The sequence below is a fragment of the Agrobacterium sp. SOY23 genome (assembly GCF_027212525.1).
GTDB classification, from domain to species: Bacteria; Pseudomonadota; Alphaproteobacteria; order Rhizobiales; family Rhizobiaceae; genus Agrobacterium; species Agrobacterium tumefaciens_I.
The window spans coordinates 57,146-114,816 of the sequence record NZ_JAPWDT010000001.1; the positions used below are offsets into that span (position 1 = coordinate 57,146).

Sequence of the window (57,671 nt, forward strand, 5' to 3'; positions counted from 1 at the left end):
CAACAAGGACAATGGCGACGACGTGAAGTCCAAGCCCTTCCTGTGGCGTTCGCGTTTCAAGAACGACGATTTCGCCGCCAAGGCGGAAGCCGCTCGCGACGAGCGTGATCCGGCAAAGCGTATCGAGCTTTATGAAGCCCTGCAGCGCGAGCACATGCAGAACAGCCCGTTCGTCTTCATGTTCCAGACGACGAAGACGGCTGCCTTCCGCAAGGGCGTATCCGGCTTCGAACTCGGCGTTCTCTCCGAGGGCAATTCCTACCACGATGCGAAGAAAGCGTGACATTGAACAAGCGCGTTAAAAGCATATCGTCGATACTGGGCAGCGTCATCCTGACGCTGTTCGGTTTGATGGTCATCACCTTCATGATCGGGCGCGTCATGCCCGTCGATCCCGTCATTGCGGCGGTCGGCGACAATGCGCCCGAAGACGTCATCGTGCGTGTGCGGGCCGAAATGGGCCTCGACCAGCCGCTGGTCGTGCAGTTCTTCCACTATGTCACGCAGGTCCTGCATGGCGATTTCGGCAATTCGATCCTGACCCGCAATCCGGTCTGGATCGATATCAAGCGCGTTTTCCCCGCCACGTTCGAACTTGCTACCGCAGCGCTTATCCTCGCTGCGCTGATTGGCATTCCGCTCGGTGTCTGGGCGGCCGTGAAGCAGGGCAAGCTGACGGACCAGGTGATCCGCGTCGTCTGCCTTGCCGGTCACTCTGTGCCCGTCTTCATGCTGGCGCTGATTTCGCTGCTCGTCTTTTACGCCACGCTTGGCGTCGCACCGGGGCCGGGCCGTCAGGATATCATCTATGATGGCATGATCACGCAGGTTACCGGCCTGATGACGGTCGATACGCTGCTTGCCGGTGACTGGGACGCCTTTTACGACGCCATCGCCCATATGGTGCAGCCCGTCTGCATCCTCGCCTATTTCAGCATGGCCTATATCACCCGCATGACGCGCGCCTTCATGATCGATGCGCTGAAGGGTGAATATGTCATCACCGCCCGCGCCAAGGGGCTTTCGGCGATGACCGTTATCTGGGGTCATGCCTTCCCCACGGTCGCCGTGCAGCTCGTCACGGTTCTCGCGCTCACCTATGCCGGCCTTCTCGAAGGTGCGGTGGTGACGGAAACCGTCTTCAGCTGGCCGGGCCTTGGCCAATATCTCACCGTCTCGCTCATGAACGCGGACATGAACCCGGTCGTCGGAGCAACCCTGTTGATCGGCTTCATCTATGTCGCCCTCAACCTGCTCGCAGACGTGCTTTACAGAGTTATGGATCCTCGCGTTCGATGATGTTAGCTAATTTCAGAAACTGGGCGCTGGATGAGACGCCGCATTCCCGCACACAGGCTGCCTGGGGGAACCGGTACCGCATCTGGCTCAACCTCAAGTCCAATCCGCTGGCGGTGGTCGGTCTGACGATCATCGTCCTCTTCATCGCGCTGTCGCTGCTGGCGCCGCTGCTTGCCCCTTACGATCCGGCGACGCAGAATCTCGGCAACCGTCTGGCGTTTCCGAGCGCCGAGCACTGGTTCGGCACCGATGAGCTGGGCCGCGATATTCTCTCGCGCATTCTCTATGGCGGCCGCGTCACGCTCGGCATGGTCATTGCCGTCGTCGTTCTCGTGGCACCCATCGGCCTCGCCATCGGCTGCATCGCCGGTTATTTCGGCGGCATTGTCGATACGGTGCTGATGCGGGTGACGGATGTGTTCCTGGCCTTCCCGCGCCTCATCCTCGCGCTCGCCTTCGTCGCGGCGCTGAAGCCCGGCGTTGAAAGCGCCATTCTCGCCATCGCGCTCACCGCATGGCCGCCCTATGCGCGTCTGGCCCGCGCCGAGACCATGACGGTGCGCGGCAGCGACTTCGTTGCGGCCTACCGGCTGACCGGCGCTTCCGCCTGGCGCATCATTGCCCGGCATATCGCGCCGCTCTGCGTGCCGAGCCTTATCGTGCGCATCACGCTCGACATGAGCTCGATCATCATCACCGCCGCCAGCCTCGGCTTCCTCGGCATGGGTGCGCAGCCGCCTTCGCCGGAATGGGGTGCGATGATTGCGACGGCCAAGCGCTTCATCTTCGAACAATGGTGGGTCGCCACCATTCCCGGCATCGCCATCTTCCTCGTTTCGCTCGCCTTCAACTTCCTTGGCGATGGCCTGCGCGACGTTCTCGACCCGAAGGGACATTGAGCCATGCTGGTCGAAATCGAAAATCTGAAGATCGCTTTCCAGACCCGCACCAGCCGTTTCGAGGCGGTGCGTGGTGTCTCCATGAAGCTCGGCACCGAAAAGCTCGGTATTGTCGGCGAATCCGGTTCGGGCAAGAGTCTAACGGCGCGGGCGCTGATGAAGCTTCTGCCGTCCAATGCGGATATCCGCGCCGACAAGCTCGCCTTCGACGGCATCGACGTGCTGTCCGCCAGCGAAAGGCAGATGCGCCAGATTCGCGGCAAGCGGGCGGGTTTCATTCTGCAGGACCCGAAATATTCGCTGAACCCGGTGAAGACCATGGGTGCGCAGATCGCGGAAGCCTGGCGTGCCCACAAGGGCGGCAGCAAGCGGGCCGCCATGGAAGCGGCGATCGGCCTGCTGGATCAGGTGAAGATCCGCAATCCGCGTCAGGTCGCCTCGTCCTATGCGCATGAGGTTTCCGGTGGCATGGGCCAGCGTGTGATGATCGCCATGATGCTCGCGCCCGATCCGGAGTTGCTGATCGCCGACGAGCCGACAAGTGCACTCGATGCCACTGTGCAGGCGGAAATCCTGCGGCTGATCGAGGAGCTGGTGTCGGAACGCGGCATGGGGCTCATCCTCATCAGCCACGACCTGCCGCTGGTTTCGCATTTCTGCGACCGCGTCGCCGTGATGTATTCCGGCCGGGTGATGGAGGAGCTGAAGGCTTCCGAACTCCTGAAAGCCGAACATCCCTATACAAAGGGACTTCTGAACTGCATTCCCTCGCTGACGCATCCGCGCGAGCGTCTTCCCGTTCTCAACCGTGATGCAGCGTGGTCCGGCCAATGATCGACGTCGATAATCTCCGTATCAAGTTCGGCGACCGCGAAGTCGTGAAGGGCGTGTCCTTTTCGGTGGAAAAGGGCGGCAGCTTCGGCATCGTCGGCGAAAGCGGCTCGGGCAAGTCCACCATCCTGCGCGTCATGGCGGGCCTCAATGAAAGCTGGGAAGGCCGCATCGCCTTTGCCGGCAAGGATGCGCCGCTGAGGCGGACGCCGGAATTCTTCCGGCAGGTGCAGATGGTGTTTCAGGACCCCTATGGCTCGCTGCATCCGCGCCAGACCATCGACCGTATTCTCAGCGAATTGCCGCTGGTGCACGGCATGGACAATATTGAAAAACGCATCCAGCAGGCGCTGTCGGACGTGGCGCTGCCGCAGGCGGTACGGTTCCGTTTTCCGCACCAGCTTTCCGGCGGCCAGCGCCAGCGCGTGGCAATCGCGCGCGCGCTGATTGCCGATCCGCAGGTGCTGCTGCTCGATGAGCCGACTTCGGCGCTCGATGTTTCGGTGCAGGCGGAAATCCTGAACCTTTTGCAGGATCTTCGTGCGGCCCGTAACCTCACCTATATCCTTGTGAGCCACAATCTGGCGGTCATCGCGCATCTTTGCCCGCAGGTGGGAGTGATGCTGAACGGGGAGATGGTGGAGCAGCTGAGTGCGGGCGATCTGCGCGAGGGCCGCACGAAACATCCGCATACGGAAGAGCTGCGCAGCCTGAGCATCAGGCTGGAAGAGCCGGCCTGAGGTCGCACCTACCGGGGATGCGTATAGATCGAGCGGGTGCTGCCCGCTTCTTCTCCCCGAGGCGGAGAAGGTCGCGGCAGCGGGATGAGGGGGCAAGCTCTCCGAAATCCGGCAATGTCACCCCCTCATCCGACCCTTCGGGCCACCTTCTCCCCGGCGGGGAGAAGAAACAAGCGGCGATGTCGAGACCAGCGGCGTCGAAACAGAGATATGAGACCGAACCATGCCACAGCAATTCGACTGGAACGCCGCTTCAACCCTTTCGCAGAGCTTCGTCTCGCAATGGGCGAGCAATGAGCCGGGCGGCGCTGTCATCGGTTTCGATCTCGATGGCATCCGTTTCGCCCATGCCGGCGGTGTCGAAAGTCTCTCGACCTTCGCACCCTTCACGCCACAAAGCGTGGTCCGTTATGCCTCCGTCACCAAACACGCCTTCTGCGCCATGGTGCTGGCCCATTCCGATCTGATCGGGCTCGACGATCCGCTCGGCAAACATCTGCCGGAGCTGCAGGCGCCGCTTCGCGATGTCACCGTCGGGCAGGCGCTGGATATGAGCGGCGGGCTGCCGGATACGCGCGAATGCCTGTCGCTGCTCGGTCTTTCCGTCTACACCGAAACGAAGGCCGGTCCGCTGCTCGATTATCTCACACGCCTGACCCGGCTCAACTTCGCAGCCGGCAGCGAGGTTTCCTATTCCAATACGGGCTATCGCCTCGTGGAAGCGGCGCTGGAGCGCCGGGGGTTCCGGTTCGATGATTTCGTGCAGGCGCAGATTGCCGGTCCTTTCGGCGTATTTCTGAAGGCGCCGGATGTCTGGAACGATCCGGTTGATGGATTGGTGCCGGGCTACTGGAAGTCCGAAGAGAACTGGCAGCTTTCGGCCGCCGGCCTGCATATCTCGGCTTCGGGTAGCCTTGCCGGCAGTGCCGAGGCGCTGACCCGCTGGCTGCAGGGGTTGATGCGGGGCGAGGGCAGCTTTGCCGGTGTTCTGGACAGGCTTTCCGCCGGGCGGCCACTGGCCGATGGGCGGATGAGCGAATATGGGCTTGGTCTTCGCTGGTCGCATCTGGGTGACCGGCGTTTCGTTGGCCACGGCGGTTCGCATCCGGGCTACAAGACCTATTTCCTGCTCGACCCTGAAAACGGAACGGGTTTCGTGGTGGTGTCCAACCGCGAGGATACCAACGGTTTCAAGATCGCGCTGGAAGGCATGGCGGCTCTGACTGGCCTGCCTCTGCCGAAACCCGCCGCCAGCCTGCCGGAAGGCCTCTATGTCACCGAAAGCGGGCCGTGGTGGCTGGAGATCAAGGGCAGCACATCCACCTTCATCGATGGCGACGACACGCTTTATGAGGATGCCGACGGTTGGGTCTCTTCGCGTTCGGCATCCTCGCCCATGCGGCTGAGGCTAGATGGCGAAGCGATCGTGGGCGAGGCTGGCCATGCCACCCGACGCTTCCTGCCGGTCGGCGAACATGCCGTGCCAGATGACCTCTCGGGAACTTGGCGATCCGATGAGGGGGCCGAATTTTCGATCAACGGTTCGTCGCTGACGATGGGCATTGGCCCGACGCGCCGCAGCATGCCTTTGAAGGCCCTCGGCAATGGCCGCTTCCTGTTCACGCTCATCGATGGGCCGTGGACAAAGCGTGTCTGCCTAAACCCGCTCGGTGACGACAGGATCGAGCTGGTGTCCAGCCGGGCGCGGATGATCGAATATTCAAGGGGCCGCTGACGACTGAGATCGACCCAGTCGCGCCCCACAAACTCGACGTCATCCTCGGGCCTGTCCCGAGGATCTGCAAACAATTGATTTTGTTGACGTGCTTAGATCCGTGGGACAAGCCCAAGGATGACGGAAGCGAGGCTTAGGCTATTTTCTCAACAGCCCGAAGCTTTCTAGTGGGTTTCAATCAGCTTCTATTGCTCCTAATAAAGACCCATGTTCCCGGCAGCCCGGGACGGCATCTTTGTGGGAGAACAGGCCCTTGGAAGTCAAATGGCTCGAGGATTTCCTGGCGCTGGCCGGAACGCTCAATTTTTCGAAGGCGGCGGATGAGCGGCATGTGACGCAATCCGCCTTCAGCCGGCGCATCAAACAGCTGGAAGCCTGGGTGGGCGCGACGCTGGTCGACCGCGCCTCCTATCCGTCGCGACTGACCGAGGCGGGCGTCAAGTTCGTGCCGGTGGCGCAGGAGACGCTGAAGCAGCTTTACCACGCGCGGCGCACCCTGCTGCAGGAAGAAGGGGCCGATGCGAGAACCGTTCGGCTAACGGCCCTGCATACCCTGTCCTTCACATTTTTCCCGGACTGGCTGAAACGGGTGAACGAAACGGCGGGACCGCTGTTTTCAGTTCTGCGGCCCGATTCCGGCAGCATGGAGGAAAATCTCAATTCGCTGGTGGACGGGCAGAGCGATTTTCTTCTGACCTATGCCCATCACGAAGTGCCGATGCTGCTCGATGCGCAGCTGTTCGAGTTTCGCGTGCTCGGCGCGGAAAACATCATTCCAGTTTCAGCGCCCACTCAGGATGGCGCACCGCTGCATGCGCTGGTGGAAAATGCGAAAAAACCCTTTGCCTATCTGGATTATGAAAAGGCGTCGTTCTTCGGGCCATTGCTGCGCGATCTCTTAAGCGCGCGGCTGCCGCAATTCGAGCGGGTGCATGAGGGCAGCATGTCGGTGGGGCTGAAAGCCATGGCAATGGCCGGCTGGGGTGTCGCCTGGGTGCCGGAAAGCCTGATGCGGCATGAGCTGGACAGCGGCACCCTTGTGCGCGCCGCCGATCCGAGTTTCGATATTGCCGTCGATATCAGGCTTTATCGTTCAAAGGAGAACCGCCGGCCCGTTGTCGAGCGCATATGGGCGGTTCTCGAAGACTAGGAGCATTTCCAGGAAAAGTGGTCCCCGGTTTTCCGTCCGGAAATGCTACCGAACAAACACTTTCGTTTTAGATCGCCGTGCGGCGGGCGTTTTCGAGGTAGAGCGCGCGCAGGCGGCTTACCATCGGGCCGGGCTTGCCGTTGCCCACCGGCTTGCCGTCGATCCTGGTGACCGAGACAACGAAGTTGGAGGCGCTGGTGAGGCAGGCCTCGTCGGCATTCAGGGCTTCTTCCAGCGTGAAGGGGCGTTCTTCTAGCGTGAAACCGGCTTCCTTCGCCAGTTGCAGGGCGGCGAGGCGGGTGCAGCCGGGCAGGGTCTTGTTGCTGTTGCCGCGGGTGATGATCTTCTTATCGGCGGTGACGATATAAGCGGTCGAGGACGCGCCTTCGGTGACGAAACCATCCTCGATCATCCACGCCTCGTCGCAGCCTTCGGCCTTGGCGATGCGTTTTGCCATGACCTGCGGCAAAAGGCAGACGGTCTTGATATCGCGGCGTTCCCAGCGCTGGTCGGGAACGGATTTGACGGCGATGCCTGCTTCTTCGACGGGGGTGCCGATCAGCTTCTTTGCCTGGGTGAACATGACGAGCGTCGGCTTCAGATCGGCCGAGAACAGGAAGTTGCGGTCTTCCGCGCCACGCGTCAGCTGCAGATAGATCATGCCCTCGACGAGATTGTTGTCGGCGATCAGACGGCGCTCGGCCTCGACGATTTCCTTCGTCGTGACCGGCAGGGCTACGTCGATTTCGCGGGCACTGCGTTCCAGCCGGGCCATGTGCAGGTCGCTGTCGATCAGCTTGCCTTCCAGAACGGAGGTAACTTCATAAATGCCGTCGCCAAACAGGAAACCGCGGTCGAAGATGGAAAGGCGGGCGTCCGCCTCGGGCAGGAATTCGCCGTTGACGTAAACGATGCGGCCGGATTGGCTGGTCATGAAAACTCCGTCTGGAAGATCAGGCTGAAAGAAGGGTTTTAAGCGTGTCGATGGAAATGGCTTCGACTTTGGAGGCTTTGCCGGTGCCGGCATTAAAGCCCGATGTCGTATTGGCTGCGCAGAGTGAATTGAGGATCGCCTCCTCCGTCGCCTCTATCGCGGCTTCGAAGAGCGGCGAGATCGCGTCGTTGGAAAGCCCAGGGTATTCCGTCACTGCCTTGCGGCGCGCAGGCGTGCGGCGAAGACGCTCATCGGTGGAAAATGCCAGCGCGTAATCACCGGAACCGTTGCTGAGTGCTGCGCCCGTGCGTGCCAGCCCGCCGAAGCTTCTGGCCGCCAGACGCTTCAGATTGCGGGACGAAAGCGGCGCGTCGGTTGCCACAATGATGACGATCGAGCCGTCCTTGTCCTTATGGTCAGGGTTGACATAGGGCTTGCCGCAGACCAGCAGATGGCCGCCGTAATTGGACTGGACGAGAATGCCGATGGTATAGGTCTGACCGGAAATGGTGACGCGGCGGGAGGCTGTGCCGATGCCACCCTTCATGCCGAAAGCGACCGTACCGGCTCCGGCACCAACGCCGCCCTCGGCCACCGGGCCTGTGGCAGCATTTTGCAGCGCGGCCGAGATTTCATCGACCGTCGGGCGGCCGGCGCGGATGTTGTTCAGGCGGGAATCGTTGGTTTCGCCGACGACGGCGTTGATCGAAACGACTTTCTCATTGCCCGGCTGAGCCAGCGTATGGCGGTTGATCGCCTCTATGGCCCGGCCGGTTGCCAGCGTGTTGGTGAGGATAACAGGTGTCTCGAGTTCGCCGAGTTCCTCGATCTGGGTGGAGCCGGCAAATTTGCCGAAGCCGTTATAGACGGCGAAGGCGGCGGGCACCTTGTCCTGAAAGAGATTGCCGCCATGCGGCAGGATCGCTGTTGCGCCGGTGCGGATCGTCTCGCCCTCGATGACGGTCGAATGGCCGATGGTCACACCTTCGACATCGGTGATGGCGTTGAGCGGGCCGGTTTCGAAATGGCCGGGCTGGAAACCGATATCGCGCAGTCTCGGGCGGGTCGTCTGATGCATCGGGCGATCACTTTTGCGGAATAAAGGCTCAAGGTGGAACAGGCGCGGCTTGCGAAAAGCTTTGCTCTGACTTGACGTTAGACTACTTCGCCGGGAAACGGCATCGCAAAAATGGAATAGTTTTATGCGGGCAATGGCGCTCAGGAGGCGCGCAACGCGGCTTCGCCTTCACGCTCCAGCCATTGCCGCATCGCGTCTTCCGTCTCTTCGCGCGTCGGTGCGCCGATGCGGCCGCCGAAGACGCTACATTTGAGTGCGGCGGCAACGGAGGAGAGGCGGATGGCCGCGCGGCTTTGCATACCTTCAGCCATCGCAAGCGCAAAGGTGCCGTGGAAGATATCGCCCGCTGCCAGCGTATCCACCGCCTTAACCTGCATGGTCGTCTGGAAATACACCGTGGGGTCGCCCGCTTCCGTCCACCAGCAGCCCGCCGGTCCGGCGGTGACGGCGATGAAGGTTTGCGGATAACGGGCATGCAGCACCGGCAGCATGTTTTTCACCGTTTCAAGCCCGGTCAGCCGGGCGGCGGCGGGTTCGGAAAAGACGATATGGGTCGCGGCAGGGGCAAGCTTTTCCAGCGTTTCCACCGGCGCAACATCGCCATCCAGAATGGCGGGTTTGCCAAGCGCACGCGCCACGTCAAGCACATCAAGCGCCAGTTCCGGCCAGCGTACGTCCACCAGAACCGCATCGAAGGGAGCAATATCCGCCGGTGTGCAGGAGCGTTTTTTCTCATGCAGGCGATGATCGTAAAAAGGCACGATCAGCCGTTCGCCCCGGTCGTCGATGATGATCGTCGACAGGGCCGAGCGTGCGCCGGGCGCAACCGTCATGCCGCTCGTATCTATGCCGCTTTCGCTGAGATCGCGAAGGATGCGGGCACCGGTCTCGTCGTCGCCCACCGCACCCCACAGGCTGGCGCGGCCGCCCATGCGATGGACGGCATAGGCGGCGCTGGAGGCCATGCCCTCGGCGATCTGCAGCATTTCATAGGGCAGGACCTTGCCTTCGCCCTTTGGCATGTCGTGCACGCGAAACAGGGTGTCGAGCACGGCTGCCCCCACGCAGAGCACATGTTTGCCACCCTGTTTGCCTGCCATGCTGTTCACTCCTGTCGCCCTTAGAGCGTTCTGGCTTCGCCAAAGCGCTCTAACTCATTGTTTTCCGCGTTTCCGGACGGAAAACCGGGGTCCACTTTTCCTGGAAATGCTCTAGAGACGCTTGCCGCTGTCCTTGTCGAACAGATGCACCGTTGCCGGATCGATGGCAATGTGGATCGTATCGCCGAAGCGCACGTTGAGACGCTCGCGGAACAGGCAGGCGATGTCGTCACCCTTGCAATTGAGCTTGGCATAGATTTCCGAGCCGGTGCCTTCGACCAGTTCGACACGGCCTTCGATGCCGGTCTCGGCAGCGCGGATATGTTCCGGCCGCACGCCGTAGACGAGGTCGCGGCCGCCGAGCTTGCCGATATCGGCATGGGCGGGCAGCGGCAGGTTGAGGCCCTTGGCGGTGCGGAACACGCCTTCCTCCACCCGGCCACGAATGAAATTCATGGCGGGCGAACCGATGAAACCGGCAACGAAGAGATTGGCGGGATTGTCGTAAAGCTCGAGCGGCGCGCCGATCTGTTCGATGACGCCGTCATGCAGCACCACGATCTTGTCGGCCATGGTCATGGCTTCCACCTGATCGTGGGTGACGTAAATGGTGGTTGTGCCGATGCGCTGGTGCATGGCCTTGATCTCGCCGCGCATCTGCACGCGCAGTTTGGCATCGAGGTTGGAAAGCGGCTCATCGAACAGGAATACCTGCGGATCGCGCACCAGTGCGCGGCCCATGGCGACACGCTGGCGCTGGCCGCCGGAAAGCTGGCGCGGATAACGGTCCAGCAGCTTTTCCAGCCCCAGAATGGCGGCTGCCCTATCCACCTTGGCCTTGGTTTCCTCGGCGCTCACCTTCTTCAGCTTCAGCGCGAAGCCCATATTGTCCTTCACCGTCATGTGCGGATAAAGCGCGTAGTTCTGAAAGACCATGGCGATATCGCGGTCGCGGGCAGGCAGGTTGCTGACTTCGCGCGAGCCGATGTGAATTTCGCCGTCGCTCAGCTCCTCAAGCCCCGCAATCATGCGCAGCAGGGTGGATTTGCCGCAGCCGGATGGGCCGACCAGCACGACGAATTCGCCATCCTTGATGTCGATATCGATGCCGTGGATGATGTTGACTGCGCCGAAGCGCTTCTGGACGTTTTGAATATTGACCGGTGCCATGTGCAGGTTCCCGTTACGAGCAATTCCAGCAAAAGTGCGTCGCGGTTTTGCGTCCGGAATTGCGTTAAAAGAGTAAGGGCATGGACTGCCCTAATTGGTTGGTTCAGCCGCCCTTGACGGCGCCGGCGGTCAGGCCCGCCACGATCTGTTTCTGTGCGAACATGGTGAGCAGTAGCACCGGCAGCGTGACGATGAGCGCAGCCGCGGCAAGCGGACCCCAGCTGACCTGCTCGAAGGACAGCATGTTGTAGACCGCGACCGGCAGGGTGCGCGTTTCACGGCTGGCCAGCACGATGCCGAAGACGAAGTTGTTCCACGAGAAGATGACCGCAAGGATGAAGGAGACGACGATGCCGGGCTTGGCAATCGGCAGCGCCACCAGCCGGAACACCTGCCAGGAGGATGCGCCGTCTATGCTTGCCGCCTCTTCCAGTTCCTTCGGCGTGGTCTCGAAATAACCGATCATGATCCAGACGACGATCGGTACCGTGACCACAAGATGGATGATGATCTGCGGCCAGAGCGTGCCCAAGAGGTTCAGCCATTGGAACAGCAGGAATAGCGGAATGAGGAAGGAGAGGCCCGGCGTCATGCGGGCAATCATGATGACGACGGCGGATTTTTCCGCCTTCAGCCGGGCGATGCCGTAACCGGCCGGCACGCCGATCACCAGCGCCAGAATGGTGGCGGCACCGGTGACGAGGACCGAATTCCAGAAATAGAGGAAGAAGTTATTCTCCTCGAACACCTTCACATAATTCGACCAGGCGAACCGTTCGGGGATCAGGATCGGCGGATAGGCGCCGTTGTCGATTTCATATTTCAGCGACAGCGAGATCATCCAGATGAAGAACAGGATGACCGGCGAGATCATCACCAGCGCCACGAAGAACAGGCTGATGCGGTCGAGATTTTTGCGTTTCAGGATCTTTGCGGACATCAGTGTTCCTCCATCTCGTTCCATTGCGAGCGCTGGCGCACCATCAGAAGCACAAAGGAGAGCGCCACGATGATGATGAAGAAGACGACGGCCATGGCCGAGCCGTAACCGATGTCGTAATAGGAAAATGCCGTATTATAGAGGTAGATGTTGATGGTTTCCGACGCGGTGCCGGGTCCGCCCTGGGTCATCGCATAGATGATGTCGAAGCTTTTGACGGCATCGATGGAGCGGATGATAACGGCGATCATCAGGAACGGCGCAATCATCGGCATGGTCAGGTAACGGAACTTCTGCCAGGCATTGGCGCCGTCGATTTCAGCACTTTCATAGGGTTCGCGCGGCACGGCGGCGAGACCGCCGAGCACGATCAGCATGACGAGCGGCGTCCACTGCCAGGTTTCCACCAGCACCAGCGAGGGAATGACGGTGGACTGGTTGTAGATCCATTCCAGCGGCCCGATGCCGATCAGGGAAAGCAGATAGTTCAGGACGCCAAGCTGCGGGTGGAACATCATGGTCCAGACGAGCGCGATGGCGACCGGGGTCGCCATCATCGGCATGACGAAGACGCCGCGCAGAAAACCGCGCAGCGGAAACTGCGCATCGAAAACCAGCGCCGCCAATGTTCCGAGAAACAGCGGAGCGACGACCGACAGCACGGTATAGACGAGCGTGTGCCACAGCGATTCCCAGAACCTGAAATCGCTTGCGAGCCTTACATAGTTCTCGAAGCCGATGAAGCTCTGCTCCTGCCCGAGCGTCCAGCGATGCGCGCTCATCCAGAGGGTGAACACCCACGGAAAAACGATCACGGCTGAAATGACGACAAGTGCCGGTATGACGAAAGGCCAGTAGTTGGGAGCAAGCCGTGCTGGCCTGCTCCCTTCTCTGCGGCTTGCGCCTGTCTTGGTGTTTTCGATGCTCACGGAGGCCATTATCCCTCGCTACGCGCCAGAACGGGTGCGAATTGTTCCGTTGCCTTTTTAAGTTCTGCTGCCGGATCGGCGCCGCCGATCATGTTGGTGAGGCCGACGCCGTAAATGTCGCGGAACTCCGTCACCGGAATGATGACCGGCAGGGCAAGCTGCGAGACCTTGCCGGAACCGACAACCGCATCCAGCCAGGCGGCCGGCATCTTTACGCCTTCGCGGACCTTCTGGTCTTCGAGGATCGACTGGCGGAACGGGACGCCGGCGCCGGCCTGCAGCAGACGCGCACCCATTTCATGGGAGATCGCCCATTGGCAGAAGAGGTAAGCGGCTTCCTTCTTGCTGCTGGCTTCGACGACGCCGAGACCATCGCCAAACGTGCCGGCGGCCTGGGTTGCCGGGCCCTTCGGGATGACGCCGTAACCGACCTTGCCGACCACGCGGGATTTTTCCGGGTTCTCGATCGGCGGCGCGAAACCGACGCCATCGAACCACATGCCGATCTTGCCCTGCAGGAAGGCCGACTGCGCTTCAGCCCAGTTGAAGCCGGAGACGCCGGGAGGGGCGGCCTTGGTCATCAGGCGCTGATAAAGCGCTGCCGCTTCCACCGCTTCCTTGGATTCGGTGTTGACCTTGCCGTCCGCGCCGATCGGCTTTGCGCCATAACCCAGCATCAGCGAGGTCCAGACGGGAGTATTGGCATTTTTCAGGCCGCGCGCGACGAAACCGTAAGTGTTGGTGGAGGGATCGGTGATCTTTTCCGCCGCCGTCACCAGCTCCTCGAAGGTTTCGGGGTATTTCAGGCCCTTGGCTTCGAAGAGTTCCTTGTTCCAGTAGACGATCCAGTAATCCACCGAGAAGGGCAGCGAACGCAACACGCCGTCGCTATCCTTGGCAAACAGCATGCCGGCTTCGGCGAAGTCCTTTTCGACGAGCGACGGATCGGTGAGCGACGGGTCCTTCAGGAAGCCGCTGATATCGGCGAGCCACTTGCCCTTTTCAAACTGGCGCTTCTGCACGTGATAGCTCAGATGCACGACGTCGAAGCTCGGCTTGCCGGACGAAAGCTCGATCACCACTTTCTGGCGCTGCTGCTGTTCAGGCGTTGCCTCGGCATTGACCTTGATGCCGGTCAGCTCTTCGAATTCGCCGAGATATTTGATCAGCGTTTCGCTGCGCGGGCTTTTGACGAGGTTGACTTCGAGCGTCGTGCCGGCGTGTTTTTTCCAGTTCACCGCCGCCGATGCCGGGCGAATGCCGAGCACCGCGCTGCCGCCAATCGCGGCCGTGCCTGCCAGAAAGGCGCGACGCGTGGGGTTGAGCAATGAATGCGTCATATCAGTTCTCCTCCAGTTAGCCGGAAATTCTCCTCACCCCGGCTTGTTGCTTATTTCCTGCAATTCCGACGCAGACCCTCTTTAGTCCCTGCCGGAGTTGCCTTACACCGCCAGCGCCCTGTCCCTTGCGTTGCGGATATGAGCGGTCAGCCGTTCCACGGCGTCTTCCACGGATCGCCTCTCGATGGCTTCGAGAATGGCGAGATGTTCCTTCATCACCGACTTCACATGGCCGGCGATGCGAAAGCGCTCCTGATTGATGAGGCGCATCTTGATGGAATTGACGCGGTAGGCATTCGAGATGATCGAATTGCCAAGACTATCGATGAAGGCATCGTGCATGCCCCAGTCCACCTGCTGCGCATGCTGATCCAGCTCCGGCGATTCCCCGCCATTTTCCGCTGCTTCGGCAATATCGCGGTGCTGTTTCAGAAGCTTTGCGATGGCCTCATCGGAAGCCGAGCGTGTGAACAGTGCCACGGCTTCCTTTTCAAGGAAGATACGGAACTGGAATGCTTCGCGGATAAGGTTGATGTCGATATGGGCGACCTGCAATCCCCGCTGCGGCACGGTCTTGATCAGGCCTTCCGCCTCCAGCCGCGGAATTGCCTCCCGGATTGCGCCGAGCGGCAGTCCCGTCAGTTCTACGAGCCGGCGCTGCGAGATGAATTGCCCCGGACGAACGTCACGCGAGAGAAGGTGATGCGTAAAGCTCTCATACGCCCGTTCCCGCAATGTCTGTTCGCCGGTATCGTCCATGCTCAACCTTTCAGCTTTGTTCAGGCGGCCTGCCTGCGAAACAGCGCGTCAAATGCGCCTTCTATCTGCCGCCGTCCTTCCGGTGAAATCGCGACGAGCGGCGCGCGCACATCCGACCAGATAGCTTCCCCTGTCGTGTGTGATACCAGCACCTTGACGGCGGGCGTAACCGGGAATTTCAGAAGTTCCACAACAAGATCGACGATGCGTGGGTCGTCCTTGCCGTCAACGGCCATGGCGCGCACTTCCTGCGTCAGGAAATTGGCGACGCCGGAGATGGCACCCTGACCGCCGAGGCGAACGCCCCTCGCCAGATCACGCTCATCGCCGATCAGGATGGCAAGGTCACCATGTTCTTTCAGCAGGCGCTCGGTATGGCTCCAGTTGCCGGAGGAATCCTTGACGCCGGTGACGATGCCCGGAAACGCCGCCTTAAGCCGTCCCACCAGCTCGACGGAGAGCGTTACCATGGTCACGGAGGGGATGTTGTAGACGAGGATGTCGCGTGCATCCTTGCCGATCTTCGAAAAGACCGCCGAGAACCAGGCAAACAGGCCGTCATCGCTGACATTCTTGAAATAGGAGGGCGGGGCGAGCAGAATATTGCGGGCGCCGGCTTTCAGGGCCTCAGCCGACTGGTCTGCCGCATCCTCGATGGAATCAACGAGAACGCCGGTGACGATGTGCGACGGCGCAATGCCTGCTGCGATGAAGCTGGAGAGGATTGCCTGCCGTTCGCGACTGCCGACGGAGCAACCTTCACCCGTCGTACCGAACAGTGTCACGCTGTCGCAGCCATTGGCGAGGCAGCGGCGGGCATGGGCGATCATGGCATCGATATCGACCGTTCCGTCCGTTTTGAAAGGGGTCGTCAGGGCTGCCGAAAGGCCGAATTTCTGGGTCAATTAAGATGCTCCTCCAAGGTGACGGCAGATTGATGGCATACTGACATGTTAGTTGTAAAGAGCTAATTGCAATATGATTGTTCGGAAGGTGGAGATGAAGGGATTTGCTTCGGAGGCGGGTGGGGGACGTGTTTGTAAGCGCCGGCAAGGAATGATCGGATCGGTCCGCATGGACATGGATTTATCGCGGTGCGAGACGGTGACAGTCGCCTCGGCAGGGGAAGGAAAAATGCGAAAATAAAATTTGACTGTTGGAGTAAAGATTTTTATCAGGCAGTCTGAATAGAGGGATAAGGGACCATCATCATGACCATTGCGGAGCCGGCAGCGCCTGTAGCAGAAATCGAGCAGAGCCGCGTCAAGCGCCTGAAAGCGGCGACACGCGGTGCGCATGGCGATCTCGATAATTTCATCATGGCATCGAAGCCGTTCGAGAGCCGCGAGAACTTCGGCAAATTTGTCGAAACGCAATATCTTTTCCATCGCGATCTTGATGCCTTTTTCTCCAATGCAACGCTTGATGGCCTGCTGCCCGACCTCAAGGGCCGCCGCCGTCTTTCCATGATCGAGCAGGATCTTTCCGATCTCGGTCTTGCTATTCCCGAAACGGCTGAGCCGCGTTTTACTGCCGAGACGCCTTTCGATCTGCCGGAGGCCATGGGCTGGCTTTACGTGGTCGAAGGCTCCAATCTCGGCGCGGCCTTCCTGCTGAAGGACGCGGCGAAGCTCGGTCTTGGCGAAGAATTCGGCGCGCGCCATCTGGCCGGCGCTCCCGAAGGTCGCGGCCTGCACTGGCGCACATTTACCGCTGCGCTTGATGAAATTTCGCTGACGGTCGAAGAGGAAGAGCGCGTTGTCGCCGGTGCTGAGGCCGCTTTCCGGGCGGTTCACGCCTATGCGCAGCAGCGGCTGGGGTGAGATTTTGGCATAGCTTGATCGCGGGAAGCCCCCTTGTTCTTAGCATGCCGTCGACAGCGCTCCATACGCGACGTCATCCTCGGGCTTGACCCGAGGATCCATTGGTTTCAGTGGGTTATGGATCCTCGGGTCAAGCCCGAGGATGACGGCAAAAAAGTCGGGGCCCTTCCGTCTCAAAATTCAAGGCCATCGAAGGATCGACTTTTCCTTTTATTTCTGCCGAATAAACAGGCAAATATTTTGACCAAATGATAAATTTTTTATCTTTTGGTCAAGGCTCCCTCGCGCCCCCAAATTTTATCCATTTGATAAAATTATTTTATTTGGTCTGGCACAGAACCTGCTACTCTTTTGTCAAGTCAGGAGACACCTGACGCTAAAAAGGGAACAGCAAAATGGAAGTTGGTGTTTTTATCCCGATCGGGAACAATGGGTGGCTTCTTTCCGAAAACGCGCCGCAATACAAGCCGAGCTTTGATCTGAACAAGGCGATCACGCTGAAGGCGGAGCAATATGGTTTCGACTTCGCGCTGTCGATGATCAAGCTGCGCGGTTTTGGCGGCAAGACCGAATTCTGGGATTATAATCTGGAATCCTTCACGCTGATGGCCGGCCTTGCCGCCGTCACCTCCAAGATCAAGCTGTTCGGCACTGCCGCCACTTTGGTCATGCCGCCGGCGATCGTCGCGCGCATGGCGACGACGATCGACTCCATCTCCGGTGGTCGTTTCGGCATCAACCTGATTACCGGCTGGCAGCGTCCGGAATATAGCCAGATGGGGCTCTGGCCCGGCGATGATTATTTCGGCGACCGTTACGAATATCTCGGTGAATACACCACCGTCCTCAAGGAACTGCTGACGGACGGACAATCGGATTTCAACGGCAAATTCTTCAAGATGGAGGATTGCCGCATGAAGCCGGTGCCGCAGGGAGATGTGAAGCTCATTTGCGCGGGTTCCTCCAATTCCGGCATGGCGTTCTCGGCCAAATTCGCCGATTACAGCTTCTGCTTCGGGGTCGGCGTCAATACGCCGAAGGCCTTTGCTCCCACCAATGAGCGGCTCCTGGCGGCGACGGAAAAGACCGGCCGCGAGGTGAAATCCGTCGTGCTGACGATGGTGCTTGCCGAGGAAAAATCCGAAGATGCCTGGGCGAAATGGGAGCACTACAAGGCGGGTGCGGATGAGGATGCCATCAAGTGGCTCGGTCTGCAAAGCGCTGTCGACACCAAATCCGGCTCCGACACCAATGTGCGCCATATGTCCAATCCGGTCTCGGCGGTCAACATCAACATGGGAACGCTGATCGGCTCCTATGAGGAAGTGGCGGCGATGCTGGACGAGATGAGCGAAGTGCCGGGAACGGGTGGCGTGATGCTGACCTTTGACGACTTCCTCGAGGGCGTCGAAAAATTCGGCAAATATGTGCAGCCGCTGATGAAGAGCCGGGCGCATGTTCAGGCGGCACTGGAGGCAGCGGAATGAGTGAAGCCGTCGTGGCAGGCTATAAGGGGCCGGAGAACCGTTCGGAAAGTGTCACACTTCCCGCAAGGCCGGAGCCGATCACCCTAAAACCCAGCGAGACCGCCGTTGTCGTGGTCGATATGCAGAATGCCTATTCGACCGAGGGCGGTTATGTCGATCTGGCCGGTTTCGATATATCGGGGGCCAAGGGCACCATCGCCAACATCAAGAAGACGCTGGATGCGGCACGCGCGGCGGGCGTTCAGGTCATCTATTTCCAGAATGGCTGGGACAAGGATTATGTCGAGGCGGGCGGGCCGGGTTCGCCCAACTGGCACAAGTCCAATGCCCTGAAAACCATGCGCAAAAGGCCGGAACTGCAGGGCCAGCTGCTGGCCAAGGGCACATGGGATTATGCCATTGTCGATGAACTGCAGCCGCAGCCCGGCGATATTCTGGTGCCGAAGACGCGCTACAGCGGTTTCTTCAACACCAATATGGACAGCGTGCTGCGCGCCCGAGGCATCCGCAATCTGGTCTTCGTCGGCATCGCCACGAATGTCTGCGTCGAAAGCTCGCTGCGTGATGCCTTCCATCTCGAATATTTCGGGGTGATGCTGGAGGATGCCACGCATCATCTGGGGCCGGACTATATCCAGCAGGCGACGGTCTACAATGTCGAGAAGTTTTTCGGCTGGGTCGCCACCGTCAACGATTTCTGCGGCGTTATTTCGCAGGCCGCACCCGTCAGCGCTTGATATCCAACCACAAAGAGGAGAACGAAATGCCGAAAAAGATCGTCGTGCCTGCCGGTACCAGCAAACCCATCGCACCCTTTTCGCCGGGAACCCTTGCCGATGGCGTGGTTTATGTGTCCGGCACGCTGCCCTTCGACAAGGACAATAATGTCGTGCATGTGGGCGATGCGAGCGCCCAGACCCGCCATGTTCTGGAAACCATCAAGTCCGTCATCGAAACCGCCGGCGGCACGATGGAGGACGTGACGATGAACCATATCTTCATCACCGACTGGGCGAATTACCAGGCTGTGAACACGGTCTATGCCGAATATTTCCCCGGCGACAAGCCGGCGCGGTATTGCATCCAGTGCGGCCTCGTGAAGCCCGACGCGCTGGTGGAAATCGCCACCGTCGCCCATATCGGCAAATAGACGAGACGGCAGATGATGCATTTCGAGGTTCATGGCCGCACCGATGCCGAGGCGCCCACCATCCTTTTGTCTTCGGGGCTGGGTGGATCGGGTGCCTATTGGGTGCCGCAGATCGAAGCCCTTTCCCGTGATTTCCGCGTAGTCACCTACGACCATCGCGGAACCGGAAGGACGGGCGGCGAGGTGCCGGAAGATGGCGGCATATCGGCGATGGCGGATGATGTGCTGGAAATCGTCTCGGCCCTGAACCTCGAAAAATTCCACTTCATGGGTCATGCGCTTGGCGGTCTGATCGGCCTCGATATCGCGCTGCGGCGGCCCGGTCTCATCGACCGGCTGGTGCTCATCAATGCATGGAGCAAGGCCGATCCGCATTCGGGGCGCTGCTTCGACGTGCGGATCGAGCTTCTGGAAAAATCCGGCGTCGAGGCCTTCGTCAAGGCCCAGCCGCTGTTTCTCTATCCGGCCGCCTGGATGTCGCAACATCAGGAGCGGCTGGCGCGGGACGATGCCCATGGGGTCGCGCATTTTCAGGGCAAGGCGAATGTGCTCCGCCGTATCGCGGCGCTGAGGGCCTTCGATGTGGACGCCCGACTTGGTGAGGTCGGCAACCCGGCGCTGGTGGTGGCGACGAAGGACGATCTGCTGGTGCCCTACACCCGCTCGCTGCGGCTGGCGGATGGCCTGCGGCAGGGCGAGCTCTGTCTTCTCGATTTCGGGGCACATGCGGTCAACATCACTGAGCCCCAGCTTTTCAACAAACGGCTTTTGCAGTTTCTGCTGCCGGCCCAGCAAACATTCTGACAGGATTTTTAGGACAATGACGACAGCACTCGACGACAAGGCACTTGCAGCACTTTTCACCGCGGCACGCACCCATAATGGCTGGGCTGACAAGCCGGTCGGTGACGAGACGCTGAGAGCGCTTTACGATCTGACGAAGATGGGTCCGACCTCGGCCAATTGTTCGCCCGCGCGTTTCGTCTTCGTGCGCAGCCCGGAAGCGAAAGAAAAACTGAGGCCGGCGCTTTCTTCGGGCAATCTTGAAAAGACCATGGCAGCCCCCGTCACGGTGATCGCCGCCATCGACCGCGAATTTTACGAGAAACTGCCGGAATTGTTTCCGCATGCCGATGCCCGTTCGTGGTTCACTTCCAGCCCGGCCGTGGCCGAGGAAACGGCCTTCCGCAATGCCACGCTGCAGGCGGGTTATCTCATCCTGGCAGCCCGCTCACTCGGGCTGGATACCGGCGCCATGTCCGGTTTCGACAAGGCCAAGGTGGATGCGGCGTTTTTTGCCGGCACGACGTGGAAATCCAATTTCCTGATCAATCTCGGTTATGGCGATCCCTCGAAGCTCTTCGGCCGCCTGCCGCGTCTTGCCTTTGAAGACGCCTGTGTGCTGGCTTGATGGCCTGTTAAGGAAGGATGGGTTAGATGCAGAGGATGTCTCTTGAAAAGGAAGCGGAAATGGAGACGAAGACTGCTGAGCAACGCAGCCTCGATTATAGAAACGCCATGGCGCGGCTCGGTGCGGCGGTCAACATCGTCACCACCAATGGTGCGGCAGGCCGCACCGGTTTTGCCGCGACGGCCGTTTGCAGCGTTTCCGACAATCCGCCCACACTTCTCATCTGCCTCAACCGCAATTCTTCCACTTACAAGGTGGTGAAGGCCAATGGCGTCGTCTGCGTCAACACGCTCGCCGCCCATCACGAGGTGCTGAGCACGCTCTTCGGCGGCAAGACCCCGGCGGAGGAACGTTTTGCCGCCGGCAGCTGGGGCGTGCTCGAAACCGGCGCCCCGGTTCTGGAAGATGCGCTCGTCTCCTTTGATTGCCGCATCCGCGAAGCCCATGATGGCGGCACGCATGACATCCTGATCTGCGAGGTTGTTGATACAAAGATCAATGCGGGCGATGAGGCGCTGATGTATTTTAATCGGCGTTATCGGGTGCTTTGAGGGCGGTCTATCCGCGAAGTCCCGCAGGACGGTTCCGGGTTGCGGGGGCGTAGCATCCGCGCCGCGTCACCCCGGACTTGTTCCGGGGTCAAAAAAGGGCGTTTCCGGTCTCCCGGAAACGCCCTTTTCATTACTTGATCAGCGGCAGAAGATCGTTGATCGACTTCTTCGCATCGCCATAGAACATGCGCGTATTGTCCTTGTAGAACAGCGGGTTCTCGATACCGGAATAACCCGTGCCCTGGCCGCGCTTGGAGACGATGACGAGCTTCGACTTCCACACTTCCAGCACTGGCATGCCGGCGATCGGCGAGTTCGGATCGTCCTGGGCAGCCGGGTTGACGATGTCATTGGAGCCGATGACGATGACGACGTCGGTATTGGGGAAATCGTCGTTGATCTCGTCCATTTCCAGCACGATGTCGTAGGGCACTTTTGCTTCAGCGAGCAGCACGTTCATGTGGCCGGGAAGACGGCCTGCGACGGGGTGGATGGCGAAACGCACGGTCTTGCCGTCGGCGCGCAGCTTGCGGGTCAGTTCGGAAACTGCGGCCTGCGCCTGCGCCACCGCCATGCCGTAGCCCGGAACGATGATGACGCTGTCGGCGTCGTTCAGCGCTGCGGCCACGCCTTCGGCGTCGATCGCCACCTGCTCGCCCTCGATTTCCATCGCCGGGCCCGTTGTGCCGCCGAAGCCGCCGAGGATGACGGAGACGAAGGAGCGGTTCATCGCCTTGCACATGATGTAGGAGAGGATCGCACCCGAGGAGCCGACCAGCGCGCCGGTGACGATCAAGAGATCGTTGCCGAGCGTGAAGCCGATGGCGGCGGCCGCCCAGCCGGAATAGCTGTTCAGCATCGAAACGACGACAGGCATGTCGGCGCCACCGATGCCCATGATCAGGTGGTAACCGATGAAGAAGGCGGCAAGCGTCATCAGGACGAGGGTCCATGCGCCGGCGCCGTTGCAATACATGATGAGCAGCACGAGCGACAGGATCGCAGCGCTCGCGTTCAGCAGATGTCCGCCGGGCAGCTTCTTCGCCTTGCCGTCCACCTTGCCGGCAAGCTTGCCGAAGGCGACGACGGAGCCGGTGAAGGTGACCGCGCCGATGAAGACGCCGAGGAAGACCTCAACCTTCATGATCGCCAGTTCGACCGGCGTCTTGTGGGCGAGGATCGCGGAAAAGCCGGTCAGCAACGAACGCGCCGCCTCATCCAGCGAGGCGACGTGCGCTTCCTCGATATGGGCGTTGAAGCCGATGAAGACGGCGGCAAGACCGACGAAGGAGTGAAGGGCTGCCACAAGCTGCGGCATTTCGGTCATCTGCACGCGGCTTGCGACGAAATAGCCGAGAACCGAGCCACCTGCCAGCATCAGGAGCACGACGAGCCATTGCCCGACGCCCTTGCTGATTTCAGGGCCAAAAACGGTGGCGACGATGGCGAGGCCCATGCCGACAATGCCGTACCAGACGGCGCGCTTGGCGCTTTCCTGTCCGGAAAGGCCGCCGAGGGAAAGGATGAAAAGAACGGCTGCGGCGACATAGGCCGCGGAAACGATACCAATGGTCATTTATTTAAATCCCCGCACGCTCAGGACTTCTGGAACATGGCGAGCATGCGCCGTGTCACGAGGAAACCGCCGACGATGTTGATCGTCGCGATCAGGACGGAAAGCGAGGCAAGGATCACCACCAGCCAATTGCCGGAACCGATCTGCAGCAGCGCGCCGATGATGACGATGCCGGAAATCGCGTTCGTTACCGCCATAAGCGGCGTGTGCAGCGAATGGCTGACATTCCAGATGACCTGGAAGCCGACGAAGCAGGCGAGTACGAAGACGATGAAATGGCTCATGAAGCTTGCAGGCGCATAAAGGCCGACGAGCAGCAGCACCGCCGTGCCGGCGGCGAGCAGCCCGACCTGGCTCTTGGTCTGCGCCCTGAACTCGGCCCGTTCCTTGGCGTGTTTTTCCTCGGGCGTAAGCTCTTTCGCCTTTTCTTTCGGCTTCTGCGCGGCAATCGCCTGGATTTTTGGCGGTGGCGGCGGGAAGGTGATCTCGCCCTGATAGGTGACGGTCGAGCCGCGGATAACGTCGTCTTCCATGTTGTGAACCGGCTTGCCATCCTTGGCGGGCGTCAAGTCGGTCATCATGTGACGGATATTGGTGGCGTAGAGCATCGAGGCCTGCGTTGCCATGCGGCTCGGGAAATCCGTGTAGCCGATGACGATGACGCCATTGTCGGAAACCACACGCTGGTCGGGAACCGTGAGGTCGCAATTGCCACCGCGTTCGGCGGCGAGGTCGATGATGACCGAACCCGGCTTCATCATCGCCACCATGTCGGCCAGCCACAGTTTCGGGGCGTCGCGGCCCGGAATGAGCGCCGTGGTGATGACGATATCGATCTGAGGCGCCAGTTCGCGGAACTTCTCGAGTTGCTTCTCGCGGAATTCCGGCGAGGAGGGAGCGGCATAACCGCCTGTCGCCGCACCATCCTGCTGCTGATCGGCGAAATCGAGATAGACGAATTCAGCGCCCATGCTTTCGATCTGTTCGGCCACTTCCGGGCGAACGTCGAAGGCGTAGGTGATGGCGCCGAGCGAGGTGGCGGTGCCGATGGCGGCAAGGCCGGCAACGCCGGCACCGATCACCAGAACCTTGGCGGGCGGCACCTTGCCGGCGGCGGTGACCTGACCGGTGAAGAAGCGGCCGAAATTATTGCCGGCCTCGATCACCGCGCGATAACCGGCAATATTGGCCATGGAGGACAGCGCGTCCATCTTCTGGGCGCGGGAAATGCGCGGCACCATGTCCATGGCGATGACGTTTGCGCCCTTTTCCTTCGCCTGCTCCAGAAGGTCCTTGTTCTGGGCGGGGTAAAAGAACGAGATCAGCGTCTTGTCCGAAGACAGGCGATCAATCTCCGATGTTTCCGGCGGGCGAACCTTGGCGATGATGTCGGAACCGTTGTAGAGCGCCCCGGCGGTGTCGACCACGGTGACGCCGGCCTTGCGATAGGCGTCGTCGGAAAAACCGGCCGCCTTGCCGGCGCCGGCCTCGATCACGCAATCATATCCGAGTTTCTGCAGTGCTTGCGCGCTGTCGGGCGTCATGCCCACGCGCGCTTCGCCCTCATATAATTCCTTAGGCGTTCCGATTCTCAAAACTGCTCTCCCATTTCCCGTCCTGATAAGCCGTCATAGCCCATTTCGGGCGTTTTTGTCTTGTTATTGCTGTTTTTCTACCTGCGGCGGATTGACAGGCGGGAAAAGGCCATTTCGGGCGGTGGCGGTACGGCGGCAATAAAAAACCCGGCGCTGTGGCGCCGGGTGGTTGTTTCGGTGCTTTTCGCTCAATCCATGGTGTGGATGTCGCGATCCTTGGTTTCCGGCAGGAACAGCAGGCCGACGACCAGCGTGATGCCTGCAAAGATGATCGGATACCAGAGGCCGTAGTAGATATCGCCCTTCGCCGCGCTCATCGCAAAGGCGGTGGCGGGCAGAAGGCCGCCGAACCAGCCGTTGCCGATGTGGTATGGCAGCGACATGCCGGAGTAGCGGATGCGGGTCGGGAACAATTCGACCAGAAGGGCCGCGATCGGGCCATAGACCATCGTCACATAGATGACGAGGACGGTCAGCACCGCAATGATGACGACCCAGTTCACGGCAGCCGGATCGGCCACCATGGAGAAGGTACCACCACCGGCAATGGTGTAGACGGCCATTTCTGGCGCACCGCCGGTCTCGGTTGCGGTCAGCAGCTTGTCTGCTACCAGCTTGTCGGTCGCAACCATCTTCTTGTCGGTGGCGCGAACCGCATCGGCATTGAGGCCGAGTTCCGGGTTTGCGGCAATGAAGGCGTCCAGTTTCGCGTCCGGCACCTGCGCCGCGCCGCGCACCAGCGGGTAACCGCCGTCATGCAGGGCGATGTTGACCTGCTTCTGGAAGGCCTTGTCCTTGGCACCCGCATCCGCACCGGCTGCGATCGCGTCGTAGCTGGCGATGGTGGCGTCACCGATCTTGACGCTGGCCGGCTCGCCGGCGGCTCCCGCAACCACGTCATAGGGCACGGAATTGCGCGTCAGGAACGAGGTAGCGATATCGCAGGACGTGGTGAACTTTGCCGTACCCGTCGGGTTGAACTGGAACTTGCAGTCGCCGGGGGCGGCGGTCACGGTGGCGCGAACGGTGGACTGGGCTTCGGCCAGCGCCGGGTTGCCCGCCCATGTCAGTGCCTTGAACAGCGGGAAGTAGGTCAGCATGGCGAGGACGAGGCCGGCCATGATGATCGGCTTGCGGCCGATCTTGTCGGAAAGCCAGCCGAAGATCACGAAGAAGCTGGTGCCGAGGATGAGTGCCGCCGCGACCATGATGTTGGCCGATTGCCCGTCCACCTTCAGGATGCTCTGCAGGAAAAACAGCGCGTAGAACTGGCCGGTGTACCAGACGACGGCCTGGCCGATGACGGCGCCGACAAGCGCAAGCAGGGCGATCTTGGCGTTTTTCCACTGGCCGAAGGCTTCGCTGAGCGGGGCCTTGGAGGTCTTGCCCTCTTCCTTCATCTTCTTGAAGGCGGGGGATTCGTTCATTTTCAGACGGATCCAGACCGATACGCCAAGCAGCAGAACGGAAACGAGGAAAGGAATGCGCCAGCCCCAGGCGGCGAAGGCTTCCTTGCCGAGTGCGAACTGCACGCCGAGAATGACCACCAGAGACAGGAACAGGCCGAGCGTCGCCGTCGTCTGGATCCACGAGGTGTAATAGCCACGGCGGCCGTTCGGCGCGTGTTCGGCTACGTAAGTTGCGGCACCGCCATATTCACCGCCGAGCGCCAGGCCCTGCAGCATGCGCAGCGCGATCAGGATGATCGGAGCGGCAATGCCGATTTGCGATGCACTGGGCAGGACGCCGACGAGGAAGGTCGAAACGCCCATGATGAGGATCGTGATGAGAAAGGTATATTTACGGCCGACAATGTCGCCCAGGCGGCCGAATACCAGCGCGCCGAAGGGCCGCACGAGGAAGCCGGCGGCGAAGGCCAGCAGCGCAAAGATGTTGCGTGTCGTTTCCGGATACTGGCTGAAGAAGTTCGCGCCGATATAGATCGCGAGCGAGCCGTACAGATAAAAATCGTACCATTCGAAGACTGTTCCGAGAGAAGAGGCGAAAATCACCTTCTTCTCTTCACCCGTCATTGGACGGGCGGCGCCGCTCACGGCTGCAATATCTGCCATTGTCTGTCCTCCACAGATGTCCCAATTGGCGCATTGCGGAGCCCATCTCTCTCCTCCGGACTCACCTTGCGGCTGCAATGCGCGGAGTGTCAGAGTGACAGAAAATTAACCCCAATAAGAGCGATGCTTTCGGATTATGACTTTAGTCTAATGAAAGGCGTCCCGAAAATGTCGCGGGGCGGATCGCGGGGCACCGGCAGGCCGCGCCTTTTTCCTTGACAGAAACGAGAAACCTTCTAATAGCTTCTCGCGAAGAAGGAGCATCACCTTGCGCATGCATGTTGCAGACATGTTCGTTATGGAAGGACCGGCACATTTGGCCGGCGATGATCCGCGCCTTTCTTATTCTATCCGAATTACGGCCAAAACGACGATTAAAACCGTCTGACGTCTCTGGCCACCGCTCTCTCCCCGGTTTGGCCGGGGATCGAGGAAGCCGCGATCTTTGCGGGTTCCCCACCTCACCAAAAAGAGGAGAGACAGAAAGAGAGCTTGATCATGGGTTTCAAAGTTGCAATTGCAGGCGCCACCGGCAACGTCGGTCGCGAAATGCTCAATATCCTGGCCGAACGCGGTTTTCCCGCCGATGAAGTCGTGCCGCTCGCTTCCGCCCGCTCCCAGGGCACGGAAGTCTCCTATGGCGATCGCACGCTGAAGGTTTCGAACCTCGAAAACTACGATTTTTCCGATACGGATATCTGCCTGATGTCGGCCGGCGGCGATGTGTCCAAGAAGTGGTCGCCGAAGATCGGCCAGCAGGGCTGCGTCGTCATCGACAACTCGTCGGCATGGCGTTACGATCAGGACGTTCCGCTGATCGTTCCGGAAGTCAATGCCGATGCGGTTGCCGGCTTCACCAAGAAGAACATCATCGCCAACCCCAATTGCTCCACGGCACAGCTCGTCGTCGCGCTGAAGCCGCTGCATGACTTCGCCAAGATCAAGCGCGTTGTCGTCTCCACCTACCAGTCCGTTTCCGGTGCCGGCAAGGAAGGCATGGACGAGCTGTTCCAGCAGACTCGCGCCGTCTTCGTGGCCGATCCGGTCGAAGCCAAGAAGTTCACCAAGCGCATCGCCTTCAACGTCATTCCGCACATCGACGTCTTCATGGAAGACGGTTACACCAAGGAAGAGTGGAAGGTTCTGGCCGAAACCAAGAAGATGCTTGATCCGAAGATCAAGGTCACCTGCACGGCTGTCCGCGTTCCCGTCTTCATCGGCCATTCGGAATCGGTCAATATCGAGTTCGAAAACGAGATCACTGCCGATCAGGCAAGGGACATCCTGCGCGAAGCACCGGGCTGCCTCGTCATCGACAAGCGCGAAAACGGCGGTTACATCACCCCGGTTGAATCCGCTGGCGAAGACGCGACCTATATTTCGCGTATCCGCGAAGATGCGACGGTCGAAAACGGCCTCAACCTTTGGGTGGTTTCCGACAATCTGCGCAAGGGTGCTGCCCTCAACGCCGTCCAGATCGCCGAACTGCTGATCAATCGTGGTTTCATCAAGCCCCGCAAGGCGGCTGCCTGATCCACGATACGATTTTTTAAGGTTCGTTAAGTATAACCCGTCTGTTCTGTGTGGGGCAGGCGGGTTTTATAATTGGCGAGATCACGGCCAGTTTATTTGCAGGCCTTGCTGCCGAAAGGCAATTTAGGCCGCCAAATAACAATTTGGCACCTGAATCATACAGTATTTACGGTTTGGGTCTCGGGATGAATTCCCCAAAGGATATCAAAGGCAGATTTTGATGCGGGCAATGAAGGCAATTCTGGCTGGTGTGGCCATGGTCTCGGTTTTGGCAGCGACGCCGGTTATGGCTGCGCAATGCGGCAACACTTCGGCAGGCTTCGAGGCCTGGGTCGGCACCTTCAAGCAGGAAGCGGCGGGCCGCGGCGTCAGCGCTTCGGTGCTCGACCGCGCTTTCTCCGGCGTCTCCTACAACCGGGCGACCATCAGCGCCGACCGTGGCCAGCACAGCTTCAAGCTGTCTTTCGAACAGTTCATGCAGAAGCGCGGCGGTCAGACGATCATTTCGCGCGGCAAGGCCATGAAGAAGAACAATGCCTCCCTCTTCGCCTCGATCGAGAAAGCCTATGGCGTGCCGGCCGGTCCGCTTCTCGCCATCTGGGGCATGGAAACCGGTTTTGGCAGCTTCATGGGCAAGCAGCACACGCTTTCCGCCGTCTCCACGCTCGCCTTCGACTGCCGCCGCTCGGATTATTTCACCGAGCAGCTTTATGCGGCGCTGAAGCTCGTCGGCAGCGGTTCGCTGAACGTCAACGCCAAGGGCGCTGCCCATGGTGAAATCGGTCAGACGCAGTTCCTGCCCTTGAACGTCGTGCGCTACGGCGTCGATTTCGACCGTGACGGCCGCATCGATCTCGTAGGTTCGCGCGCCGATGCGCTGGCCTCCACCGCCAACTTCCTCGTCGGCCACGGCTGGCAGCGCGGCGCGGGTTATCAGCAGGGTCAGGCGAATTATGCCGCCATCCAGGGCTGGAACGCCGCAAGCGTCTACCAGCAGGCCATCGCCTTCATCGGCAAGGCGATCGACGGCCAATAAGGCTGTTTTCTACGAACCAAAATTTCACTTTCGTCATGCCGGACTTGATCCGGCATCCAGCCACGGCGCGTCTGCGCCGTGAAAGGACTCTCCCGCGATCAAGGATTTGATCGCGCTGGACCCCGGATCAAGTCCGGGGTGACGGAATGCGGATAAGGCGACGGGCGGCTTTTCAGCAACTACCGCTTCAATCACAGGTCCGGGCGGCGGAAGTCGCCCGTTTTGCTGTCCATCACCCACAATTCGCCGGTCGAAATATCGAACCATGCGCCGTGCAGCTTGACCTTTCCCGCGGTTTCCTGCGCCTTGACGAAGGGGAAGCCACGCAGATTGGCGATGGAATTGCGGATCGAAACGCGCTCCAGCGCTGTCTGACGCTCAGAGGCGGTCATGACGTCATTGCTCTGGATCTGTTCGGCCGCGGACTTGACCATGTTCATCCATTTGCCGATGAAATCGCCCGGCGACAGCGGCTCGAGATTGGGATCGAGTGCTGCCTGAATGCCGCCGCAGCGGCCATGTCCCATGACGACGATATCCTTCACCTTCAGAACCTGCATGGCATATTCGATGGCCGCCGACGTGGCGTGATACTGGCCGTCGGGCTCGAAGGGCGGCACCATGTTGGCAACGTTGCGGACGACGAAAAGCTCTCCCGGTCCGCAGTCGAAAATGGTTTCCGGCGCCGAACGGGAGTCACAACAGGCAATGAACAGCGTCTGCGGTTTCTGTCCGGTATCTGCCAGAACACGGTATCTGTCGCGCTCGTCGGCATAGCGGCCGCTCATGAAGTTCTTGTAGCCGTTGAGAAGGGTTTCCGGAAAATCTTTCATCTATCGCAGTACCGTTATGGTTGGACCAAGATCAAGAGAAGAACTCGGTGCGTTGAAGACCAATCCTCTAGAGCATTTTCGCTTTTCTTCGAACCGCGAAACCGCTCCAACTCCTTGTTTGCCGCATTTCCGGACGGAAAACCGGGGTCCACTTTTCGTGGAAATGCTCTAGCCGCTATTTGCGCTTGCTGCGCGAAGGATGCAAGAGATGACGCATCTGCACCATGGCCATGGGTGTGGAGAGGCTTGAGGAGTCCGTCTCCAGCGTCAGTTCGTTCATGTCGCGTTTTTTGGTGCGGGCCAGAATTTCGAACACGCTGGCGGTCGCCAGTTGCAACGCCTTTTCATCGTCCAGCCCCTCCAGCAGGCGGGCGAGGAACAGCGCCGACATCAGGTCGCCGAGGCCGTTCGGCGCATTTTCGATGGCGCGGTGTTCGGCAAGCAGCGCATGGCGGCCGCTGAGGTAAAGATTGCCGGTGCCGCCCGTCATCATCGGCACGGCCGAAGTGACCAGCATTTTCGGCGGACCGAGCGCGAGCGCGGCATCCATGATGGCGTTGTTGGTTTCAAGCTCGGCGCCGCTCATCCATGCCAGTTCGTAACGGTTCGGTGTCGCGACGGTGGCAAGCGGGATGAGGTGATCGCGGATGGCTTCGGCGGTCTCGAGGGGAATGTAGAGCCCGCCCAGATCGCCCATGACCGGGTCACAGGCATAAACGAGCGCCGGGTTCTTTTCCTTGAGATTGCGGATCAGCCTTGCGACGGAGCGTACCTGTGCGGCGCTGCCGAAATAACCGGTCAGAACGGCCTTGACCTCGCCGACCCATTTGGCGTTTTCGAGGTCGGTCATCGCCTTGTCGAAATCGTCATCCTGAAAGCGCATCCGCGTCGAGGGGCCGTGGCCGGGATGCCAGGGCATGACGATGGTCGGCACAGCCCAGACGGGATAACCGAGCGTCTCCAGCGCGAAAACGGCAGCGCGGTTGCCGACGGAGCCACGCATGACGTGGCTGGAAATGACGATGACGGCGCCTTGGGTATTTTCCTGCATCACGGCCTTCTTGCTTTCCAACGTCGCAGAAAGCCCGCAAGTGCACCCCGCGTTGCCACTGCCCACAGATCAAGATGCGCTCTCATGACATATCGCAAGGCCGGTTTCCACCGTTAATCCCGCAAGGGTCTGTCCCGCAAAAGCGTGGGCGGGAAGCGCACGCGCCGCTTGCCCTTGCGTCCGCCTGCCGGGTCATCATGGCGGGACCGGTGAATTGCCTATCTTTTTGTTTACGCGTCCGCTTCTCCGAAAACCGCGTTACACTTTTCGGCCCGATGCCCTATAGTTGCATCATGCTCGACCTCGTCATCGCCTATTGGCCCCATATACTTGCCGTCCTTTCCATCTTGATGGGAACCGTGGCGGCCGTGCATGCCACGATGACGAAGGAAGAAGTCCGCTCGGCGCTCGGCTGGGTGGGTGTCATTGTGCTGTCGCCCATCGTCGGTGCGGTGATTTATGCGATTGCCGGCATCAACCGTATCCGCCGGTCGAACATCACGCAGCAGCGCTCCTTCATGCTGGACGAGATCATGGATCGCGTGGCGCGTCTTGATGCCAGCAACGACATGATCGCCACGCGTTTCGGCCGCCGTTTCGAAGCGATGAAGACGCTGGGAGACCGGGTGACACGCCATGCGCTGACGACCGGCAATGGCATAGAGCCGCTGGTGACCGGTGATGTCGCCTATGCCGCCATGCTGGAGGCGATCGGTGAAGCGAAGCGGTCGATCATTCTCGAAACATATATTTTCGACAATGACCGGATCGGCGCGCGTTTCGTCGCAGCGCTGGAAAGGGCGAAGCTGCGCGGCGTGGAGGTGAGGGTGCTCATTGATGCCGTGGGCGCTCGTTATTCGGTGCCGAGCATCCTGCCGACGTTGAGAGAAAAGGACATCGTCGCTGATGTCTTCAACGGCAATGTCATCATGGGGCTGCGGCTGCCCTATGCCAATCTGCGTACCCACCGCAAGATCCTGGTGGTGGACGGGCGCATCGCGTTCAGCGGCGGCATGAATATCCGCGAGGGCTTCACCCTGGAATTTGGCGGCGAAAAACAGTCGCACGACACACATTTCAAGATTACCGGGCCGGTCGTCTCCGATTTTTTCTCCATCGCCGCGGAAGACTGGCGCTTCACGACGGGGGAAGTTCTGGACGCGCCGGTCTGGGATATTGCCATTCCCGACGGCGTGCCGGGCTCTGAGATCGTCGCCCGCGTCTGCTCCTCGGGACCGGACAAGAGCATCGAGACCAGCCACAAGATGCTGATGGGTGCCTTTTCCGTCGCCCGTTCCTCCATTCTCATCATGTCGCCCTATTTTCTCCCCGATCGAGAGCTTATTTCGGCGCTCATAACCGCGGCGAGGCGGGGGGTGGTGGTCGATATCATCGTGCCGAAAAGCAACAATCTGGTGCTTGTGGACCGGGCGATGACGGCGCAATTCGACCAGATGCTGCAGAATTATTGCCGTATCTGGCGGGCGACGGGGGCTTTCAATCACTCCAAGCTTTTGGTGATCGACGAATGCTGGACCTATATCGGTTCTTCCAACCTCGATCCGCGTTCGTTGCGGCTGAACTTCGAGATCGACCTCGAGGTCATGGACGAGCCGTTCGCCGCGATGATCGGGGAGCGCATCCGCGATGCACGGGCGACCGCAATACCCGTCCGGCTGAGCGAACTGAATGCGCGGCCATTCGTTGTCCGTTTCGTGGAGCGTGTCCTGTGGCTCGCTTCGCCCTATCTTTAGAGCGCCGTGCGTCCGAAAGGACGATGCGCCAGACCGGAGGCATTGACGCGTGAAGAAGAACGGCTTGCTGGATAACGAAAAAACGGCGCTGGCGAAGAACGCCAGCCTGCCGGCCTTCGTCATGCAGTCGCTGCGCGAGCGCCGCCAGCGGCAAAATGCGGTGCCGGCGATAAAAGACCATTCCTTTCCGGTCATCGCTTCCTACAATGTGCATAAATGTGTCGGCCGCGACCGCAAGTTCGATCCGGATCGCACCAGCCGTGTCATTCAGGAAATCGGCGCGGATATCATCGCCCTCCAGGAGGCGGACAGCCGTTTCGGCGAGCGCACGGGCCTGCTCGATCTTGCCCGGCTGGAACGGGAAAGCGGGCTCATCCCCGTGCCGGTGCAGGCCGGCGTGAAGGCGCATGGCTGGCACGGCAATGTCGTGCTGTTCAGGGAAGGGGCGGTGAGGGACGTTCATACGCTGAAATTGCCGGGGCTTGAGCCACGCGGCGCACTCGTCGTGGAGCTGGACCTGAAGAGTGGCGGCACGTTGCGGATCATCGCCGCCCATTTCGGCCTTCTCAGACATTCCCGCGCCCAGCAGGCCAAGGCGTTGGTCGGGCTTCTGGAAGCGCGCAACGAATGCGCGACCATCCTCATGGGGGACCTGAATGAATGGCGTCTCGGCAACGGTTCGTCACTCAATACCTTCCGGGACGCTTTCGGTGGCTTGCCGCCAGCAGTGCCGAGTTTCCCGTCCAACCTGCCGGTGCTGGCGCTCGACAGGATCATCGCTAATCGCGAAGGGCTGATCGAGCAGGTGGAGGCGCATGACAGCGCATTGGCACGCATCGCCTCGGATCACCTGCCGCTGAAAGCCGCGATCCGGACCGATCTGCTTCCGGCCTGAGCCGCTGCCGTATCCGGCGCGACTGGCAGTCCTTCACGCCGCCGTCAGGTAATCGCCGCGCGAACGGGCTTCGAGTAGCGACGTGCGGATGGCTTCCATCAGCCGCTCACGATTGTTCCTGGTCTTGCCTCTGTCCAGATTCTGCGCGGAAAGCGCGAGATCAAGACCCTCATGCATCACGATCGAATAGGCAACGGTGGTTGCCCAGTTTTCGTAATCCTGCTCCATCATGTCGCCCCTGAACTAAATCATTTAGTCCGAATCACCCCGTTCTTGGAAATTACCACAAAATACAAAGCATAAAATACCACTGTTTCTTTCTGCACCAGTTGACCGTTTCAGATATATTGTCTTTCGTCAGTTTTAATGCAGTGCAATATAGGGCTGTTCTCTACTTAAGCATTTGAAACGGATTCTATTTCAGCGACGTCGCATGAATGCCTCCAGCCATGAAAAACGCCGCGCATCGGGGGATGCGCGGCGGGCTTGCGTCGAAGGTGGCGGTGGATGGGAGGTGAGGCGTCAGCCGGCCTTTTCGAGCTTGTAGTCCGAATTGGCCGGTTCTTCCTGCTTGTGCTGGATGAGCGGGCGGTTGCCCGCGAGCTTCCGCACCAGCACGTAGAAGACCGGTGTCATGAAGATGCCGAAGAACGTCACGCCGATCATGCCGGAGAACACCGCGACACCCATGGCCGCGCGCATTTCCGCACCTGCACCGGTGGAGACGACCAGCGGCACCACGCCCATGATGAAGGCGAGCGAGGTCATCAGGATCGGGCGGAGACGAAGCCGGCTTGCCTCGATGGCCGCCTGAAGCGGCGTTCGTCCCTCGAATTCCAGTTCCCGGGCGAATTCCACGATCAGGATCGCGTTCTTCGCCGAGAGACCCACAAGGACGACAAGGCCGATCTGCGTAAAGATGTTGTTATCCCCTCCCGTCAACCAGACGCCTGTGAGGGCCGCGAGCACACCGAGAGGTACGATCAGGATGATCGCGATCGGCAGCGTGAGGCTTTCATATTGCGCGGCGAGCACGAGATAGACGAGCAACAGCGCCAGCGGGAAGACCACGATGCTGGAGTTACCGGCGAGGATCTGCTGATAGGTCAGGTCCGTCCACTCGTAATCGACACCGGCGGGCAGGGTTTCGGCAAGGATCTTCTCGATCGCCGCCTGCGCCTGTCCCGAGGAGAATCCCGGTGCCGGACCGCCGTTAATATCGGCCGCAAGGAAGCCGTTATAACGGTTGGTGCGTTCCGGTCCCGTCGTCGCATCCACCTTCAGCAGAGTCGAAAGCGGGATCATCTGACCCGTTGCCGAACGCACCTTCAGGCGGCCGATATCTTCGGCATGGGCGCGGAACTGCGCATCTGCCTGCACACGCACGCTGTATGTCCGCCCGAAGGCGTTGAAGTCGTTGACATAAAGCGAGCCCAGATAGATCTGCAGCGTCTGGAAGACGTCGCTGACCGACACGCCGAGCTGTTCGGCCTTGGCGCGGTCGAGATCGGCGAAGAGCTGCGGCACGTTGATCTGGTAGCTGGAGAAGATACCCGCCAGCTCCGGCGTCTGGTATGCCTTGGCGATCACGGCTTTCGCCGCCTCGTCGAGCGTCTGGTAACCGTAACCGGCGCGATCTTCGATTTGCAGCTTGAAGCCGCCCGTCTGGCCGAGACCGTTGACCGGCGGCGGCGGGAACATGGCGATGAAGGCATCCTGAATGCCGGCATATTTTTGGTTCAGCTGCATGGCGATGGCACCGCCGGACAGTTCCGGTGTCTTGCGCTTTTCGAAATCATCGAGAACCGCAAAGACGATGCCGGAATTGGAGCCGATGGTGAAGCCGTTGATCGACAGGCCGGGGAAGGCGATGGCGTGGCTGACGCCGGGCGTTTCCATGGCGATGTCGCTCATCCGCTTGATGACGCTTTCCGTGCGGTCGAGCGTCGCGCCGTCCGGAAGCTGGGCAAAACCGATCAGATATTGCTTGTCCTGTGCCGGCACGAAGCCGCTCGGAACCGTGGTGAACATGCCATAGGTGGCGGCCACCAGTGCCATATAGACCAGCATCACCAGGCTCTTGCGCGTCACCAGCCCGCCGACGGTCTTGCCGTAGCCGTTCGAAGCCGCGCCGAAGGCACGGTTGAAGCCACGGAAGAACCAGCCGAAGATCTTGTCCATGAAGCGGGTGAGCCAGTCTTTCGGCGCACCGTGTTCCTTCAGCAGCAGGGCCGCAAGCGCGGGCGACAGCGTCAGCGAATTGATGGCCGAAATGACGGTGGAGATGGCAATGGTCAGTGCGAACTGCCGATAGAACTGGCCGGACAGACCGGAGATGAAGGCAAGCGGCACGAAGACCGCGACCAGAACCAGCGCAATCGCGATGATCGGTCCGGAGACTTCACGCATCGCCTTGTAGGTGGCGTCACGCGGCGAGAGCCCGTTTTCGATGTTGCGCTCGACGTTTTCGACGACCACGATCGCATCATCCACCACGATGCCGATGGCGAGCACGAGCCCGAACAGCGTGAGCGCGTTGATGGAGAAACCGAAGGCATACATGACGGCGAAGGTGCCGATGATCGAGACCGGGACGGCGATCAGCGGGATGATCGAGGCGCGCCATGTCTGCAGGAAGAGGATGACGACAAGCACCACGAGGCCAACGGCCTCGAGGAGTGTATCGACAACCTTCTCGATGGAGGAGCGCACGAATTTCGTCGTATCGTAGACGATCTCGTATTTCACGCCATCCGGCATCGCCAGCTGCAGATTATCCATCGTGGCGCGGACATTGTCAGCGATTTCGATGGCGTTGGAGCCGGGAGCCTGAAGCACGGCAACAGCCACGGCAGGTTCGCCGTCGAGCAGCGAGCGCAACGTGTAATCGGCGGCACCCAGTTCAATGCGGGCGACATCGCGCAGGCGGGTGATTTCACCGTTGGCACCACTCTTGACGATGATGTTGCCGAATTCTTCCGGCGTCGTCAGACGGCCTTGGGCATTGACGTTGAGCTGCAGGTCGACACCATTTGGGCTTGGTGAAGCGCCGATGACGCCGGCTGCGGCCTGCACGTTCTGCTGGCGGATGGCATCGGAGACGTCGCTTGCGGCGAGGTCATGCTCGGCGACCTTCTGCGGATCAAGCCAGACGCGCATGGAATAGTCACCGGCGCCGAAGACCTGTACCTGGCCGACACCTTCGATGCGGGCAAGGCGATCCTTGACGTTCAGCGTCGCATAGTTGCGCAGATAGGTGATGTCATAGGCATCGGTCTTCGACACGAGGTTGACGACCATGATGAAGTCGGGCGAGCTCTTGACGGTGGTGATGCCGAGCGCGCGCACTTCCGAAGGCAGGCGCGGTTCGGCCTGCGACACGCGGTTCTGTACCAGCTGCTGCGCCTTGTCGGGATCGGTGCCGAGCTTGAAGGTGACGGTCAGCGTCAGCACGCCGTCCGATGTCGCCTGGCTCGCCATATAAAGCATGTCCTCGACGCCATTGATCTGTTCTTCAAGCGGTGTCGCGACGGTTTCGGCAATAACGGTCGGGTTCGCGCCGGGATAGGTGGCACGGACGACGACGGATGGCGGAACGACTTCCGGATATTCGGAAATCGGCAGGGCGCGCATGCCGAGTAGGCCTGCCACCACGATCAGGATCGACAACACGCCAGCGAATACCGGCCGGTCGACAAAAAATCTGGAAATATTCATATCCAGTCCCTCTCCGGGTCTTTGGGAATGCGAAGGCCGTTCCGGCGGCAATTCTGCCGCCGGTGAAGCCGGTTCTGTCTGAAGGGGCGTCTCGCGAAAGCGCGGGACGCTTATTGATCAAAGAGGCGGGTTACTGCGAGGCAGCAACCTTGTCTTCTGCCTGCGGTGCGATGGTGGCGCCGGGGCGGATGCGCTGCAGGCCGTTGACGACGATCGTATCACCGGCGGCAAGGCCGCTTTCGATGATGCGCTGGCCGTCAGCCGGAGCGCCGGGCTTGATCTGGCGGTAGCTCACCTTGTTTTCGGCATCGACCACGAAGACGAAGCGCTTGTCCTGATCCGTGCCGATGGCGCGATCGCTGATGACGATGCGGTTTTCCGGCTTCGGTTCACCCATGCGCACCCGCACGAACTGGCCGGGGATCAGCCTGCCATCCGGATTGTCGAAGACGGCGCGGACACCGATGGTGCCGCTTGCCGAATCCACCTGGTTGTCGATCAGGTGCAGCGTGCCCTTGATCGGCGTGCCCTCATCCGAAAGCGTGCCGATTTCCACGGGGATCTGTTCCAGAGCGGGCAGGGCGCCATCGGTTTTCGGCAGTTCGGCGAGCGCCTTGGCTACCACGCCTTCGCTGGCGTTGAAGCTGGCATAGATCGGGTTGACCGATACCAGCGTCGTCAGTGCCGGCGAGGTCGAGCCGGCGGCGACGAGGTTGCCGGCGGTGATCTCGATGCGGCCGACCCTGCCGGAAACCGGCGCGAGGATTTCGGTGTAGCCGAGATCAAGCTGGGCGGTGGTCAGTGCTGCGCGGGCGGCGCGAAGCTGGGCTTCGGCATCCGCAAACGAGCTCTGCCGCTGGTCGAGATCGCTCTGGGAGATGGTGCGATTATCGGAAAGCCGGCGGCCACGGTCGAGCTCCGTCTTTGCAAGGCTGACCTTGGCTTCGGCGGAAGCGACCTGTCCTTCAGCGCCTGCAACGGCAGCCTGATAGGGGGCGGGGTCGATGGTGAAGAGCGGGTCGCCTTCCTTGACGAGCGCGCCTTCACGGAAATGCACGGCCTTGATCTGGCCGGCGACACGCGAGCGAATCTGCACCCGGTCGACGGCTTCGAGACGGCCGGAAAATTCTTCCCAGCGCATCACGTCACGACTTTCCACCTTGGCGACGGTGACCGGGATCGCCGGCATTTCGGCAGGCGTGGAAGCGGCCGTTGCGTCGCGGCTGGTGGGGAGATCGAAAAACAATGCTGCGGCTGCAACGGACATGGCAAGCCCGATACCGGCACCCGTCAGGGCCCGGCGCTTGGTGTTCAGCGTCATGGGTTTCTCCTTGGCTCCTGATCAGGAGCAGGTCAGTTCTTCAATAAATGCGGTATTCAGTGTCTCAACTGGTCAACGAAGGTCTTGAACTCCGAACAGACGGATGAGACCCATCCGCCGCCCTCTCCTTGATAAAGCCCCGTCCAGCCGACGCCGGCGGGGAAAACATGGCTCCGGACGCTGACACCCGAGGCGATGAGGCGGTCTCCATAATTGACCGTTTCGTCGCGCAGAGGGTCATCCTCGGCGGTAAAGATCAGCGCCGGCGCCACCCGGTTCAGCCGCGTGCACTGGCAGGGCGCGGCATAGGGGTGGAAAAACCCGCACGCCTTGGCAAGGTAATGGCTCCAGCCATCGGCCCAGCGCTGGCGCATGCCGATCCTGTCCGCGTTGCGGAAGGATTCCGTCGTCATCATCGGATCGATCATGGGCGACAGAAGAATCTGGCCTGCGAGTTTGCCCGGCATGCGGTCACGAGCCTTCAACGCAAGGCCCGCCGCCACATTACCACCAGCCTCTTCACCGGCCACGAACAGCAGCGATTTCGCGCCGCCATAATGCTTGCGATCCCGGCTCAGATGGTCGAGCGCTTCGTAAGCGCAGTCAATGACCATCGGAAACTCATTGCCGGACGGCTTGCTGTAATCGGCTTCCACCACCACCGCGCCGCTTTCCGCAAGCGCACGTGCCACCGGAAGCTCGGGGCAACTGCCGCCCGGTTCAAGACCGGGTTCCAGAAACGATCCGCCACGCAGGTAAAGCACGATAGGCGGATGGCTGCAGAGGCAGGAACCTTCATAACGGCGCACGGAAAGCTTCGACGCGGACGTCTCACTCCCCATATTTTCCCAATGCGCGTTCATGACTCCAGATCCTTTGCGCCGCCACTTAAAGCGTGTTGCGATCTTTCGGATACGCTCCTGCGCTTTAAGTTTTTATCTTGCCGCATGTCGTCACCGCAAAACCGCAACGCGCTTTTGCGCGACATGCTTGAGGCGGATCATATTGCAAAATCTGAAATCCATATTATTGTTCGGATCGAAACGATCAAGCATGCAAAATTGAAAACACTATTCCGAAATCACGGATAATCATATCTCCGAGGCAGTGAATGGATCAGCTCTCCGCCATGCGGGTTTTTACGCGGGTCGTGGAAACCGGCAATTTCAGCCGCGCCGCCACCGCGCTGAACATGCCGAAAACCACGGTTACCAATATGGTGCAGGCGCTCGAGGCGCATTTGCAGACCACGCTTCTCAACCGCACCACGCGGCGGGTGATGCTGACAACAGACGGCGCTCTCTATTATGAGCGGGCATCACAGATTTTATCGGAAATCGAAGAACTGGACGGCAGTATGTCCAGCGCACAGGTACAACCCTCCGGCCGGTTGCGGGTGGAAATGGCCGGTGTCTTTGCGGACCTGGTGGTTATCCCACATCTTTGCGAATTTTACCAGCGTTATCCGCAAATCCGTCTCGACCTCGGCGTTGGCGACCGTCTGGTCGACTATATCGCGGAAAATGTCGACTGTGCCCTGCGCGTGGGTGTGCTGCGCGATCAGTCGCTGATTGCCCGTAAAGTCGGCGAACTCCGGTTCGAGACTTTCGCCTCGCCAACCTACATCGAAAATTTCGGCATGCCGCGCGAGCCGGAGGATCTGGAGAAGGATCATTATTCGGTGGGCTATCTCAATGCCACCACCGGCCAGATCATGCCGGCCTCTTTCGACAATGGTGTGCGCAGCGTCGAACTGACCCCGAATTACGTCGTCTCGGTGAATGACAGCCGCACCTATCTCAATGCGGCTCTGGCCGGCATGGGCATCGTGCAGCTTCCCGTCTTCATGGTGAAGGACGCGCTTTCGCGCGGCGAACTGGTGCCGGTGCTTTCAGAATGGCGGCGCGAGGCCATGCCGATCTATGTGGTCTATCCGCAAACCCGGCATGTGACCAACAAGGTGCGCGTTTTTGTCGACTGGCTGGCGAAGCTGGTTCATGGGCTGGTGTGATGTTGCTTATATTTCCAGGCTATTCCGGCGGATAATCGTCCCACACAGCTCGGGTGGGACGATGAGACCCCCGGACAACATATCCGGGGGTCTTGTCAAAGGACGGATCAGAATTCGGCCCAGCTTTGTTCTTTCAAGGCTGTGGAGACACCGAGTGCGGCGGCCACCTGGCCGATCATGCGGCGCGCCGGGGATGGTCTCGGCTGTGCATCGTTCGTAACGCGCATCGGTGCCTGATGACGCTCGGTTCGAGTGGTACCAACGTTTAAGGTTGTGCCATCCAGCCTGAACTCGCCGATGATCTGGCGGAGTTTCTCGGCATCGCCTGCGAGCGACGTGCTGGAAGCCTTTGCTCTTTCAACCATTCCAGCGTTTTGTTGTGTGACCTGGTCCATCTGGTTGACCGCGCTGTTCACTTCGGCCAGCCCGGCGGACTGTTCCCTTGCAGACGTCGCGATTGCGTCGAGATGCGTATTGATGGCGATGACATGACCTTCAATAACCTGCAGGGCGTCACCGGTGGCGGTCACAAGTTTGACGCCGTTTTGAACCTCATCGGCGGAATTGCGGATAAGTTCCTTGATTTCCTTGGCGGCTTGCGCGGAGCGTTGCGCAAGTTCACGCACTTCCTGTGCAACAACCGCAAAGCCTTTGCCTGCCTCACCGGCACGGGCAGCCTCCACGCCCGCATTGAGTGCCAGAAGATTCGTCTGGAAGGCAATCTCGTCGATGACGCCGATGATGTTGGAAATCTGGCTGGAGGAGTTCTCGATACGCTTCATGGCGTCGACCGCACTTGCGACGACCTGGCCGGATGTTTGCGCTGACCTGTTCGCCTCAACCGCCACCACCCGCGCTTCTTCCGTCCGCTTTGTGGAATTATTGACATTGCCGGTGATCTGGCCGAGTGCCGCCGCCGTTTCCTCCAGTGAGGCGGCTTGCGTTTCCGTGCGCCGCGACAGATCGCCGGCGCTGGTATTCAACTCGCGAGAGCCGTCATCGATAGCGGCCGTGACGTCGGCAACGGAAAGCAGCGTTTTGTTGAGCTGGCTTACGGCCATATTGAAGTCCGCTCGCAGGCTTTCGAAGTCTGCCGCGAAAGGCGTTGTCAGCTGGTAGGACAGATCGCCATCGGCCATATGTTTCAAACCCTCGGCCAGACCGCTCGTCGCTTCCGTCATTTCGGCGGCACGCTTGCGGTCCGTTTCGATGGTTTTTTGACGGTCCGATTCGGATTGGTCGCGCTCACGTGCCGCATCCGCTTCCAGCTGGCGGGCCTTCAGCTCGTTGTCCTTGAAGACCTGCACCGCCTTGGCCATCGTACCGACCTCGTCGCGCCGGTCCGTTCCATTCACATCGACGGCAAGGTCACCGTTGGAAAGCCTTTGCATCGTGCCGGCAAGTTTCTGCATCGGTGTGACCAGCCAGTTGCGGATCGCGAAATATCCGACGACGACGACGAGGAGGAAACCGAGGATGACCGCAGCTACGGTCACGAGCGCGGTCTGTTCGCTTGCCGCTGTCAGGGCACTGCTTTCCTTGTCGTTCCGGGCCGAAATTTCGGTGGCTATCTGCGTCAGTTTCGCACCGATTTTGGTGAAGATCGGCTGGCACTCCATGCCAAACGCCTTTTGCGATGCCAGTGCCTCATCCACGTTTGATGCCGTTCTTCCCAGATGCCAGGCGTTTTTGCAGGTCACATTGTAGAGTGTCTGCGCTTCATTTTTGAGCAGGGGCAAACGGCCGTCATTCGGAGCCGAGGCAATGGCTCTGTCCATCAACTTCGCGAATTCGGTGAGGGTGGCTTTTACTTCAACTTCAGCGGCGGCATTGCCCTCTTCCGTAAAGGCAATCATCATATCTGCCAGAGCAGCGCGCCCATTCAACAGGGCATGGTTCGCAAGCGCCAGATTCAAGGCTGCCGTGCTTTCGTGCTTGATGAGGTCGCTATAGCTTTTATCGATCGTCTTGATCTGCACCGCGGAATAGGCTGCGATCAAGATTACGCAAAGACCGAACAGCGCAAACACAGTCAAAAACTTCGCAACAACAGGAAAATCTCTCATCGTGACAACTCCTATAAGGAAATTGATCCCTTCATGGGTTCTTTCTTGGCGTCATGCGCTTTGTCATAAACTGATATACTTGGATAATTAAAGAATAATTATTGTTTATTAGCGACTTAGTATTAAGTTATTTGCTAAATTATTTAATCTATCTATAGTAATTCAAGCCGTGAGATGCATGTTTAATCATGCCACGCAAACTGGATTTGGGCAGCGGGACAGCCAATCCGGAGGCGACGATGGATAAAGACAAACCGTCGAGCCGAACCGAAAATTCGTGATATTTATCTGATTGTTTTAGGAAAACTGGAGCGGGCGAAGGGATTTGAACCCTCGACCCCAACCTTGGCAAGGTTGTGCTCTACCCCTGAGCTACACCCGCTCAAATCCACCGGTCCGGGGTAGTTCGCTGAACCGTGGGCCACCGAAGCGGCGACGGGTGCTATATCGCTCAATCGTTTTTGGAATGCAACAGTTTCTTTTGCTGTTTCGGTGGAAATCCACCCTTTGGCGGAATTATCGGGAATGCTGGGGAAAGGATGGAGGCCGAACAGGGGCGTCTCGGGGGAAGATGTTGTTTCAATTTGTTTTTATCGCCCGAGCCGGTAAGCCATAACCGACAGGTGGGCCAGAAAATAACCTATTTACATTTGGTTAAAATCTGATTCGACAAGTGATTCGTTCAGGTGTACAAATTTGATGTCCACGAAAAAAGAAAACGATACTTGGCATATCATCATCATCGGGAGGATGAGCCTTGTCGTATGCAGCTTTTGAAAGAGTTGGCGCGCAGTTGTCGCCGGAGCAGATCAGCGATCTGCAGAATATTTTCGATGGCGTATGTTTCGAGTGCCTTCAAGATCGCAGCAGCCATGTCGCCAATGAGTGCGCAGCGGTTCTGATCCGCAGCGCCCAGCGCGGCATTCTCGACCATGAGATGCTGCGCGATATCGGGCTTGCCGTTCTGCGACGGCATTGACAAACCAATATGAAAAAAAGCGCCCGGAACTTCCGGGCGCTTTGCTGTTGCGGGGTGGGCGGACGTCCGCTTAGCTCTTTTCCTGCACATGCGCTTCGAGGAACCACAGCGACTTGTCGAGATCGCGCGAGGCGGCGGTGAAGATATCGGCCGTCGTCGGGTCGCCGGCCTCATCGGAATCGTCGATCGCCTTGCGGATCATATTCGCGACATCGCCATAACGCTCGATCAATTCGTCGAGATGGTCGTGGATCTTGTAGATGTCGGTCGGATAGGCCTTGAGTTTCGTCGTCGAGGAGACGGATTGCAGGCTGCCGAGCGCCGTGCCGCCAAGCTGCACGGCACGTTCGGCAATCGTGTCACCGTGATTGTCGAGTTGCGTGCGGAAGGTGTCGAGAAGTTCATGCACGGCGATGAATTGCGGGCCTTTCAGGTTCCAGTGCGCCTGCTTGGTGGCGAGCGCAAGGTCGATCACCGAAGCCAGCGATTCGTTCAGAATGCCGATCACCGTCGCCTTGGCGTTGGAAGGCAGGTCGTTCTTCGTCTTGTGCGTCTTCATCGATGTCTCCTGAAGTTGCGGACGGAATGCCGCTTTGGAAAAGTCCGTCGTTTAACGTCCGGGCCTGTGGCCCTGTTCCATGTTAGGCAACATGACAGCGAAAATCCTGCACAATCATCATGTCATTCGTAAAACAGGCAGATGCGTCTGCCCTCTATCTCTTCGACACGGATCGGCATGTCATAGATATCCGCAAGGATATCCGGGCGGATGATCTCCTCTGCCGGGCCCTGATGGCAGATGCGGCCTTCGCGCATGGCGATGATGGTGTCGGAATACCAGGAAGCGAAGTTGATATCGTGTAGCACCAGTACCACGGTCTTCTTCAGCTCGTCGGCGGCGCGGCGCATGATCTTCATCATGCCGGAGGCGTGTTTCATGTCGAGATTGTTGAGCGGCTCGTCAAGCAGCACATAATCCGTATCCTGGCACAGCACCATGGCCACGAAGGCGCGCTGACGCTGGCCGCCGGAAAGCTCGTCGAGAAAGCGGCCGGCAAGGGTTTCGAGATGCAGATATTCGAGCGCCCGGTCGATATGGACCTTGTCTTCCATGGTCGGTCGGCCCTTGGAATAGGGGTAACGGCCGAAACCGACGAGATCGCGCACCGTCAGGCGCGAGGAGATGTGGTTGTCTTGCCGCAGGATCGAAAGCCGCTTCGCCAGCGTGTCGGAAGGGGTTTTCGCCACATCCAGCCCGCCGACTGTCACGGTTCCGGCGTCCATGGACATCAGCCGCGCCATGATGGAGAGCAGGGTCGATTTTCCCGCCCCGTTCGGCCCGATGATGGAGGTGACGCCGCCTGCCGGAATGGAGACGGTCACACCGTCGACGACGAGGCTATCGCCATAGGATTTGCTGATCTGACTGGCGATGATCATCGCGCACCCCGCTTCAGAATAAGACCAATAAAGACGATGCCGCCCAGAAATTCGATGATGATGGAAAGCGCCGTATCGAAGGCGAAGATGCGTTCCAAAACCACCTGCCCGCCGACGAGGCAGATGACGGCGATAAGGATCGCCGCCGGCAGCACATAGGCGTGTTTGCCGTTGCCCGTCAGATAATGGGCAAGGGCCGCGACCAGCAGCCCGAAGAACATGACCGGGCCGACGAGCGCGGTGGAAACGGCGACCAGCACCGAGACGAGCACGAGGATGATGGTGACCGTGCGCTTGTATTCGACGCCGAGGCTGATGGCCATTGCGCGGCCGAGTGACAGCACGTCGAGCGTATGCATGAGCCTGAGGCCGATGACGGTCACCAGGCCGATGATGATGGCGGAGACGGTGAGAAGCGTTGGATCGATGGAATTGAAGCTGGCGAAGAGCACATCCTGCAGCACCGTATATTCATTCGGGTCCAGCACGCGCTGCATGAAGCCCGAGAGGCTGCGGAAGAAGACGCCGAAGACGATGCCGACCAGCACCAGAAGATGCAGGCTGCGTTCGGCACCAACGAAAAGCCAGCGATAGAGCAGGGCCGAGAAAGCGACGAGCAGGGCGGTCTCGGTGAGGAATTTCAGTTGCGGATCGATCATGACCACGGTTGCCGAGCCGAACACGAAGATCAGCCCCGTCTGCATCAGCACGTAGAGCGAATCGAAGCCCATCACCGAAGGGGTGAGGATGCGGTTGTTGGTGACCGTCTGGAACAGCACGGTGGAGACGGCGATGGCATAGGCAACTAGCACGAGCGAGAGAAGCTTGATGCCGCGGAAGGGAAGCACGAAGCTCCAGCTTCCCTTGGCGCCAAGCGTCATGAAGGCGGCCATGGATATGAACGCCAATGCGGCAAGCACGATGAGAACGGTTTTTGCGCGCCGGTCGGGATGCCTCTCACGCATGGTGGCGTTTCCGCAGCAGGAGATAGAGGAAGAGAGCGCTGCCGATGACGCCGACCACGGTTCCGATCGGTATTTCATAAGGCGCGCGCACGGTGCGGCCGATGATGTCGCAGGAAAGTACGAAGACCGCGCCAAGCGTCGCCACCCATGGCACGGAGCGGCGCATATTGTCGCCGATCATCAGGCTGACGACATTCGGCACGATCAGCCCGAGAAAGGGAATCATGCCGACCGTGACGACCACGACGGCGCTGACCAGCGAAACGATGGTGAGGCCGAGCGCCATGACGCGGCGATAATTGAGGCCGAGATTGGTGGTGAAATCGCGGCCCATGCCGGCCACGGTGAAACGGTCGGCGGCAAGATAGGCGGCAATGGCGAGGATGAAGCCGACCCACAGCAATTCATAACGGCCGCGCAGCACACCGGAAAAATCCCCCGTCATCCATGCGCCGAGCGATTGCAGGAGGTCGAAACGATAGGCGAAGAAGGTGGTAACGGCGGCAATGACGCCGCCCAGCATGATGCCGATCAGCGGCACCAGCAGCACGTCGCGCAGCGGCACTTGCCGCAGGATACGCAGGAAGAGCGCGGTGCCTGCCAGCGCGAAAATGGCGGCCACCAGCATCTTGCCGAAGATCGACGTATCGGGCGCCAGCAAGGTGACGGTGAGCAGGCCGAGGCCGGCGGATTCGGTGGTGCCCGCCGTCGAAGGCTCCACGAAGCGGTTGCGCACCAGCATCTGCATGATGAGGCCGGCAATCGCCATGGAGCTTCCGGCCAGTATCAGCGCCAGTGTGCGCGGAATGCGGCTGACCAGCAGCACGCGCAGTGCATCCGCGCCCGTATCCGGCGCGAAGAGCGTGGTGAGCGAGACGTTGCTGACGCCGACGAACAGGCTGGTGGTGGCGAGCGCCAGAGCCAGAAGAAGGGCAAGGATGAGGGACAGGGATTTCACGTCGGTGGTGTTTCGAAAATGGTGAAAGCTCCGGCGGCCTCTGAGGTTGCGGAGAGGGGCCAACCTTCTCTCCGTCATCCTCGGGCTTGTCCCGAGGATCTGCAACCCATTGATTTTACGATGCCTTGGTAGATCCTCGGGACAAGCCCGAGGATGACGTCGAGTTTGGCGCAGCCTTCAGGAACAGGTGCGTATAGTGCCTAAGACTTCTTCTCGGAAACGGCCTTGTAGACCTGATCGAGCAGGGTGGCGAGCGCCGTGTAACCGCTGCTGACGATATAGGCCGCCTGCGGGTCGAGATAGACGATCTGCTTCTTCTTCCAGGCATTGGTCTGGTGCACCAGCTCATTGTCCAGCACCTGTGCGGCGGCCTTGCCGGGGTCGGTGGCGCGGCCGATGCCAGCGTCGCGGTCGATCACGAACAGCCATTCGGGATTGACCTCGGCGAGATATTCGAAGGAGACGACGTCACCGCGGTCGAAACGGTCGTCGATGTCGGCGGCGACCGGCTTGAAGCCGATTTCGGTGTGCAGCCAGCCGGTGCGCGAGCTTGGGCCATAAACACCAACCTTGCCGGCATTGGTGACGAGGATCATCGCCGTGCCGGAATTGGGCGCGATTTCCTTCAGCTTTGCCACCTTTTCATCGATCGCAGCATCGAGCTTTTTGGCTTCTTCCTGTTTGCCGAAGATATCGCCGAGCTTGGTGATGTTGGCCTTCACGCTTCCAATGAATTCCTTGGAATCGACCGACATGTCGATAGCCGGCGTGATCTTCGCGACATCGGGATATTTCGCCCGCGAACGGCCGCCGACGATGACGAGATCGGCCTCGGCCGCATTGATCGCCTCATAATCGGGCTCGAACAGCGTGCCGACCTTCAGATATTTGTCATCGGCATATTTCTGCAGATAGGTCGGCAAGTTGGAGCCGACCACGCCGGCGGGTTCGACGCCGAGTGCATCGAGATTGTCGAGCGAGGGAATATCGAGAACCAGAACCTTCTTCGGTGCCGCTTTCAGCACGGTTTCGCCCTGCGCGTGCTTGATCGTCATTTCCTGCGCGCCTGCGGTTATCGCGCCAAGGCTGAAGGCTGCTGCCGCCAGCAGTCGAACGGGGAAGGTGAAGTTGATGGCCACTTATATGTCCCTTGCAATATGGTTCTAAGCCCGCGGAAGGTTGTCCCGTGGGGTTAACTTGATGTCCGCTGTCAGCTTTATTGGCAAGGTTCGCGGAAATCAAAATTATGTTTTAGAACGGTTCTGAATTGCCGTGAGCGGGAAATGTGGGGCAGTGAAACACGCGCTCATCTCTCCCCGTCATCCTCGGGCTTGACCCGAGGATCCACTGCGGCGGGGTCGATGGATCCTCGGGTCAAGTCCGAGGATGACGTCGAGGGTTGAGCGAGGATCGGCGCCAGTCCCGTGTGCCATCTTCGGGTGCGGGGCATGTGACGGCGCGGGCGTGCCCTGATGGTGGGGCAGACCCGGGTTGTCCCTGCGCAATTGCATTCCGAACGTGACTGCCGTGTTTCAATCCTGCGGCCAGTCGCCAACGATTTCGCGTCGCTCCAGTTTCAACGATCGGTCCGTCTGCACCCGGTAGGTCTCGATCGCCAGCCGTCCGTCGCCCATCACGAATTCATTGCTGAGCGTGCTGCCGATGGGGGATTTGGTCAGTTTGGTGCGCGGCTGCCCGCCATAGGTGATGCTGCCGGGAATGGGCTCCACATCGGGCGTGGCGGTGGTGCAGCCGGCGAGCGCCAGAACCATCATGATCGCGATCTTGCGCATGTTCTTCTCCTGCGTTTGCAGCAATCCTATCATGGCCGCATCTGTGCCACACATCCCGTTGGCGTGAATAAAAAAGGCCCCGCATCCGAAGATACGGGGCCAGTTGCCTTGGGAGGCTCCCTGGTTCTCAGTCCTCGTTGGCGGCAAGCTGCGTCAGCACCTCGCCACGTCCGCGGATGCGCATGATCAGCGGAATGATGAAGGCGGCGGCCGCAACGATGAAGAGGCCAACGGCAATCGGTGAGGTGAACAGCACCGTCGGATCGCCCTGGCCGATGGCAAGGGCGCGGCGCAGCTGCTGTTCGGCGAGCGGGCCGAGGATGAGGCCAACGACCGCAGGCGCAATCGGATAACCGAAGATGCGCATGATATAGCCGAGGATACCGAAGGCGAGCAGCATGCCGAGTTCGAACACCGACGGGTTGGCGCCAATGGTGCCGAGTGTCGCGAACAGCAGAATGCCGGCGTAAAGCCAGGGCTTCGGAATGGTCAGCAACTTCACCCACAGGCCGACGAGCGGCAGGTTCAGAACCAGCAGCATCAGGTTGGCGATGAACAGGCTGGCGATCAGGCCCCAGACGAGCTGCGGATTGGTGGCGAACAAAAGCGGGCCGGGCTGCAGGCCATATTGCTGGAAGCCGGCGAGCATGATGGCGGCGGTTGCCGTCGTCGGCAGGCCGAGTGTCAGGAGCGGCACCAGCGTGCCGGCGGCGGACGCATTGTTGGCGGCTTCCGGACCGGCCACGCCTTCGATGGCGCCATGGCCGAATTCTTCCGGATATTTGGTCAGCTTCTTTTCGGTAGCGTAAGAAAGGAAGGTGCCGATTTCCGCACCGCCTGCCGGCATGGCGCCGATGGGGAAACCGATCAGCGTGCCGCGCAGCCAGGCTTTCCAGGAACGTGCCCAGTCCTGCGCGCTCATCCAGACGGAGCCTTTCACGGCTTCCACCTTGTCCGGGCCAGTGCTGCCCTGTGCGACGATGAACAGCGTCTCGCCGATGGCGAACATGGCCACCGCAAGTGTCGTCACTTCCACGCCGTCGAGCAGGTCGGGAATACCGAAGCTCATGCGGGTCTGGCCGGTCAGCTGGTCGATGCCGACAATGGCAAGCGCAAAGCCGATGAAGAGCGAGGTGAGGCCGCGCAGCGCCGAATCCCCGAAGGCGGAAGATACGGTCACGAAGGCGAGAACCATCAGCGCGAAATATTCACGCGGGCCGAAGACCAGCGCCAGCTTGACGATATAGGGCGCGATGAAGGCGAGTGCCACGGTGGCGATGAGACCGGCGACGAAGGAGCCGATGGCGGCGGTGGCCAGTGCCGGGCCACCTCTACCCTTGCGGGCCATCTTGTTGCCTTCGAGTGCGGTGACGATCGAGGCGCTTTCGCCGGGCGTGTTGAGCAGGATCGAGGTGGTCGAGCCGCCATACATGCCGCCGTAATAGATGCCGGCGAACATGATGAGCGAACCGGCGGGATCGAGCCGATAGGTGACGGGCAAAAGCAGCGCCACCGTCAGCGCCGGGCCGATGCCGGGCAGAACGCCAACGGCGGTGCCGAGCGTGACGCCGATCAGCGCATAAAGCAGGTTCATGGGTTGGGCGGCAACCTCAAGACCGTGCAGCAGGAATTCAAAGGTACTCATGGACAGATGTCCCCCTGTCGGGCGGAACGGCTGGCTTTCGCGTCGTCGCGCGCCGGTTGTTCCTGTGATCTCGAATTTTGGTCGGAATGGCTGTTAGAACAACAGCCGTTCCAGAGGCCCGGCGGGCAGCGAAAGCTGCAGCAGCCGCGCGAAGATGAACCAGATGAAGAAGCTGAGCGCGATACCGATGGGGATCGAATACCAGAGCTTGCGTTTGCCGAAGGCGCGCGCCGTGAAGGCAAAGAGCAGGCCCGTCGCAATGGAGAAACCGGCGACGTTGAGCAGCAGCATCTGCGCGGCAAGGCCGGCGACGACCCAGATGACCGGGGCGATTTCCTGTCTGTCGCGTTCGGGAAAATCACCGCGCCAGGCCTCGATGGCCGTCCAGAGCGCGAGGCCGACAAGACAGAAACCGATGGCATAGGGCACGGTTGCCGGGCCGACCGGCGAATAACCGGTGACGCTGGCGAGACGGGCGCTGTCCCAGAAGATCACTGAGGCGATGAGGACGAGGAAGACGGCGATCGCCAGCGCCGCCCGGTCAGGGCGGCGCTTTTGATGTGAAGGGTTGGAACCCTGGCTCATTTTACCAGTCCGATGTCTTTGAGGATGGCGGCGGTGGCGTCGGTGTCCTTGGCAAGCTGTGCCTTGAATTCGTCACCGGCGAGATAGGTGTCCATCCAGCTCTTGGTCTTCAGGGTTTCCTGCCACTTGGCGGATTTTACCAGCTTTTCGATGTCGGCGTTAACGGCCTTTTCCTGTTCCGGCGTCAGGCCGGGAGGAGCGGCGACCATGCGCCAGTTCTGGACCACGACATCGAGACCGCTTTCCTTGAGCGTCGGGGCATCGACGCCTTCCAGTTTCTTTTCGCTGGAAACGGCGAGCAGGCGCAGCGTGCCGGCCTTAACCTGGCTTTCGAATTCGCCATAGCTCGAAATGCCGGCAGTCACCTGCGAGCCGAGGATCGAGGCAAGGGCTTCGCCGCCGCCGGAATAGGCGATGTAGTTGATCTTGGTCGGGTCGACGCCGGCCGCCTTGGCGATCAGGCCAACGGCGATATGGTCGGTGCCGCCCGCAGAGCCGCCGCCCCAGGAAACACTGCCCGGGTCTTTCTTCAGCTGGTCAACGAGATCGCCGATGGTCTTCAGCGGCGAGGACGCCGGAACGACGATGGCTTCATATTCGCCGGTCAGACGGGCGATCGGTGTTACTTCCTTGAGGGTGACGGGCGCGTTGTTGGTGAGGATCGCGCCGACCATCACGTAACCGCCAACGATCAGCGCGTGCGGATTGCCCTTCTGCTGGCTGGCGAACTGCGCAAGACCGATGGTGCCACCGGCGCCCGGTACGTTCTGTACCTGAACGCTCTTGGAAATGCCTTCTTCCTGCAGCACGGTCTGCAGCGAGCGCGCGGTCTGGTCCCAGCCGCCGCCGGGATTGGCCGGGGCAATGATGGTGTAATCTGCCGCAGCCGCCGGAAGGGCGATCATGCCCGCCAGAAATGTGCCGATAAGAAAATGTTTCACTTGGAAAACCCTCCTCAGGATGCCCTTTTTGGGCGTCGTTTTTCGTTTATGCGGAAGGGATTTCGGGACGCAGCCGTGCCAGCGCTGAAAGCTCAGCGTGGGGCCTTGCAACCGTCCTGGATTTCCTCCCGCATCTTCTTCCGCCTCCACGGAATGAAGAAGGACTACAGAGCATCATAAAAAGCTGTCATCTAACTGACGCTACGCAAGTCCTTGCGCATTTACTCTCTATTAATTTGTGCCGGACGTCTACTGTGGCGTGTGGGGCGAGGTGGGCTCGAAGGGGAGGCGGGTTCAATGTCATTCGCAGAAAGAGATTGGAACGTGGCTCGTCCGGGCTTTACCCTCAGTGGCAGCCTGTGCCTGCCCGCCGGAGACGGTCCCTTTCCTCTTCTCCTCATTCTTCAGGGAAGCGGCAGGGTAGATCGCGACGGCAATGTGGGTGCCGGCGGACGTGGTGCTGGCCTTTATCTCAAGCTTGCCAGGGCGCTTGCCGGATACGGCGTCGCGAGCTACCGCTATGACAAGCGCGGCGCCGGCGCCAGCGGCGGCAATTTTCTCGCTGCCGGTTATCATGACCTCGTTGACGACGCAGAGGCGTGCTGGCATGCGCTCACCGTTGCGCCATTCAGCAATACCGGCCGTATGTATATGCTCGGTCACAGCGAAGGCACAGCCATTGCCGCCCAATTGGCGTCGAGGGTAGCCCACCCGCCGCGCGCGCTCATCCAGCTCTGCCCCTTCGATGATAGCGCGGAGACCATGCTGATCCATCAGGCGGAAGGGATAGACCGCGAACTGCCCGGCGTGCCCGGCCTGCTGGGTATCCTGCTGCGCCTCGCGCGGTGCTTCAGCGGACCTTACGACCGGCACATGCGGCGCAAGCTCGCGCATGTGCGCACGCTTGACGGCGGCACTATCCGTCTAGGCCCCACGCGCGTCAGCGCCCGCTGGCTGCGTGAATTGATCGATCTGGATGTCAACGGTCTCTACCGCGCCGTGCCTTGCCCCATGCTGCTGATCGCCGGTGAAAAGGACCTGCAATGCACCCCCGAAAGCGCCGAACGTTTGGCCCGGCTGGCTTTGGCGCCAACGGAATTTCATGTGGTGTCGAACATGATCCATCACCTCTCGGTCCGTGAGGGGCTGCCGGCGCTTCTGGATATGCGTGATATCGATGCGCTTCCGCTCTCGCCGCAATTGCTGGCGCTTCTTGAAAGCTGGTTCGCCCGCGAAAGAGCCGAAGATCTGCCGCCCGAACCCGGCGTGCCTCCGTTATCTGACGCGTATTGAACCTATTGCGAGCGCAGCGCCTCGTTCCAGCGCTCGATCAGGCGGCTGCGCTTGACCTGGTCCAGATAGACCATCAGGCCGGGGCTGACGGGGACGGGACGCAATTGCGCGCCGTGGATGGCCTGCATGGTGTTGGCGGTGTTTTCGCCCGCCACTTCCGGGCTGACGGCTGGGATTTGCAATTGCCGGGCCATGATCGTCTGGCCTTCCTTCGACATGAAGAATTCAAGGTAGCGACGCCCAAGGTCGGGATTGGCGGCGGCTTCCGGCACCAGCCCGATGCGCGACATGACGACGGTATAATCCTTCGGCAACACGATGCCGACATCGGGGTGGCGCGAGGCCCAGTCTGCCGCATAGGAGCCGAGAATATTGTATCCGAGCACGAAACGGCCGTCAGAAACCCGCTCCAGAATGGCCGAGGAAGTGGAATAGACCTTCACGCCCGCCGCCCCCATGGCCTTGATGACGCTCCATATATCGCCGAACTGCTCCTGATCGCGCGACATGAACAGGAAACCGACGCCGGAGCGTTCGATGTCATAGGTGGCGATGCGGCCATGCACCTCCTTGGCGTGGCGTTCGAGATAATCGACAAATTCGGCACGGGTTGCGGGTGGTTTTTCGGTGGTGAAGCTCGGCTTGTGATAAACGAAGACCGCCGGCTCGAAGGTCAGCGCATAGGCCGTGTTGCGCCAGTTCGCCCAGGCCGGCCAGCGTGCGCTCATGGCAAGGTCGGAACGCTGGGCGTAACCATCGTTGCTCAGTTTCACCTGCAGGTCCATGGCGGAGGAGAAGGCGAAATCGGCCGTCTTCTTGCCGGCATCCGTTTCCTTGACTATGCGGTCGTAGATTTCGCCGGTTAGCATATCCTCGTAATGGACGGCAACATCAGGATTGGCCTTCTGGAAACCCTCGATCATCGGTGTCGCCAGCGGCTCATCCAGCGAGGAATAGACCACCAGCGTCTCGGCATTCGCCTTGCCTGAAGGGGCCGGAAAAACGGCGACCTGCGCAAGCGCGGGCGAGGCCATGCAAAGACAGAGGCAGAGAAAAAGGCAGATACGCATGGAAAAGATCATGCCGCACGCGCTTGCCATTCACAAGCGGCAAGGGCTTGGTTAAATTCGCAGGATTGCCGGAGGAAAGATTTGCGTATTTTGCTGGTCGAGGACAATCAGGTGTTGTCGGAAGGGTTGTCCGCCCTTCTGCGCGGCAGTGGTTATGCGGTGGATGTGGTTTCCGACGGCGCTTCCGCAGATGCGGCTATTGCGGCGGAAAGTTTCGATCTCGTCATTCTCGATCTCAACCTGCCGGAAATGGACGGTATCGAGGTGCTGCGCTCCATGCGTTCGCGCCAGGACAAGGCGGCGGTGCTGATCCTGACGGCGCGCGGCACGCCGGAAGAAAAGGTCAAGGGGCTCGATCTCGGCGCCGACGACTACATGATCAAGCCCTTCGACATCACCGAATTCGAGGCAAGGGTGAGGGTGCTTCTGCGCCGCAATGCCGGGCTGCGCTCCTCCGCGCTCAGTTTCGGCAAGGTGCTGTTCGATCTCAATTCCCGCACCTTTTCGGCGGACGGGCGCCCGCTCGATATTCCGGCACGCGAGGTGGCGCTGCTCGAAGTGCTGTTCATGCGGGCGGGCAAGGTGGTCGCCAAGGAGGCGATCGTGCAATCGCTGACCGGGTTCGATGACGATATTTCCGCCAATGCCATCGAGCAATATGTCAGCCGCCTGCGCAAGCGGCTTGCCCCCCACGGGCTGACGGTGAAGACGGCGCGTGGCATCGGTTATTATCTCGAAAAACTGCCGGAGATGGCGGAATGAGACAGGCCGCCTATTCGCTCAGGCGGCGACTATTAGGCTGGCTTCTCATCTCCACCGCCATCATCGGCTGCGCTGCGCTGACTGATACATGGCGCGAGGCGGTCAACACCGCCAATGTCGTCTCCGACCGGGTGCTTTCCGGTTCGGCGCTCGCCATTGCCGAACGGGTGGTAGTGGCCGAGGACGGCTCGCTGGAGGTCGACATCCCCTATGTGGCGCTGGAAATGCTGACGTCTGCCGCGCAGGACAGGGTATTTTACCGGGTCGACGGGCCGAACGGGCAATTCCTCACTGGTTATCAGAACCTGCCGACAGTGGAGAACACGGCCGGCGATACGCCCGCCTATCGCGACGCGGTGTTTCGTGACGAGCCGATCCGCATCGCCGCCATCCGCCGTTTTGCGTCCACCGGCATCAATTCCGTGCCCTTTTCCGTGACGGTTGCCGAAACCACGATCGCCCGCAGCCAGCTGGCGCAGGCCATCATCCTGCGTTCCGCGCTGCGCCTGCTTTTAATGATCGTGGGGGCGGCGATCATCGTCTGGATCGCGGTGACAATTTCGCTGCGGCCGCTTTACCGGCTCAGCGAAGCCATTGCCGAGCGCAGTCCCAATGACCTGCACCCGATCCGCCAATCCGTGCCGGTGGAGGTGGAAAATCTGGTGGAGACGGTCAATTCCTTCATGGTGCGGCTGCAATCGGCGCTCGATGCGCTCCGGCATTTCACCGGCAATGCCAGCCATCAGCTGCGCACGCCGCTTGCCATCATCAGCACCCAGCTTGCCCTTTCCGCCCGCGCCGCAAGCCTTGAGGAGGCGCAGGCGGCGGCGCTGAAAGGCGGCGCTTCGGTGGCGCATGCCGAACATATCCTCGCCCAGCTCTTGCGCATGGCCAATATCGATGCGGCCGGCTCCAGCGAGAAACACGATTTTTCCGCGATAGACCTCGTGGCCGTTGCGCAGAATGTGACGGCCGATTTCGTGCCGCGTGCGGCCGACGCCGGCATCGATCTCGGTTTCGAAGGCGAGGGCGAGGCGACCATTTCCGCCGAACCGCTGTTGATCGGCGAGCTGATCGGCAACCTCGTTTCCAATGCCATCAATTATGCCGGGCGCGGCGCGGAAGTCACCGTTCGCGTTGGCAAGGAGACGGGCGCCGTCTGGCTGGAAGTGGAAGATAACGGCCCCGGCATCCCCCCGGAAAAACGCGCCATGGTGCGCCAGCGCTTCGCCCGTGGCGAAGCCAACACCGCCCCCGGCGCCGGCCTTGGCCTTGCCATCATCGAGGAGATCGCCGGCCTGTTCGGCGGGCGGCTGACGCTGGAAGACGGCGCGGGCGGGCGCGGCTTGAGGGCGCGGGTGGTTTTTGGCGGGACGGAAAGAATGGCATAACAGGGCGGTCTGTCAGGCAGCCATGTCTGCCGCCTTATCACCCCATCCGCTCGGACGCATAGCTGCCCGGGCTTGGCGGGAAGACCACGGTGCGGTTACCGTTGATGAAGGTGCGGTGGTGGATATGGGCGTGGATGGCGCGGGCCAGCACCTGGCTTTCCACGTCGCGGCCGAGCGAGACATAGTCATCGGCTGACTGTGCGTGGGTGATGCGCACCGTGTCCTGCTCAAGGATCGGGCCTTCATCGAGATCGGCGGTGACGTAATGCGCCGTCGCGCCGATCAGCTTCACGCCACGCTCATAGGCCTGCTTGTAGGGGTTGGCGCCCTTGAAGCTCGGCAGGAAGGAGTGGTGGATATTGATGATCTTGCCAGACATCTTGCGGCACAGGTCATCCGACAGAACCTGCATGTAGCGGGCCAGTACGACAAGTTCCGTGCCGCTGGTCTCGACCAGGTCCATCAGCTGCGCCTCGGCCTTCGGCTTGTTCTCCTTCGTCACCTTGATGTGGTGGAAGGGAATGTCGTGATTGACCACCACTTTCTGGTAATCGAAATGGTTGGAGACGACGCCGACGATGTCGATCGGCAGTGCGCCGATTTTCCAGCGATAGAGCAGGTCGTTGAGGCAATGGCCGAAGCGCGACACCATCAGCATCGTCTTCATGCGCTGGCCGTCCGGATAGATATCCGCCTCCATGCCGAATTTTTTCGCCACCGGCTGAAAGCCTTCGGTGATGGCCTGAAGGGAAGCGCCTTCCTCCGAAATGAAGGAGACGCGCATGAAGAACTTGCCAGTCTCGAGGTCGTCGAACTGCGAGCTATCGACGATGTTGCAGCCTTTTTCCGCCAGATAACCGGAAATCGCGGCGACGATGCCGCGGGTCGATTTGCAGGCTACGGTCAGAACATAGGATGTCATTCGTTTTCCCTCAAAGACGTCGCGCCGGCGTCAGCCGGCGCAGTTCGGCGTGTTGCATAGCGCAGCTTGGCAGCGGAGCAAAGCGCCAAGGCGACATAGCCAAAGTCTTAGGGCGGGAAAGGACCGGGCGCCGTGCCGGAA

At 60.3% G+C, this 57,671-nt stretch carries 53 protein-coding genes and 1 tRNA gene (1 of these 54 cut by a window edge); 23 read left to right on the plus strand and 31 right to left on the minus strand.

Annotated elements, in window-relative coordinates; translation table 11 throughout:
• The 7 genes from O3S81_RS00270 to O3S81_RS00300 form a co-directional block, all read left to right on the plus strand.
• Positions 1-283, plus strand: the 3' end of a protein-coding gene (locus tag O3S81_RS00270; protein WP_269340175.1) for an ABC transporter substrate-binding protein. It extends 1,313 nt beyond the left edge of the window; the window shows 283 of its 1,596 coding nt (coding positions 1,314-1,596); its start codon lies beyond the left edge, outside the window; its stop codon occupies positions 281-283.
• A 2-nt stretch (positions 284-285) separates the two neighbouring features.
• Complete coding sequence (locus tag O3S81_RS00275) at positions 286-1,299, plus strand: ABC transporter permease (protein WP_269341367.1); 1,014 nt, start codon at positions 286-288, stop codon at positions 1,297-1,299.
• Entirely contained in the window at positions 1,296-2,198 is a 903-nt protein-coding gene (gene nikC / locus O3S81_RS00280; protein ID WP_004443520.1) for a nickel transporter permease, read from the plus strand. The genes O3S81_RS00275 and nikC overlap by 4 nt, the downstream gene beginning before the upstream one ends.
• A 3-nt stretch (positions 2,199-2,201) precedes the next feature.
• Positions 2,202-3,032, plus strand: coding sequence for an ABC transporter ATP-binding protein (locus O3S81_RS00285; RefSeq protein ID WP_269340180.1), 831 nt, complete (start codon positions 2,202-2,204; stop codon positions 3,030-3,032).
• Entirely contained in the window at positions 3,029-3,769 is a 741-nt protein-coding gene (locus O3S81_RS00290) for an ABC transporter ATP-binding protein (RefSeq protein WP_269340181.1), read from the plus strand. The genes O3S81_RS00285 and O3S81_RS00290 overlap by 4 nt, the downstream gene beginning before the upstream one ends.
• Before the next feature lie 223 nt (positions 3,770-3,992).
• Positions 3,993-5,504, plus strand: a complete 1,512-nt coding sequence (locus tag O3S81_RS00295; protein WP_269340182.1) for a serine hydrolase domain-containing protein — start codon at positions 3,993-3,995, stop codon at positions 5,502-5,504.
• A 253-nt stretch (positions 5,505-5,757) separates the two neighbouring features.
• Entirely contained in the window at positions 5,758-6,654 is an 897-nt protein-coding gene (locus tag O3S81_RS00300) for a LysR substrate-binding domain-containing protein (protein WP_269340184.1), read from the plus strand.
• A gap of 67 nt (positions 6,655-6,721) precedes the next feature.
• On the opposite strand, the gene O3S81_RS00305 is transcribed toward O3S81_RS00300, so the two are convergent.
• From O3S81_RS00305 to O3S81_RS00345, 9 genes are all read right to left on the minus strand, one after another.
• A complete protein-coding gene (locus O3S81_RS00305; protein ID WP_269340186.1) occupies positions 6,722-7,588 on the minus strand; it encodes a D-amino-acid transaminase in 867 nt (288 codons plus the stop codon).
• A 19-nt stretch (positions 7,589-7,607) separates the two neighbouring features.
• Positions 7,608-8,666 (minus strand): P1 family peptidase, encoded by a 1,059-nt coding sequence (locus O3S81_RS00310; RefSeq protein WP_269340187.1) that lies wholly within the window; start codon positions 8,664-8,666, stop codon positions 7,608-7,610.
• A 140-nt stretch (positions 8,667-8,806) separates the two neighbouring features.
• Positions 8,807-9,766 (minus strand): sugar kinase, encoded by a 960-nt coding sequence (locus O3S81_RS00315; protein WP_269340188.1) that lies wholly within the window; start codon positions 9,764-9,766, stop codon positions 8,807-8,809.
• Positions 9,767-9,877: 111 nt separating this feature from the next.
• Complete coding sequence (locus O3S81_RS00320; RefSeq protein WP_269340190.1) at positions 9,878-10,936, minus strand: ABC transporter ATP-binding protein; 1,059 nt, start codon at positions 10,934-10,936, stop codon at positions 9,878-9,880.
• Between the two features lie 103 nt (positions 10,937-11,039).
• Positions 11,040-11,861: a carbohydrate ABC transporter permease gene (locus O3S81_RS00325; protein WP_269341368.1), complete on the minus strand. Its 822-nt coding sequence runs from the start codon at positions 11,859-11,861 to the stop codon at positions 11,040-11,042.
• A gap of 14 nt (positions 11,862-11,875) precedes the next feature.
• Positions 11,876-12,814: a carbohydrate ABC transporter permease gene (locus O3S81_RS00330; RefSeq protein WP_269340192.1), complete on the minus strand. Its 939-nt coding sequence runs from the start codon at positions 12,812-12,814 to the stop codon at positions 11,876-11,878.
• Positions 12,814-14,145 carry an ABC transporter substrate-binding protein gene (locus O3S81_RS00335; RefSeq protein ID WP_269340193.1) on the minus strand — a complete coding sequence of 444 codons (1,332 nt, stop codon included), beginning with the start codon at positions 14,143-14,145 and terminating at the stop codon, positions 12,814-12,816. Before O3S81_RS00335 ends, O3S81_RS00330 begins: the two co-directional genes overlap by 1 nt.
• Before the next feature lie 102 nt (positions 14,146-14,247).
• The gene (locus tag O3S81_RS00340; RefSeq protein ID WP_269340194.1) at positions 14,248-14,904 is read right to left on the minus strand and encodes a GntR family transcriptional regulator; all 657 of its coding nucleotides are present in this window, start codon (positions 14,902-14,904) and stop codon (positions 14,248-14,250) included.
• Positions 14,905-14,924: 20 nt separating this feature from the next.
• Positions 14,925-15,809, minus strand: a complete 885-nt coding sequence (locus tag O3S81_RS00345; protein WP_269340195.1) for a dihydrodipicolinate synthase family protein — start codon at positions 15,807-15,809, stop codon at positions 14,925-14,927.
• Between the two features lie 306 nt (positions 15,810-16,115).
• Here O3S81_RS00345 and O3S81_RS00350 point away from each other — a divergent pair, with 306 nt between their 5' ends.
• The 7 genes from O3S81_RS00350 (at position 16,116) to rutF (ending at position 21,326) form a co-directional block, all read left to right on the plus strand.
• Complete coding sequence (locus O3S81_RS00350; RefSeq protein ID WP_269340196.1) at positions 16,116-16,727, plus strand: biliverdin-producing heme oxygenase; 612 nt, start codon at positions 16,116-16,118, stop codon at positions 16,725-16,727.
• A gap of 395 nt (positions 16,728-17,122) precedes the next feature.
• Complete coding sequence (rutA, locus tag O3S81_RS00355; RefSeq protein WP_269340197.1) at positions 17,123-18,214, plus strand: pyrimidine utilization protein A; 1,092 nt, start codon at positions 17,123-17,125, stop codon at positions 18,212-18,214.
• Positions 18,211-18,951, plus strand: a complete 741-nt coding sequence (rutB, locus tag O3S81_RS00360) for a pyrimidine utilization protein B (protein WP_269340198.1) — start codon at positions 18,211-18,213, stop codon at positions 18,949-18,951. Before rutA ends, rutB begins: the two co-directional genes overlap by 4 nt.
• A gap of 26 nt (positions 18,952-18,977) precedes the next feature.
• Positions 18,978-19,364 (plus strand): pyrimidine utilization protein C, encoded by a 387-nt coding sequence (gene rutC / locus O3S81_RS00365; protein WP_003492069.1) that lies wholly within the window; start codon positions 18,978-18,980, stop codon positions 19,362-19,364.
• A 12-nt stretch (positions 19,365-19,376) separates the two neighbouring features.
• Positions 19,377-20,168: a pyrimidine utilization protein D gene (gene rutD, locus O3S81_RS00370; protein ID WP_269340199.1), complete on the plus strand. Its 792-nt coding sequence runs from the start codon at positions 19,377-19,379 to the stop codon at positions 20,166-20,168.
• Positions 20,169-20,184: 16 nt separating this feature from the next.
• Entirely contained in the window at positions 20,185-20,775 is a 591-nt protein-coding gene (locus O3S81_RS00375; RefSeq protein ID WP_269340200.1) for a malonic semialdehyde reductase, read from the plus strand.
• A gap of 26 nt (positions 20,776-20,801) precedes the next feature.
• Entirely contained in the window at positions 20,802-21,326 is a 525-nt protein-coding gene (gene rutF / locus O3S81_RS00380; RefSeq protein ID WP_269340201.1) for an NADH-dependent FMN reductase RutF, read from the plus strand.
• Positions 21,327-21,456: 130 nt separating this feature from the next.
• Here rutF and O3S81_RS00385 read toward each other — a convergent pair whose 3' ends face one another.
• From O3S81_RS00385 to O3S81_RS00395, 3 genes are all read right to left on the minus strand, one after another.
• Positions 21,457-22,902: an NAD(P)(+) transhydrogenase (Re/Si-specific) subunit beta gene (locus O3S81_RS00385; protein WP_269340202.1), complete on the minus strand. Its 1,446-nt coding sequence runs from the start codon at positions 22,900-22,902 to the stop codon at positions 21,457-21,459.
• A 20-nt stretch (positions 22,903-22,922) separates the two neighbouring features.
• The gene (locus O3S81_RS00390) at positions 22,923-24,497 is read right to left on the minus strand and encodes a Re/Si-specific NAD(P)(+) transhydrogenase subunit alpha (RefSeq protein ID WP_269340203.1); all 1,575 of its coding nucleotides are present in this window, start codon (positions 24,495-24,497) and stop codon (positions 22,923-22,925) included.
• A 188-nt stretch (positions 24,498-24,685) separates the two neighbouring features.
• Positions 24,686-26,569: an MFS transporter gene (locus O3S81_RS00395; RefSeq protein ID WP_269340204.1), complete on the minus strand. Its 1,884-nt coding sequence runs from the start codon at positions 26,567-26,569 to the stop codon at positions 24,686-24,688.
• A 498-nt stretch (positions 26,570-27,067) separates the two neighbouring features.
• Between O3S81_RS00395 and O3S81_RS00400 the strand changes: the two genes are divergently transcribed.
• A complete protein-coding gene (locus O3S81_RS00400; protein ID WP_003522626.1) occupies positions 27,068-28,102 on the plus strand; it encodes an aspartate-semialdehyde dehydrogenase in 1,035 nt (344 codons plus the stop codon).
• A 220-nt stretch (positions 28,103-28,322) separates the two neighbouring features.
• Entirely contained in the window at positions 28,323-29,138 is an 816-nt protein-coding gene (locus tag O3S81_RS00405) for a lytic murein transglycosylase (protein ID WP_269340205.1), read from the plus strand.
• Positions 29,139-29,329: 191 nt separating this feature from the next.
• Here the strand turns inward: O3S81_RS00405 and O3S81_RS00410 are convergent, their stop codons facing one another.
• A complete protein-coding gene (locus O3S81_RS00410) occupies positions 29,330-29,971 on the minus strand; it encodes a carbonic anhydrase (RefSeq protein ID WP_269340206.1) in 642 nt (213 codons plus the stop codon).
• Positions 29,972-30,146: 175 nt separating this feature from the next.
• On the minus strand, positions 30,147-31,022 hold the full coding sequence (gene pdxY / locus O3S81_RS00415) for a pyridoxal kinase PdxY (protein ID WP_269340207.1): 876 nt from the start codon (positions 31,020-31,022) through the stop codon (positions 30,147-30,149).
• A 293-nt stretch (positions 31,023-31,315) separates the two neighbouring features.
• Between pdxY and O3S81_RS00420 the strand changes: the two genes are divergently transcribed.
• On the plus strand, positions 31,316-32,776 hold the full coding sequence (locus O3S81_RS00420) for a phospholipase D-like domain-containing protein (protein ID WP_269340208.1): 1,461 nt from the start codon (positions 31,316-31,318) through the stop codon (positions 32,774-32,776).
• 49 nt (positions 32,777-32,825) lie between these two features.
• Positions 32,826-33,671 carry an endonuclease/exonuclease/phosphatase family protein gene (locus O3S81_RS00425; RefSeq protein ID WP_269340209.1) on the plus strand — a complete coding sequence of 282 codons (846 nt, stop codon included), beginning with the start codon at positions 32,826-32,828 and terminating at the stop codon, positions 33,669-33,671.
• Between the two features lie 33 nt (positions 33,672-33,704).
• Here O3S81_RS00425 and O3S81_RS00430 read toward each other — a convergent pair whose 3' ends face one another.
• From O3S81_RS00430 to O3S81_RS00445, 4 genes are all read right to left on the minus strand, one after another.
• A complete protein-coding gene (locus O3S81_RS00430) occupies positions 33,705-33,902 on the minus strand; it encodes a hypothetical protein (protein ID WP_269340210.1) in 198 nt (65 codons plus the stop codon).
• Positions 33,903-34,193: 291 nt separating this feature from the next.
• Entirely contained in the window at positions 34,194-37,388 is a 3,195-nt protein-coding gene (locus O3S81_RS00435; RefSeq protein ID WP_269340211.1) for an efflux RND transporter permease subunit, read from the minus strand.
• A gap of 130 nt (positions 37,389-37,518) precedes the next feature.
• Positions 37,519-38,709 carry an efflux RND transporter periplasmic adaptor subunit gene (locus O3S81_RS00440; RefSeq protein WP_269340213.1) on the minus strand — a complete coding sequence of 397 codons (1,191 nt, stop codon included), beginning with the start codon at positions 38,707-38,709 and terminating at the stop codon, positions 37,519-37,521.
• A 56-nt stretch (positions 38,710-38,765) separates the two neighbouring features.
• A complete protein-coding gene (locus O3S81_RS00445) occupies positions 38,766-39,572 on the minus strand; it encodes an alpha/beta hydrolase fold domain-containing protein (protein ID WP_269340215.1) in 807 nt (268 codons plus the stop codon).
• 248 nt (positions 39,573-39,820) lie between these two features.
• On the opposite strand from O3S81_RS00445, the gene O3S81_RS00450 reads away from it, so the two are divergent.
• Positions 39,821-40,720 (plus strand): LysR family transcriptional regulator, encoded by a 900-nt coding sequence (locus O3S81_RS00450; protein ID WP_269340217.1) that lies wholly within the window; start codon positions 39,821-39,823, stop codon positions 40,718-40,720.
• 107 nt (positions 40,721-40,827) lie between these two features.
• Here O3S81_RS00450 and O3S81_RS00455 read toward each other — a convergent pair whose 3' ends face one another.
• Together O3S81_RS00455 and O3S81_RS00460 are read right to left on the minus strand one after the other, a co-directional pair.
• Entirely contained in the window at positions 40,828-42,786 is a 1,959-nt protein-coding gene (locus O3S81_RS00455; RefSeq protein ID WP_269340218.1) for a methyl-accepting chemotaxis protein, read from the minus strand.
• Between the two features lie 307 nt (positions 42,787-43,093).
• Positions 43,094-43,168, minus strand: a tRNA-Gly gene (locus O3S81_RS00460).
• Between the two features lie 375 nt (positions 43,169-43,543).
• On the opposite strand from O3S81_RS00460, the gene O3S81_RS00465 reads away from it, so the two are divergent.
• Positions 43,544-43,765, plus strand: a complete 222-nt coding sequence (locus tag O3S81_RS00465; RefSeq protein ID WP_269340219.1) for a hypothetical protein — start codon at positions 43,544-43,546, stop codon at positions 43,763-43,765.
• 70 nt (positions 43,766-43,835) lie between these two features.
• Here the strand turns inward: O3S81_RS00465 and dps are convergent, their stop codons facing one another.
• The 9 genes from dps to O3S81_RS00510 form a co-directional block, all read right to left on the minus strand.
• Positions 43,836-44,324 (minus strand): DNA starvation/stationary phase protection protein Dps, encoded by a 489-nt coding sequence (gene dps / locus O3S81_RS00470; RefSeq protein WP_269340221.1) that lies wholly within the window; start codon positions 44,322-44,324, stop codon positions 43,836-43,838.
• Between the two features lie 122 nt (positions 44,325-44,446).
• Entirely contained in the window at positions 44,447-45,205 is a 759-nt protein-coding gene (locus O3S81_RS00475) for an iron ABC transporter ATP-binding protein (RefSeq protein ID WP_269340222.1), read from the minus strand.
• Entirely contained in the window at positions 45,202-46,170 is a 969-nt protein-coding gene (locus O3S81_RS00480; protein ID WP_269340224.1) for an iron chelate uptake ABC transporter family permease subunit, read from the minus strand. The genes O3S81_RS00475 and O3S81_RS00480 overlap by 4 nt, the downstream gene beginning before the upstream one ends.
• Positions 46,163-47,128 carry an ABC transporter permease gene (locus tag O3S81_RS00485; protein ID WP_269341369.1) on the minus strand — a complete coding sequence of 322 codons (966 nt, stop codon included), beginning with the start codon at positions 47,126-47,128 and terminating at the stop codon, positions 46,163-46,165. Before O3S81_RS00485 ends, O3S81_RS00480 begins: the two co-directional genes overlap by 8 nt.
• 200 nt (positions 47,129-47,328) lie before the next feature.
• Positions 47,329-48,267 carry a siderophore ABC transporter substrate-binding protein gene (locus tag O3S81_RS00490; RefSeq protein WP_269340225.1) on the minus strand — a complete coding sequence of 313 codons (939 nt, stop codon included), beginning with the start codon at positions 48,265-48,267 and terminating at the stop codon, positions 47,329-47,331.
• A gap of 393 nt (positions 48,268-48,660) precedes the next feature.
• Positions 48,661-48,921 (minus strand): hypothetical protein, encoded by a 261-nt coding sequence (locus tag O3S81_RS00495; protein ID WP_269340226.1) that lies wholly within the window; start codon positions 48,919-48,921, stop codon positions 48,661-48,663.
• A gap of 127 nt (positions 48,922-49,048) precedes the next feature.
• Positions 49,049-50,566 (minus strand): tripartite tricarboxylate transporter permease, encoded by a 1,518-nt coding sequence (locus O3S81_RS00500; RefSeq protein WP_269340227.1) that lies wholly within the window; start codon positions 50,564-50,566, stop codon positions 49,049-49,051.
• A gap of 93 nt (positions 50,567-50,659) precedes the next feature.
• A complete protein-coding gene (locus tag O3S81_RS00505; RefSeq protein WP_269340228.1) occupies positions 50,660-51,151 on the minus strand; it encodes a tripartite tricarboxylate transporter TctB family protein in 492 nt (163 codons plus the stop codon).
• Positions 51,148-52,056, minus strand: a complete 909-nt coding sequence (locus tag O3S81_RS00510) for a Bug family tripartite tricarboxylate transporter substrate binding protein (RefSeq protein WP_442864871.1) — start codon at positions 52,054-52,056, stop codon at positions 51,148-51,150. Before O3S81_RS00510 ends, O3S81_RS00505 begins: the two co-directional genes overlap by 4 nt.
• Positions 52,057-52,389: 333 nt before the next feature.
• On the opposite strand from O3S81_RS00510, the gene O3S81_RS00515 reads away from it, so the two are divergent.
• Positions 52,390-53,385 (plus strand): alpha/beta hydrolase, encoded by a 996-nt coding sequence (locus O3S81_RS00515; protein WP_269340232.1) that lies wholly within the window; start codon positions 52,390-52,392, stop codon positions 53,383-53,385.
• A 2-nt stretch (positions 53,386-53,387) separates the two neighbouring features.
• Here O3S81_RS00515 and O3S81_RS00520 read toward each other — a convergent pair whose 3' ends face one another.
• Positions 53,388-54,455: an ABC transporter substrate-binding protein gene (locus tag O3S81_RS00520; protein WP_269340233.1), complete on the minus strand. Its 1,068-nt coding sequence runs from the start codon at positions 54,453-54,455 to the stop codon at positions 53,388-53,390.
• 81 nt (positions 54,456-54,536) lie between these two features.
• Between O3S81_RS00520 and O3S81_RS00525 the strand changes: the two genes are divergently transcribed.
• Both O3S81_RS00525 and O3S81_RS00530 read left to right on the plus strand, forming a co-directional pair.
• Positions 54,537-55,217, plus strand: a complete 681-nt coding sequence (locus O3S81_RS00525) for a response regulator (RefSeq protein ID WP_003491888.1) — start codon at positions 54,537-54,539, stop codon at positions 55,215-55,217.
• Positions 55,214-56,608, plus strand: a complete 1,395-nt coding sequence (locus O3S81_RS00530) for a sensor histidine kinase (RefSeq protein ID WP_269340236.1) — start codon at positions 55,214-55,216, stop codon at positions 56,606-56,608. The genes O3S81_RS00525 and O3S81_RS00530 overlap by 4 nt, the downstream gene beginning before the upstream one ends.
• Positions 56,609-56,645: 37 nt before the next feature.
• On the opposite strand, the gene purU is transcribed toward O3S81_RS00530, so the two are convergent.
• Entirely contained in the window at positions 56,646-57,530 is an 885-nt protein-coding gene (gene purU, locus O3S81_RS00535; RefSeq protein WP_269340238.1) for a formyltetrahydrofolate deformylase, read from the minus strand.
• Positions 57,531-57,671: the final 141 nt, after the last annotated feature.

Excerpts from the sequence above, each read along its gene's own strand:
- O3S81_RS00375 (WP_269340200.1), top strand. The coding sequence starts at position 20,185 with ATGACGACAGCACTCGACGACAAGGCACTTGCAGCACTTTTCACCGCG.
- pdxY (WP_269340207.1), bottom strand. The coding sequence starts at position 31,022 with ATGCAGGAAAATACCCAAGGCGCCGTCATCGTCATTTCCAGCCACGTC.
- O3S81_RS00440 (WP_269340213.1), bottom strand. The coding sequence starts at position 38,709 with ATGACGCTGAACACCAAGCGCCGGGCCCTGACGGGTGCCGGTATCGGG.
- O3S81_RS00310 (WP_269340187.1), bottom strand. The coding sequence starts at position 8,666 with ATGCATCAGACGACCCGCCCGAGACTGCGCGATATCGGTTTCCAGCCC.
- O3S81_RS00445 (WP_269340215.1), bottom strand. The coding sequence starts at position 39,572 with ATGAACGCGCATTGGGAAAATATGGGGAGTGAGACGTCCGCGTCGAAG.
- rutD (WP_269340199.1), top strand. The coding sequence starts at position 19,377 with ATGATGCATTTCGAGGTTCATGGCCGCACCGATGCCGAGGCGCCCACC.
- O3S81_RS00285 (WP_269340180.1), top strand. The coding sequence starts at position 2,202 with ATGCTGGTCGAAATCGAAAATCTGAAGATCGCTTTCCAGACCCGCACC.
- O3S81_RS00340 (WP_269340194.1), bottom strand. The coding sequence starts at position 14,904 with ATGGACGATACCGGCGAACAGACATTGCGGGAACGGGCGTATGAGAGC.
- O3S81_RS00350 (WP_269340196.1), top strand. The coding sequence starts at position 16,116 with ATGACCATTGCGGAGCCGGCAGCGCCTGTAGCAGAAATCGAGCAGAGC.
- rutA (WP_269340197.1), top strand. The coding sequence starts at position 17,123 with ATGGAAGTTGGTGTTTTTATCCCGATCGGGAACAATGGGTGGCTTCTT.
- rutC (WP_003492069.1), top strand. The coding sequence starts at position 18,978 with ATGCCGAAAAAGATCGTCGTGCCTGCCGGTACCAGCAAACCCATCGCA.
- O3S81_RS00475 (WP_269340222.1), bottom strand. The coding sequence starts at position 45,205 with ATGATCATCGCCAGTCAGATCAGCAAATCCTATGGCGATAGCCTCGTC.
- O3S81_RS00330 (WP_269340192.1), bottom strand. The coding sequence starts at position 12,814 with ATGGCCTCCGTGAGCATCGAAAACACCAAGACAGGCGCAAGCCGCAGA.
- O3S81_RS00520 (WP_269340233.1), bottom strand. The coding sequence starts at position 54,455 with ATGCGTATCTGCCTTTTTCTCTGCCTCTGTCTTTGCATGGCCTCGCCC.
- O3S81_RS00410 (WP_269340206.1), bottom strand. The coding sequence starts at position 29,971 with ATGAAAGATTTTCCGGAAACCCTTCTCAACGGCTACAAGAACTTCATG.
- O3S81_RS00480 (WP_269340224.1), bottom strand. The coding sequence starts at position 46,170 with ATGCGTGAGAGGCATCCCGACCGGCGCGCAAAAACCGTTCTCATCGTG.
- O3S81_RS00430 (WP_269340210.1), bottom strand. The coding sequence starts at position 33,902 with ATGATGGAGCAGGATTACGAAAACTGGGCAACCACCGTTGCCTATTCG.
- O3S81_RS00295 (WP_269340182.1), top strand. The coding sequence starts at position 3,993 with ATGCCACAGCAATTCGACTGGAACGCCGCTTCAACCCTTTCGCAGAGC.
- O3S81_RS00290 (WP_269340181.1), top strand. The coding sequence starts at position 3,029 with ATGATCGACGTCGATAATCTCCGTATCAAGTTCGGCGACCGCGAAGTC.
- O3S81_RS00510 (WP_442864871.1), bottom strand. The coding sequence starts at position 52,056 with ATGATCGCCCTTCCGGCGGCTGCGGCAGATTACACCATCATTGCCCCG.
- rutB (WP_269340198.1), top strand. The coding sequence starts at position 18,211 with ATGAGTGAAGCCGTCGTGGCAGGCTATAAGGGGCCGGAGAACCGTTCG.
- O3S81_RS00320 (WP_269340190.1), bottom strand. The coding sequence starts at position 10,936 with ATGGCACCGGTCAATATTCAAAACGTCCAGAAGCGCTTCGGCGCAGTC.
- O3S81_RS00305 (WP_269340186.1), bottom strand. The coding sequence starts at position 7,588 with ATGACCAGCCAATCCGGCCGCATCGTTTACGTCAACGGCGAATTCCTG.
- O3S81_RS00450 (WP_269340217.1), top strand. The coding sequence starts at position 39,821 with ATGGATCAGCTCTCCGCCATGCGGGTTTTTACGCGGGTCGTGGAAACC.
- O3S81_RS00505 (WP_269340228.1), bottom strand. The coding sequence starts at position 51,151 with ATGAGCCAGGGTTCCAACCCTTCACATCAAAAGCGCCGCCCTGACCGG.
- O3S81_RS00395 (WP_269340204.1), bottom strand. The coding sequence starts at position 26,569 with ATGGCAGATATTGCAGCCGTGAGCGGCGCCGCCCGTCCAATGACGGGT.
- O3S81_RS00385 (WP_269340202.1), bottom strand. The coding sequence starts at position 22,902 with ATGACCATTGGTATCGTTTCCGCGGCCTATGTCGCCGCAGCCGTTCTT.
- O3S81_RS00435 (WP_269340211.1), bottom strand. The coding sequence starts at position 37,388 with ATGAATATTTCCAGATTTTTTGTCGACCGGCCGGTATTCGCTGGCGTG.
- O3S81_RS00500 (WP_269340227.1), bottom strand. The coding sequence starts at position 50,566 with ATGAGTACCTTTGAATTCCTGCTGCACGGTCTTGAGGTTGCCGCCCAA.
- O3S81_RS00495 (WP_269340226.1), bottom strand. The coding sequence starts at position 48,921 with ATGCGCAAGATCGCGATCATGATGGTTCTGGCGCTCGCCGGCTGCACC.
- rutF (WP_269340201.1), top strand. The coding sequence starts at position 20,802 with ATGCAGAGGATGTCTCTTGAAAAGGAAGCGGAAATGGAGACGAAGACT.
- O3S81_RS00455 (WP_269340218.1), bottom strand. The coding sequence starts at position 42,786 with ATGAGAGATTTTCCTGTTGTTGCGAAGTTTTTGACTGTGTTTGCGCTG.
- O3S81_RS00515 (WP_269340232.1), top strand. The coding sequence starts at position 52,390 with ATGTCATTCGCAGAAAGAGATTGGAACGTGGCTCGTCCGGGCTTTACC.
- O3S81_RS00315 (WP_269340188.1), bottom strand. The coding sequence starts at position 9,766 with ATGGCAGGCAAACAGGGTGGCAAACATGTGCTCTGCGTGGGGGCAGCC.
- O3S81_RS00400 (WP_003522626.1), top strand. The coding sequence starts at position 27,068 with ATGGGTTTCAAAGTTGCAATTGCAGGCGCCACCGGCAACGTCGGTCGC.
- purU (WP_269340238.1), bottom strand. The coding sequence starts at position 57,530 with ATGACATCCTATGTTCTGACCGTAGCCTGCAAATCGACCCGCGGCATC.
- O3S81_RS00335 (WP_269340193.1), bottom strand. The coding sequence starts at position 14,145 with ATGACGCATTCATTGCTCAACCCCACGCGTCGCGCCTTTCTGGCAGGC.
- O3S81_RS00420 (WP_269340208.1), top strand. The coding sequence starts at position 31,316 with ATGCTCGACCTCGTCATCGCCTATTGGCCCCATATACTTGCCGTCCTT.
- O3S81_RS00530 (WP_269340236.1), top strand. The coding sequence starts at position 55,214 with ATGAGACAGGCCGCCTATTCGCTCAGGCGGCGACTATTAGGCTGGCTT.
- dps (WP_269340221.1), bottom strand. The coding sequence starts at position 44,324 with ATGAAGACGCACAAGACGAAGAACGACCTGCCTTCCAACGCCAAGGCG.
- nikC (WP_004443520.1), top strand. The coding sequence starts at position 1,296 with ATGATGTTAGCTAATTTCAGAAACTGGGCGCTGGATGAGACGCCGCAT.
- O3S81_RS00405 (WP_269340205.1), top strand. The coding sequence starts at position 28,323 with ATGCGGGCAATGAAGGCAATTCTGGCTGGTGTGGCCATGGTCTCGGTT.